The organism is Monashia sp. HAY1-2A (assembly GCF_056755315.1).
In genome coordinates, this window is record NZ_JBNDHY010000001.1 from 1 (window position 1) to 55,156 (window position 55,156).

Annotated in this window: 55 protein-coding genes and 1 pseudogene (1 of these 56 cut by a window edge); 21 read left to right on the plus strand and 35 right to left on the minus strand. The window is 73.2% G+C overall.

Going from position 1 to position 55,156, the window contains the following annotated elements:
- From narI to ACPYOM_RS00015, 3 genes are all read left to right on the plus strand, one after another.
- On the plus strand, nt 1-704 hold a 704-nt coding region (gene narI / locus ACPYOM_RS00005), incomplete at its 5' end, for a respiratory nitrate reductase subunit gamma (RefSeq protein WP_481344407.1).
- 103 nt (nt 705-807) lie between these two features.
- Nucleotides 808-2,031, plus strand: coding sequence for an MFS transporter (locus ACPYOM_RS00010; protein ID WP_481344408.1), 1,224 nt, complete (start codon nt 808-810; stop codon nt 2,029-2,031).
- 170 nt (nt 2,032-2,201) lie between these two features.
- Entirely contained in the window at nt 2,202-2,849 is a 648-nt protein-coding gene (locus ACPYOM_RS00015) for a DedA family protein (RefSeq protein WP_481344409.1), read from the plus strand.
- A gap of 214 nt (nt 2,850-3,063) precedes the next feature.
- Here the strand turns inward: ACPYOM_RS00015 and ACPYOM_RS00020 are convergent, their stop codons facing one another.
- From ACPYOM_RS00020 to ACPYOM_RS00035, 4 genes are all read right to left on the minus strand, one after another.
- Nucleotides 3,064-3,804, minus strand: a complete 741-nt coding sequence (locus tag ACPYOM_RS00020) for a class I SAM-dependent DNA methyltransferase (protein WP_481344410.1) — start codon at nt 3,802-3,804, stop codon at nt 3,064-3,066.
- 106 nt (nt 3,805-3,910) lie between these two features.
- A complete protein-coding gene (locus tag ACPYOM_RS00025; RefSeq protein ID WP_481341338.1) occupies nt 3,911-4,084 on the minus strand; it encodes a hypothetical protein in 174 nt (57 codons plus the stop codon).
- Nucleotides 4,085-4,254: 170 nt separating this feature from the next.
- Nucleotides 4,255-5,829 carry a DEAD/DEAH box helicase gene (locus ACPYOM_RS00030; RefSeq protein ID WP_481344411.1) on the minus strand — a complete coding sequence of 525 codons (1,575 nt, stop codon included), beginning with the start codon at nt 5,827-5,829 and terminating at the stop codon, nt 4,255-4,257.
- Nucleotides 5,830-5,984: 155 nt separating this feature from the next.
- Entirely contained in the window at nt 5,985-6,752 is a 768-nt protein-coding gene (locus ACPYOM_RS00035; RefSeq protein WP_481344412.1) for an ANTAR domain-containing protein, read from the minus strand.
- A gap of 193 nt (nt 6,753-6,945) precedes the next feature.
- On the opposite strand from ACPYOM_RS00035, the gene ACPYOM_RS00040 reads away from it, so the two are divergent.
- Complete coding sequence (locus ACPYOM_RS00040; RefSeq protein ID WP_481344413.1) at nt 6,946-8,586, plus strand: Rieske 2Fe-2S domain-containing protein; 1,641 nt, start codon at nt 6,946-6,948, stop codon at nt 8,584-8,586.
- Here the strand turns inward: ACPYOM_RS00040 and ACPYOM_RS00045 are convergent.
- The 15 genes from ACPYOM_RS00045 to ACPYOM_RS00115 all read right to left on the minus strand — a co-directional run bounded on the left by ACPYOM_RS00045 (nt 8,549) and on the right by ACPYOM_RS00115 (nt 25,038).
- A complete protein-coding gene (locus ACPYOM_RS00045; protein WP_481344414.1) occupies nt 8,549-9,343 on the minus strand; it encodes a sugar transferase in 795 nt (264 codons plus the stop codon). The two genes, ACPYOM_RS00040 and ACPYOM_RS00045, sit on opposite strands and share 38 nt — an antisense overlap.
- 3 nt (nt 9,344-9,346) lie before the next feature.
- On the minus strand, nt 9,347-10,381 hold the full coding sequence (locus ACPYOM_RS00050) for a hypothetical protein (RefSeq protein WP_481344415.1): 1,035 nt from the start codon (nt 10,379-10,381) through the stop codon (nt 9,347-9,349).
- Nucleotides 10,378-11,661 (minus strand): lipopolysaccharide biosynthesis protein, encoded by a 1,284-nt coding sequence (locus ACPYOM_RS00055; RefSeq protein ID WP_481344416.1) that lies wholly within the window; start codon nt 11,659-11,661, stop codon nt 10,378-10,380. The genes ACPYOM_RS00050 and ACPYOM_RS00055 overlap by 4 nt, the downstream gene beginning before the upstream one ends.
- Nucleotides 11,658-12,890, minus strand: a complete 1,233-nt coding sequence (locus tag ACPYOM_RS00060; RefSeq protein WP_481344417.1) for an O-antigen ligase family protein — start codon at nt 12,888-12,890, stop codon at nt 11,658-11,660. The genes ACPYOM_RS00055 and ACPYOM_RS00060 overlap by 4 nt, the downstream gene beginning before the upstream one ends.
- A 110-nt stretch (nt 12,891-13,000) precedes the next feature.
- A complete protein-coding gene (locus tag ACPYOM_RS00065) occupies nt 13,001-14,041 on the minus strand; it encodes a phosphotransferase family protein (protein WP_481341346.1) in 1,041 nt (346 codons plus the stop codon).
- Nucleotides 14,038-14,514, minus strand: coding sequence for a hypothetical protein (locus ACPYOM_RS00070; protein WP_481344418.1), 477 nt, complete (start codon nt 14,512-14,514; stop codon nt 14,038-14,040). The genes ACPYOM_RS00065 and ACPYOM_RS00070 overlap by 4 nt, the downstream gene beginning before the upstream one ends.
- Nucleotides 14,511-15,728: a glycosyltransferase gene (locus ACPYOM_RS00075; protein ID WP_481344419.1), complete on the minus strand. Its 1,218-nt coding sequence runs from the start codon at nt 15,726-15,728 to the stop codon at nt 14,511-14,513. The genes ACPYOM_RS00070 and ACPYOM_RS00075 overlap by 4 nt, the downstream gene beginning before the upstream one ends.
- Complete coding sequence (locus ACPYOM_RS00080) at nt 15,725-16,720, minus strand: hypothetical protein (protein ID WP_481344420.1); 996 nt, start codon at nt 16,718-16,720, stop codon at nt 15,725-15,727. The genes ACPYOM_RS00075 and ACPYOM_RS00080 overlap by 4 nt, the downstream gene beginning before the upstream one ends.
- The gene (locus tag ACPYOM_RS00085) at nt 16,717-18,195 is read right to left on the minus strand and encodes a YveK family protein (RefSeq protein ID WP_481344421.1); all 1,479 of its coding nucleotides are present in this window, start codon (nt 18,193-18,195) and stop codon (nt 16,717-16,719) included. The genes ACPYOM_RS00080 and ACPYOM_RS00085 overlap by 4 nt, the downstream gene beginning before the upstream one ends.
- A 373-nt stretch (nt 18,196-18,568) precedes the next feature.
- Complete coding sequence (locus ACPYOM_RS00090) at nt 18,569-20,062, minus strand: RtcB family protein (protein WP_481341231.1); 1,494 nt, start codon at nt 20,060-20,062, stop codon at nt 18,569-18,571.
- A gap of 135 nt (nt 20,063-20,197) precedes the next feature.
- Nucleotides 20,198-21,706 carry a polysaccharide biosynthesis protein gene (locus tag ACPYOM_RS00095; protein ID WP_481341230.1) on the minus strand — a complete coding sequence of 503 codons (1,509 nt, stop codon included), beginning with the start codon at nt 21,704-21,706 and terminating at the stop codon, nt 20,198-20,200.
- Nucleotides 21,703-22,992: a DegT/DnrJ/EryC1/StrS family aminotransferase gene (locus ACPYOM_RS00100; protein ID WP_481344422.1), complete on the minus strand. Its 1,290-nt coding sequence runs from the start codon at nt 22,990-22,992 to the stop codon at nt 21,703-21,705. The genes ACPYOM_RS00095 and ACPYOM_RS00100 overlap by 4 nt, the downstream gene beginning before the upstream one ends.
- A complete protein-coding gene (locus ACPYOM_RS00105) occupies nt 22,985-23,632 on the minus strand; it encodes a response regulator transcription factor (RefSeq protein ID WP_481341228.1) in 648 nt (215 codons plus the stop codon). Before ACPYOM_RS00105 ends, ACPYOM_RS00100 begins: the two co-directional genes overlap by 8 nt.
- A gap of 105 nt (nt 23,633-23,737) precedes the next feature.
- Complete coding sequence (locus ACPYOM_RS00110; protein WP_481341227.1) at nt 23,738-24,391, minus strand: response regulator; 654 nt, start codon at nt 24,389-24,391, stop codon at nt 23,738-23,740.
- 14 nt (nt 24,392-24,405) lie between these two features.
- Nucleotides 24,406-25,038: a sensor histidine kinase gene (locus tag ACPYOM_RS00115; protein ID WP_481341226.1), complete on the minus strand. Its 633-nt coding sequence runs from the start codon at nt 25,036-25,038 to the stop codon at nt 24,406-24,408.
- Nucleotides 25,039-25,374: 336 nt separating this feature from the next.
- On the opposite strand from ACPYOM_RS00115, the gene ACPYOM_RS00120 reads away from it, so the two are divergent.
- The gene (locus ACPYOM_RS00120; RefSeq protein WP_481341225.1) at nt 25,375-25,656 is read left to right on the plus strand and encodes a hypothetical protein; all 282 of its coding nucleotides are present in this window, start codon (nt 25,375-25,377) and stop codon (nt 25,654-25,656) included.
- Nucleotides 25,657-25,674: 18 nt separating this feature from the next.
- On the opposite strand, the gene ACPYOM_RS00125 is transcribed toward ACPYOM_RS00120, so the two are convergent.
- On the minus strand, nt 25,675-26,364 hold the full coding sequence (locus ACPYOM_RS00125) for a response regulator (protein WP_481341224.1): 690 nt from the start codon (nt 26,362-26,364) through the stop codon (nt 25,675-25,677).
- On the minus strand, nt 26,361-27,968 hold the full coding sequence (locus ACPYOM_RS00130) for an ATP-binding protein (RefSeq protein ID WP_481344423.1): 1,608 nt from the start codon (nt 27,966-27,968) through the stop codon (nt 26,361-26,363). Before ACPYOM_RS00130 ends, ACPYOM_RS00125 begins: the two co-directional genes overlap by 4 nt.
- 160 nt (nt 27,969-28,128) lie before the next feature.
- Between ACPYOM_RS00130 and ACPYOM_RS00135 the strand changes: the two genes are divergently transcribed.
- The 3 genes from ACPYOM_RS00135 (at nt 28,129) to ACPYOM_RS00145 (ending at nt 31,027) form a co-directional block, all read left to right on the plus strand.
- Nucleotides 28,129-28,938 (plus strand): ABC transporter ATP-binding protein, encoded by an 810-nt coding sequence (locus ACPYOM_RS00135; RefSeq protein ID WP_481341222.1) that lies wholly within the window; start codon nt 28,129-28,131, stop codon nt 28,936-28,938.
- Entirely contained in the window at nt 28,935-29,906 is a 972-nt protein-coding gene (locus tag ACPYOM_RS00140) for an ABC transporter permease (RefSeq protein ID WP_481344424.1), read from the plus strand. The genes ACPYOM_RS00135 and ACPYOM_RS00140 overlap by 4 nt, the downstream gene beginning before the upstream one ends.
- Nucleotides 29,907-29,968: 62 nt before the next feature.
- Nucleotides 29,969-31,027 (plus strand): ABC transporter substrate-binding protein, encoded by a 1,059-nt coding sequence (locus ACPYOM_RS00145; RefSeq protein WP_481344425.1) that lies wholly within the window; start codon nt 29,969-29,971, stop codon nt 31,025-31,027.
- 129 nt (nt 31,028-31,156) lie between these two features.
- Here the strand turns inward: ACPYOM_RS00145 and folE are convergent, their stop codons facing one another.
- On the minus strand, nt 31,157-31,612 hold the full coding sequence (folE, locus tag ACPYOM_RS00150) for a GTP cyclohydrolase I (RefSeq protein ID WP_481344426.1): 456 nt from the start codon (nt 31,610-31,612) through the stop codon (nt 31,157-31,159).
- Nucleotides 31,613-31,946: 334 nt separating this feature from the next.
- Here folE and ACPYOM_RS00155 point away from each other — a divergent pair, with 334 nt between their 5' ends.
- Nucleotides 31,947-32,651, plus strand: a complete 705-nt coding sequence (locus ACPYOM_RS00155) for a helix-turn-helix transcriptional regulator (RefSeq protein ID WP_481341218.1) — start codon at nt 31,947-31,949, stop codon at nt 32,649-32,651.
- Between the two features lie 74 nt (nt 32,652-32,725).
- Here the strand turns inward: ACPYOM_RS00155 and ACPYOM_RS00160 are convergent, their stop codons facing one another.
- The 12 genes from ACPYOM_RS00160 to ACPYOM_RS00215 form a co-directional block, all read right to left on the minus strand.
- A complete protein-coding gene (locus ACPYOM_RS00160; protein ID WP_481344427.1) occupies nt 32,726-33,622 on the minus strand; it encodes a sigma-70 family RNA polymerase sigma factor in 897 nt (298 codons plus the stop codon).
- Between the two features lie 338 nt (nt 33,623-33,960).
- Nucleotides 33,961-34,275, minus strand: coding sequence for a phosphatase RsbU N-terminal domain-containing protein (locus tag ACPYOM_RS00165; RefSeq protein WP_481344428.1), 315 nt, complete (start codon nt 34,273-34,275; stop codon nt 33,961-33,963).
- A complete protein-coding gene (locus ACPYOM_RS00170) occupies nt 34,272-34,652 on the minus strand; it encodes an STAS domain-containing protein (RefSeq protein ID WP_481341215.1) in 381 nt (126 codons plus the stop codon). The genes ACPYOM_RS00165 and ACPYOM_RS00170 overlap by 4 nt, the downstream gene beginning before the upstream one ends.
- A 26-nt stretch (nt 34,653-34,678) precedes the next feature.
- The gene (locus tag ACPYOM_RS00175) at nt 34,679-35,566 is read right to left on the minus strand and encodes an STAS domain-containing protein (RefSeq protein WP_481341214.1); all 888 of its coding nucleotides are present in this window, start codon (nt 35,564-35,566) and stop codon (nt 34,679-34,681) included.
- Nucleotides 35,559-36,644: a sigma-70 family RNA polymerase sigma factor gene (locus tag ACPYOM_RS00180; protein ID WP_481344429.1), complete on the minus strand. Its 1,086-nt coding sequence runs from the start codon at nt 36,642-36,644 to the stop codon at nt 35,559-35,561. The genes ACPYOM_RS00175 and ACPYOM_RS00180 overlap by 8 nt, the downstream gene beginning before the upstream one ends.
- 552 nt (nt 36,645-37,196) lie before the next feature.
- The gene (locus ACPYOM_RS00185; RefSeq protein ID WP_481344430.1) at nt 37,197-37,631 is read right to left on the minus strand and encodes an SRPBCC family protein; all 435 of its coding nucleotides are present in this window, start codon (nt 37,629-37,631) and stop codon (nt 37,197-37,199) included.
- Nucleotides 37,632-37,757: 126 nt separating this feature from the next.
- Entirely contained in the window at nt 37,758-38,312 is a 555-nt protein-coding gene (gene ssuE, locus ACPYOM_RS00190) for an NADPH-dependent FMN reductase (protein WP_481344431.1), read from the minus strand.
- Nucleotides 38,313-38,385: 73 nt separating this feature from the next.
- A complete protein-coding gene (locus tag ACPYOM_RS00195; RefSeq protein WP_481341210.1) occupies nt 38,386-39,747 on the minus strand; it encodes an LLM class flavin-dependent oxidoreductase in 1,362 nt (453 codons plus the stop codon).
- Nucleotides 39,744-40,595, minus strand: coding sequence for an ABC transporter ATP-binding protein (locus tag ACPYOM_RS00200; RefSeq protein ID WP_481344432.1), 852 nt, complete (start codon nt 40,593-40,595; stop codon nt 39,744-39,746). Before ACPYOM_RS00200 ends, ACPYOM_RS00195 begins: the two co-directional genes overlap by 4 nt.
- Entirely contained in the window at nt 40,571-41,437 is an 867-nt protein-coding gene (locus ACPYOM_RS00205) for an ABC transporter permease (protein ID WP_481344433.1), read from the minus strand. Before ACPYOM_RS00205 ends, ACPYOM_RS00200 begins: the two co-directional genes overlap by 25 nt.
- Nucleotides 41,434-42,519 carry an ABC transporter substrate-binding protein gene (locus ACPYOM_RS00210; protein ID WP_481344434.1) on the minus strand — a complete coding sequence of 362 codons (1,086 nt, stop codon included), beginning with the start codon at nt 42,517-42,519 and terminating at the stop codon, nt 41,434-41,436. The genes ACPYOM_RS00205 and ACPYOM_RS00210 overlap by 4 nt, the downstream gene beginning before the upstream one ends.
- A 472-nt stretch (nt 42,520-42,991) precedes the next feature.
- Nucleotides 42,992-44,095: a LacI family DNA-binding transcriptional regulator gene (locus ACPYOM_RS00215; protein WP_481344435.1), complete on the minus strand. Its 1,104-nt coding sequence runs from the start codon at nt 44,093-44,095 to the stop codon at nt 42,992-42,994.
- A gap of 101 nt (nt 44,096-44,196) precedes the next feature.
- On the opposite strand from ACPYOM_RS00215, the gene ACPYOM_RS00220 reads away from it, so the two are divergent.
- The 4 genes from ACPYOM_RS00220 (at nt 44,197) to ACPYOM_RS00235 (ending at nt 47,676) form a co-directional block, all read left to right on the plus strand.
- Entirely contained in the window at nt 44,197-45,315 is a 1,119-nt protein-coding gene (locus tag ACPYOM_RS00220) for a substrate-binding domain-containing protein (protein WP_481344436.1), read from the plus strand.
- Nucleotides 45,316-45,320: 5 nt separating this feature from the next.
- Complete coding sequence (locus ACPYOM_RS00225; protein ID WP_481341204.1) at nt 45,321-46,343, plus strand: ABC transporter permease; 1,023 nt, start codon at nt 45,321-45,323, stop codon at nt 46,341-46,343.
- A complete protein-coding gene (locus ACPYOM_RS00230) occupies nt 46,340-47,146 on the plus strand; it encodes an ATP-binding cassette domain-containing protein (RefSeq protein ID WP_481341203.1) in 807 nt (268 codons plus the stop codon). The genes ACPYOM_RS00225 and ACPYOM_RS00230 overlap by 4 nt, the downstream gene beginning before the upstream one ends.
- Nucleotides 47,147-47,268: 122 nt before the next feature.
- Nucleotides 47,269-47,676 carry a universal stress protein gene (locus ACPYOM_RS00235; RefSeq protein ID WP_481341202.1) on the plus strand — a complete coding sequence of 136 codons (408 nt, stop codon included), beginning with the start codon at nt 47,269-47,271 and terminating at the stop codon, nt 47,674-47,676.
- 75 nt (nt 47,677-47,751) lie between these two features.
- On the opposite strand, the gene ACPYOM_RS00240 is transcribed toward ACPYOM_RS00235, so the two are convergent.
- Nucleotides 47,752-47,955, minus strand: a complete 204-nt coding sequence (locus ACPYOM_RS00240; RefSeq protein ID WP_481341201.1) for a cold-shock protein — start codon at nt 47,953-47,955, stop codon at nt 47,752-47,754.
- Nucleotides 47,956-48,166: 211 nt separating this feature from the next.
- Here ACPYOM_RS00240 and ACPYOM_RS00245 point away from each other — a divergent pair, with 211 nt between their 5' ends.
- The 8 genes and pseudogenes from ACPYOM_RS00245 to ACPYOM_RS00280 form a co-directional block, all read left to right on the plus strand.
- On the plus strand, nt 48,167-48,976 hold the full coding sequence (locus tag ACPYOM_RS00245) for an LLM class flavin-dependent oxidoreductase (protein ID WP_481344437.1): 810 nt from the start codon (nt 48,167-48,169) through the stop codon (nt 48,974-48,976).
- A 143-nt stretch (nt 48,977-49,119) separates the two neighbouring features.
- Nucleotides 49,120-49,470, plus strand: a pseudogene (locus ACPYOM_RS00250) (putative immunity protein); the annotation flags it as partial.
- 117 nt (nt 49,471-49,587) lie between these two features.
- Nucleotides 49,588-50,040 carry an NAD(+)--rifampin ADP-ribosyltransferase gene (gene arr / locus ACPYOM_RS00255; protein ID WP_481344454.1) on the plus strand — a complete coding sequence of 151 codons (453 nt, stop codon included), beginning with the start codon at nt 49,588-49,590 and terminating at the stop codon, nt 50,038-50,040.
- A gap of 147 nt (nt 50,041-50,187) precedes the next feature.
- On the plus strand, nt 50,188-50,631 hold the full coding sequence (locus ACPYOM_RS00260) for a ferritin-like domain-containing protein (protein ID WP_481344438.1): 444 nt from the start codon (nt 50,188-50,190) through the stop codon (nt 50,629-50,631).
- A gap of 160 nt (nt 50,632-50,791) precedes the next feature.
- Complete coding sequence (locus ACPYOM_RS00265; RefSeq protein ID WP_481341198.1) at nt 50,792-51,253, plus strand: Fur family transcriptional regulator; 462 nt, start codon at nt 50,792-50,794, stop codon at nt 51,251-51,253.
- Complete coding sequence (gene katG, locus ACPYOM_RS00270) at nt 51,250-53,532, plus strand: catalase/peroxidase HPI (RefSeq protein WP_481344439.1); 2,283 nt, start codon at nt 51,250-51,252, stop codon at nt 53,530-53,532. The genes ACPYOM_RS00265 and katG overlap by 4 nt, the downstream gene beginning before the upstream one ends.
- Before the next feature lie 181 nt (nt 53,533-53,713).
- On the plus strand, nt 53,714-54,736 hold the full coding sequence (locus ACPYOM_RS00275) for a molybdopterin-dependent oxidoreductase (RefSeq protein WP_481344440.1): 1,023 nt from the start codon (nt 53,714-53,716) through the stop codon (nt 54,734-54,736).
- Between the two features lie 216 nt (nt 54,737-54,952).
- A protein-coding gene (locus ACPYOM_RS00280; protein WP_481344441.1) for a patatin-like phospholipase family protein crosses the window boundary here: on the plus strand, nt 54,953-55,156 show its start. It continues 675 nt past the right edge of the window; 204 of the gene's 879 nt are visible here — the first part of the coding sequence; it begins with the start codon at nt 54,953-54,955; its stop codon lies off the right edge, out of view.

Here is a 55,156-nt window from a genome sequence, read left to right on the forward strand (position 1 = left end):
GCCTCGTCGGCGGCACGGTCTGGCGCTACCGCTACGACAAGTTCGGCTGGACGACCCGTTCGTCCCAGCTCTACGAGTCGCGGCTGCTGCGGATCGGGTCTCCGCTGTTCCACTTCGGCATCCTGCTCGTCTTCATCGGCCACGTCGGCGGGCTCGTCGTGCCACAGGCGTGGACCGAGGCGCTCGGCGTGAGCGAGGGCCTGTACCACTTCAACGCCCTGCTCTTCGGCGGCCTCGCGGGCGTCTGCACCCTCGTCGGCATCCTCATCCTCGTGTACCGGCGGCGGCGCACCGGGCCGGTCTTCATGGCGACGACGAAGAACGACAAGCTCATGTACGTCCTGCTCGTCGCGGCGATCGTCCTCGGTCTCTGGACGACGCTCGTCAGCGTGGGCGCGGGCAGCGAGGCGCACAACTACCGGGAGTCGGTGTCGCCGTGGTTCCGGTCCGTGTTCCTCCTGCGTCCTGACGTCGCAGCGATGGAGGAGGCGCCGATCCAGTTCCACGTCCACACGATCGTCGGGATGCTCCTGTTCGCCCTGTGGCCCTTCACCCGGCTCGTGCACGCGTTCACCGCGCCGCTGCACTACCTCTTCCGTCCCTACATCGTGTACCGGTCCCGGGACCGGGCGGCGACGGGCGCGCGCTCGGCCCGCCCCGGCTGGAGCAGCGTCGGCACGACCGATCGCGACCGCCGGCCGTGACCGGCACCTCGCCGTCCTCTGACCGGCACCTGACCGGCACCCGACCGGCCCCGGCCGGCCCCTTGAACCCCTGCTGGAACCCCTCACCGCACAAGGAGTCCCGATGAGCCGCACGGCTACCGAGACCACGGCAACCACCGGGCCGGACCTCTCCGGCCGCAACCGCAACCTGGGCCTGGCCCTGCTCGCCTTCACCGTGACGTTCTGGGCCTGGAACATCATCGGTCCGCTCGGCGTGCGCTACACGGGACAGCTCGGTCTGTCCGGCAGCCAGAAGGCACTGCTCGTCGCGACGCCCGTGCTTGTCGGGTCGGTCGGCCGCATCCCCGTCGGTGCGCTCACCGACCGGTTCGGCGGCCGCCTCATGTTCCCCCTCCTCACCCTGGCCGGCGTGCCGTTCGTCCTGCTCGTCGCCGCCGCCGGCAACGCCCGGTCGTTCGGGATGCTCCTGCTCGTCGGGTTCTTCCTCGGCATCGCCGGCACGACCTTCGCCGTGGGCATCCCGTTCGTCAACGCCTGGTTCGCGGCCGACCGCCGCGGCTTCGCCACCGGCATCTTCGGGGCCGGCATGGGCGGCACGGCGCTCTCGGCGTTCTTCACGCCGCGCTTCGTCACGTGGTTCGGCTACACCCCGACCCACGTCATCCTCGCCGCCGCGCTCGTCGTCACCGCCGCCATCTGCTGGTTCGGCATGCGCAACTCGCCCGCCTGGACGCCGAACACGGACCCCGTCGTGCCCAAGCTCACCGCGGCCCTGCGGCTGCCGATCACGTGGCAGATGTCGTTCCTCTACGCCGTCGCCTTCGGCGGCTTCGTCGCCTTCTCGACGTACCTGCCCACCTACCTCAAGGACGTCTACGCCTTCGACCTCACCGCCGCCGGCACGCGGACCGCCGGGTTCGCCGTCGCCGCGGTCCTCGCCCGTCCGCTCGGCGGGATCCTCAGCGACCGCATCGGTCCGCGGGCGGTGCTCGGGGTCTCCCTGGCCGGCACCGCGGTCCTCGCCGTCGTGCTCGCGTTCCGGCCCCCGCTCGAGCTGCCGGCCGGGATCGCGTTCGTCGCGATGGCGTTCTTCCTCGGGCTCGGCACCGGTGGCGTCTTCGCCTGGGTCGCCAAGGCCGCGCCGCCGGCGCGCGTCGGCAGCGTCACCGGCCTCGTCGGTGCGGCCGGTGGGCTCGGTGGCTACTTCCCGCCGCTCGTCCTGGGCGCGACGTACGAGAAGGTGCTGCCGGCCTACGGTGTCGGGCTCGTCCTGCTGACGATCGTGGCCGTGGGTGCCCTTGCCTTCTCCCAGCTCGGGATCCGCGAACGCACCCGCCAGGACTGAAGACCGCGTCCCGAACGGCTGCGCGGCTCCCAGCGGGCGTGCAGACTCGTTGTCGAGACTCGGGACACGCCACGACGGTCCCCGCGGAGTCCCCGCAGGGCCGGTCCCGGCCCGCGCAGACCCGGGCCACCGGTTCGCCGGCGGACCATGAGCGCACGAGGAGCCGAACCGTGACCCACCTGCTCGACAGCGCCATGCAGCAGCTCCTGGCCGCTCCGACGTGGCTCGTGCTCGTCGTCGTGGCGCTCGTCGTCTTCGCCGAGGACGCGATCTTCGTCGGCTTCGTCGTTCCCGGCGAGACGGTCGCGGTCCTCGGTGGCGTCGCGGCCTCCGTCGGCCACGTGCCCTACGTCGCCGTGCTCGTCGTGGTCGTCCTCGCCGCCATCGCCGGCGACAGCGTCGGCTTCGAGGTCGGCCGCCACCTCGGGGTGCGGGTGCTGAGGCTGCGCGCCTTCGACCGGCACCGCTCGCGGATCGCGGGCGCCCAGGAGCTGCTCGGCCGCAGGGGCGGCATCGCCGTCTTCCTCGGCCGGTGGACGGCCTTCCTGCGCGCCGTCATGCCGGCCCTGGCCGGGATGTCGAAGATGCATTACCCCACGTTCCTGACGTGGAACGCCGCGGGCGGCATCGCCTGGGGCGCGACGGTCGTGACGATCGGGTTCGTCGCCGGTCACTCCTACGCCAGGGTCGAGTCGTACTTCGGTCGTGGCGCGGCGGTCGTCGTGGCGGTGCTCGTCGTCGTCGGCGTCGTCGTGTGGCAGGTGCGCCGGCGCCGCGCCGAGCGTCGCGAGGAGGTCGGCGACGCCGAACGCGGATGACGTTGATTCGTCGCACCCGGGCGCGAGCAGATACCTCGAACCGAACCCCCACCCTCTGAGTGGAGGTGATTCGTCGCACCCGGGCGCGAGCAGATACCTCGAATCGATGGCCCACCCTCTGAGTGGAGGTGATTCGTCGCACCCAGGCGCGAGCAGATACCTCGAACCGCAGGGAGGGGCCGGGAGGGGGAGGGCAGGCCGCAGGAGGAGACCGCTAGGGCTTGCGCCACACCGACACGTGCGCCTCGCTCGTGGCCGTGAACGGCGTGCCCGCCCAGTCGGCCCACCGGGACTCGAGCCGGAGCCCCGCGAGCTGGGCCATGAGGTCGCACTCCGCCGGCCAGATGTAGCGGAAGTGCCCGACGTCGTGGTGCACGGTGCCGTCGGGGAGGGTGCGGTAGTGGTGCGAGGAGCACTCCTGGCTGACGACGTCGTAGGTGTCGAAGACGAGATGGTCCTCGCCGATGCTCACCGGCACGGCCTCCTGTCCGGGTGTCAGCCGCTGCAGTGCCGGTACCCACAGGTCGATGACGAACCGTCCACCGGGGCGCAGGTGCCGCGCCGCGTTGCGGAAGCACTGAACCTGCTCGGCCTGGGTGCGCAGGTTGGAGATGCTGTTCCAGACGAGGTACACGAGCCTGTAGGCGCCCGCACCCGGGGCGACGCTGGTGGCCATGTCCCCGACCACCACCGGGACGCGTCCGTCGGGATCCTTGGCGCGCAGCCGCGCGGCCATCGGCTCGGACAGCTCGATGCCGTTGAGCGGCAGGCCGCGGTCGGCGAGCGCGAGCGCGACGCGCCCGGTACCGACGGCGAGCTCGAGCACGGGCCCCTCGCCGGCGAGCCGCGCGAGGAGGTCGACCGTCGGGCCCAGGACCTCCGGGCTGAAGTGGTCGGCGGCGTCCGCGTCATAGGTCGCCGCGGTCTCCTCGGTCCACACGTCGCTGCTCGTCACGCGGGCCAGTCTCGTCGCCGCGCCGCATCCGGGCCACGGGTTTTGTGTCGGCGGCGCGGCGGCCGGCTCCGGACCCGGCATACGAGCGCGAGCCGGGCGTCGGCCCTCAGGCGCGGTTGAACAGCCGCGACAGGAAGCCGCCGGCCCGGGCCGGCCGTTCCGGCTCGTGACCGCCGCAGCGCTCGCCGACGGGAACGGTGCGCATGACCTCGTCGACGTGCTGGCCGCAGCCGGCCCACGTCGTCTTGCCGCACGTGCGGCAGGCGGTCGGACGGCACATGGTGGTCCTCCTCCGTTCACATACCCACAGGGGTATTGCCTCGACACGATGGACGATAGCGACAACCGGCGCAGCGCGCCAGTGCTCACGCCCGCTCCACGAGGGCGAGCCGCGAGACGCCCGTTCGACCGCCGGTCACCGCCGGTCGGACGGGCAGCCCTCGCGCGACCTCAGCGGGAGCGGCGGCTGCCGGCCCGCGTGCCGGCCGAGAAGGCGGCGGCGCTGCCGCCGCTGCTCGTCGAGTAGACGGTCGTCGAACCGCCTCGTCGGCCCGGCCCACCGGACCGGCCCGATCCGCCCGAACGACCGGACCCGGTCGAGGCCGCCTGACCGCGCTGGCCCGGCTGGCCGCCCGAGCGACGTCCGCCCGACCGGGAGTCCAGATGACCGGCGTCGGCGCGGCCCCGGCCTCCGGGGCGACCACTCCCCTGGCTCGAGCCACCCGGCGCGCCGGAGCCCTGCGCCGCGCGACTCCGACCCCGGCCACGACCACGGGCAGGGGTGTCGGCGGACACCTGGCGGGCGGGGCGCCCGGTGGACGGACGCGTCTCCTCCCGGACGAGGGCTCCGGCGAAGGACCGCGCACCCGGCGCGAGCTGCTCGAGCAGCGGGTGGCCCGGCGCGACACGCGTCGTCGTCGGTCTGATCCCGGCCTTGCGGGTCAGGTCGCGGACGTCGCGCACCTGCTCGTCGAGCATCATCGTCACGACCGTGCCGGCGTTGCCCGCACGCGCGGTGCGACCCGAACGGTGCAGGTAGGCCTTGTGCTCGACCGGCGGGTCGGCGTGGATGACGAGCGCGACGTCGTCGACGTGGATGCCGCGGGCCGCGATGTCCGTCGCGACCAGCGTCTGGGCGCGGCCCGAGTGGAAGTCGTCCATGTTGCGCGTGCGGGCACCCTGGCTGAGGTTGCCGTGCAGCTCGACGGCCGGAACTCCCGACGCGTTGAGCTGCTTGGCGAGCTTCTTGGCCCGGTGCTTGGTGCGCGTGAACACCACCTTGCGGCCGGGCGCCGCAGCGAGGTCGAGGATGACCGGCAGGTGCGCGCCGTCGTCGACGTGGAGCACGTGGTGGCTCATCGTCGAGACGGGCGACTGCGCCGAGTCCGCCTCGTGCGTCACGGGATTCGTGAGGAACCGCTTGACGAGCACGTTGATCGCGCCGTCGAGCGTCGCGGAGAACAGCAGGCGCTGCCCGTCGCGGGCGGTCTTGTCCATGATGCGACGCACGCCGGGGAGGAACCCGAGGTCGGCCATGTGGTCCGCCTCGTCGAGGACGGTGATCTCGACGGCGTCGAGGAAGACGTGGCCCTGCTGCATGAGGTCCTCGAGGCGGCCCGGGCAGGCGACGACGACGTCGACGCCCCGGCGCAGTCCCTGGACCTGCGGGTTCTGGCCCACACCGCCGAAGACGGTCTGGGAGGTGAGGCCCAGGGCCGCCGCGAGCGGGGTCATGGCGGCCTCGATCTGGGTCGCGAGCTCACGCGTCGGCGCCAGGACCAGGGCCCGGGGACGACGGGACTGGGGCCGGCGGCCGGACTGCGCGAGGCGCGTCAGCACCGGCAGCAGGAACGCGTACGTCTTGCCGGAGCCGGTGCGACCGCGCCCGAGCACGTCGCGTCCGGCGACCGAGTCGGGCAGCGTCGCCGCCTGGATCGGGGTCGGAATGGTGATGCCGAGGTCGTCGAGGACCGCGACGAGGGAGGTGGGCACGCCGAGGGCGGCGAAGGTCGTGTCAGTGGACACCGGTGGGACTCCAAAGGTCAAAGGGTCGTTCTGCCCGGCGCGAGGGCCTCGGTCGTTGAGGGTCGCGGCGCAAGAGCGAATCGACGGGCCGGCGCAGGGCACCAGGCCGAGAAGAGGCGACCCGAGGCAGAACTGGGCGGGTCGCTCCGACCAGTCTACCCGCCGCGCGCCGGTGTCCCGACCACGCCTCCAGCGTGCGGCTCGTCCTCGCCGGCCGGCAGGTCCCCGAGGGCCACGACGTCGTCGGCGACGTCCCGGACCTGTCGCCGCAGCCGCCCGCTGGTCCCACGCAACACCGCGAACGCCTCGTCGACGGCCACGGCGTACCGCGCCGTGAGGATGCCGACCGCGGTCCCGATCCGCCGGCTCGCGTCCAGGGCGTCGATCGGGCCGAGGGCGTCCCCGTCGCGCTGGCTCGGTCCGAGGGCCAGGGCGAGGAACGGGGCGAGCATCGCCGCCGTGCCGAGGTCGCCGTCGTCGAAGGCCTGCGGGGCCGAGGCGTAGAGGCTCAGGGCGACGCGGTGCCCGTCGGGGACGGCCAGCCGGACGCTGAGCATGCTGCGGATGCCGAGCACGTCGGCACACGGCCCCGAGAACCCGGGCCACCGCCGCTCGACGCACAGGTCGCCGCTCGACACGGCGGGCGCGGCCCCGACGGGCTCGAGCGAGGGTCCCTGGCCGGTGCGGGACTGCAGGGCGTCGACGGCGGTCGCCACCGGGCCGGTGGCTGCGGTCGTCCGCACCGGGGAACCCGGGCCGACGACCGTGACCGCGGCGTGCTCGGCGTGCGGCACGAGCCGGGCGGTGAGGTCGACCAGCCGGCGCGCCACCGCCACGGAGCCTTCGTGCTGCAGGAGCCCGTCGACCTCGCCGACGTCCGCGTCGAGAACCTGCGCGTACTCCCGTGGTGGTTGCCGTGTCATCGTCCACCCCCTGCCCCGCAGGCGAGCAGCTGCTCGCTCCCCGACCACACTGGCACGTCGCCCCGCCGCCGTACACGGTCAGCCGGTGTGCACAGGGGGGCCCATGGGAGCGGTCGGCGTACAGCAGGTGATGTAGGCGCGGCTCGGGCGGCCGGCGGTGCACCCGGCGCTCGCGCCGCCGGACCATAACGGTATGAACGCGCCGGTTCTGACTTCGCTGGGACACGCGGGACTGCGCATCGACGCGCCGCACCTGACCATGCTCTGCGACCCGTGGATGTCGCCGCAGGGCGCCTTCCTGGGTTCGTGGTTCCCGTTCCCGGACAACTCGCACCTCCTGCGGCCCGAGGTGCTCGACGCCGACTGGGTCGCGATCTCGCACGAGCACCTCGACCACCTCGACCTCGACCTGCTCCGGATCCTGCCCGAGAACGTGCGCATCGTCATCCCGCGCTACCCGGCGCCGGAGATGCTCTCGCGCATCCGCGCCGCCGGGATCCGCAACGTCGTCATCGAGCTGGACCGCTGGGAGCGGCTCGCGCTCAACCACCACGGCGACTGGATGACCGTCATCCAGGAGCAGTCGCCGATGTGCCACGACTCGGCGATCCTCGTCCACGCCTCCGGGCACGCGATCCTGCACACCAACGACGCCCGCCTCACCGTGGCCCAGCTGCGGCGCGTGGTGGAGGAGGCCGGCCGGCCGCTCGACCTCATGGGCGTGCAGATGTCCGGTGCGTCGTGGCACCCGATCTGCTACGAGTACCCGCCGGAGGTCGTCGCCTCGATGAGCGCCGACAAGCGCCTCGGCAAGTTCAAGTCGGTGAGCCGCCTGCTGCGCGCGGCCCCGCCGAGGATCGTCATGCCCTACGCGGGGCCGCCCTGTTTCCTCGACCCGGCGCTCGCACAGCACAACGACCGGATCGCGCCGCCCGGCATCTTCCCGGACACCGCGCAGGCCGCCGCGTTCCTGCGGTCCCGGCTGCGCGACCAGCGAGTCGTGCGGCTGCTGCCCGGGGACCGCATCGACGTGGGGACGGGGCAGGTGCGGCCCGACCCGCACTGGGCGGGCTTCAGCCTCCTCGGCGACCGAGACGAGATCGCCGCGGACGGCCGGCTGCCCGACGACCTGCACGCGTACCTCGACGACTACGCCCGGCATCGGGCCGGTGACATCGAGGCCGTCTACGCCGCCTTCCCCGACCCGCCCTGCGGCAGTGGCCTCGCCCAACGGTTCGTCTCCCACTTCGAGCAGCTCGGGACCCTTTCCGACTACTTCCTCAACCGCATCGCCATGACCGTCCGGTTCGTCGTGAACGGCGCGGACGGCGGCACCTGGGACGTCGACCTCGGGCCGTCGAGGTGCCGCGTCGACCTGACCGCGAGCAGCTCGCACCCGGGGTACCGCATCACGGTGGAGGCGCGCTGGCTCGACGCCGTCCTCACCGGCCGGGTCCGCTGGGAGGACCTGTTCCTGTCCCTGCGCATCTCGGCCTGGCGCGACCCCGACCGGTACAACGACTACCTCGTCGGCCTGCTCAAGCATGCCGACGCCGCCGCGCTCGACGAGGTCGAGCGCTACGAGACCGAGCGGGACCCCGAGGACACCGTCACGCTGGCCGAGCGGTCCGGGGACGGCGCGCGCGACTGGGAGGTCAGCCGCTACTGCCCGCACGCCGGCGAGGACCTGGCACACGGGGCCGTCCTCCGCGACGGCGTCCTGCGGTGCCTGGCCCACAACTTCGAGTTCGACCTCGACACCGGTGAGTGCCTCAACGCCCGGTGCGACCCTCTCGTCACGCGGCGGGTCGGATCTCGGGTCGCCGCCCGGTGACGATGTAGCGGGCGGTCAGGGCGATGATGCGCAGCGTCGCCCGGAGGGTCGGGCGGCGCAGGAAGGTCAGGTCCGTGGCCACGCGCCGCGGCACCAGCTGCTCGAGGTACCAGCGTTCCACCGCGCCGGGGTCGGACGGGTCGAAGCCGTCCTGGGACGGGGGGACGCTGACGTCGTCGCGCAGGGTGATCTGGGTGGGTCCTGTCAGCCCCGGCGTCTCGTCGAGCACCCAGGCCACCTCCGCCGGGTAGCGCGCCGCGAGCGCCGGGGTCTCCGGACGGGGCCCCACGAGAGTCATCTGTCCGCAGAGGATGTTGACCAGCTGCGGGAGCTCGTCGAGGCTCGTGCTCCGAAGCAGCCGTCCCGGGCGGGTGACGCGCGGGTCGGCGCGCCGGGTGACCTCGGGCCCGGCGGTGTCGACGCGCATCGTGCGGAACTTGTACAGGGTGAACGGCTGCCGGCCTCGGGTCAGCCGGACCTGCCGGAAGATGACCGGGCCGGGGCTCGACAGGCGCACGGCGACCGCCAGCACGAGGAGCACCGGCGAGAGCACGAGCAGGCCCGTGACGGCCACGGCGAGGTCGAGCGTCCGCCGCTGCCACGAGATCGCGCCGACGCGCGGACGCCGCTGCGCTGCGGCCGAGCCCGTGCCGCCGGCCCGCCGGGCAGCCGACGTGGGTGGCGTGGGTGGCGCAGGCGGTCGCCGGCCCACCACGGCGGAGGTGGACCGCTCCGGGACGGCGTCGTGGATCGTCATGGTTCACCCCGTTCCCGACGCGACCAGCACGCCGCTGAAGATGGACACTGCCGCTGCGACGTCCGTGTCGAGCCCGACCTGCAGGTGCGAGGGCGTCATGTGGGTCCACAGCTCGGCCCCGCGACGCCGGCGCTCGAGGAGGGCGCGCGTGAGGTCGTTCGGCGCGAGCTGGGGGTCGGTGAGCGTGTAGATGCCGTCCTTGTACGGCTGGGCCCACGTCCAGATGTCGACGGCGTGGGCGCCGTGCGCCAGCGGGATGTCGACGTAGGTGCGGGCGTCGGCCTCCGCCGACTCCCGGGTGCCCTCGTAGCGACCGGGGTGGGCCAGGGCCTTGCGCGCCTGCAGCCGCACCGTGCCGCCCCAGCGCCGGGACGCCTCGTCCCACGCCGCGGCCATGGCGGCGTCGCGGGTCGTGCCCCACGACGCGTACTCGGCATCGCTGCGCAGGCCGACGCTGAGGTCGACGACGTCGAGGCCGCCCTTGGCGATGTAGCGGTCGATGTCCGCGAGCGCGACCGCCGGGTTGCGGAGCACCTCCCCCTGGGCGCACTTGCGACGGGCGTCGGCCGAGTCGGCGCCGACGACCGACGTCGACACCCCGGCCCAGCCGAGGCAGCCGAGCTCGGGGACGATGAGGTCGACAACGATCTTCCGGCCCGGGAGGCGGCTGTGCAGGGCTTGCGTCGTCGACGTGAGGAACGGCAGGACGGTCGTCTCGTCCGTGTCGTCCTCGTAGCCGAGCTCGTCGGCGATCTTGACCCCGGCCACCCCGGGGCGGTCGGCGAGCAGCACGACGGTGTCGAGGACCGAGGCGTAGCGCTCCGGTCCCGCCAGCCAGGCCTTGACGAGGTCGGCCTCGACCCACGCCTTGGCACCGTGCGACGCGACGGCCTCGGCGAGCGCGACGTACTGCGGCCGCAGCGTCGTCGTGGCCGAGCGCGGCGGTGTCCGGCCCGAGTCGCCCGAGCACGCGGAACCGCCGGCGAGCAGGACCAGGGCGAGGCAGGCGGCGGTCAGGGTTGGGCGGCGTCGTCTCATGCCACCCTCCCGGCGACCCGTCGCCACGCCTGCACGAGCAGCACGTCGGTGACGAGGTAGGCGGCGGCGCTGGCCCACGCGGCCCCGAGCGAGCCGTACCGCGGGATGAGGAGCACGTCGAGCACGAGCGTCACGAGGAAGCCGCCGCCGAGGATGAGCGAGTTGAGCCCGGGCCGGCCGCACCCGAGCAGGTAGCCCGACGCGACCCCGGCGGCAGGCTCGACGACGAGGCCGAGCGAGATCCACACTGCCGGCCAGACGGCATCACGGAACGCCTCCCCGTAGACGAGGGGCAGCACCACCGTGGCGCTGGCGGCGACGACGACGGCCGCGGCCGCCCCCAGCGCGAGGAGCCGGCCCACCCGCAGCCACTCCGGGTGGCGGGCCGAGCCCTCCCGCCCGGCGAACTTCGGGTAGGTCACCCACGTCAGTGCGAGCCCCGGGAGGCGGAGCAGCTCGGCGTACTTCGAGGCGACGACGTAGACGCCGACCTGCGCCGGACCCGTCAGCGCGCCGAGGACGACGACGTCGAGGCGCAGGTTGAGCAGGTTGAGGATGCCCCCGACCTGGCTGCGCCCACCGAAGGCCGCCATCCGGCGGGCCAGGGCGAGGTCGGGCCGTCCCGCCAGCCGTCCGCCACGCTCGTGGACCCGTTTGGCGATCCGCACCCACGCGTGCACCGCGACGAGGACGTCGGCGAGCAGGAGCGCCGCCACGAGCAGCCACCCGCCGCGCAGGCCGAGCGCCCAGAGCAGCACGAACGCCGGGACGAAGACGGCCTCCTCGGCGGCCGTGACGATGTTGGACCCCCGGGCGTCGCCGAGGGCCTGCAGGCACGACTTGCCGACGGCGACGGGAAGCTGCGTCGCCACGGTGAGCCCGGTGGCGACGACGACGGACGTCGTCGTCGTCGTCATGAGCCGGTCGTGCACCACCGGCGTGAGGACGAGCCACGCCGCGGTGCCGAGGAGCCCGCCGGCCGCCATCGTGACGAGCACCGTCGGCCACAGGCCGGCGTGCCGCGCGTCGGGACCGGCGACGAAGTACCCCATGGCTCCGGGCAGCCCGCAGGCGGCCACGACCCCGACGAGGCCGGGCAGGACGCGCATCAGCGCGAGGACGCCGACGTCGTCGGCCCCGCCGGTGCGGGCGACGAGGACGGTGACGAGCGCGATGGACACGAGCGCGACGAGCCGGGCGCCGACGTTGCCGACGACCGACCGCGCCGTCGCGCCGCGCAGCCGCGGACGGGACCGCTCGAGCACTCGTGCCCACGTCATGAGGAGCTCCCCACCGGCGTCCGGGCGAAGGGGCGGGCACCCGGCCTGCCCGGGTCGATCCCGGCCACGAGCCCGAGGAAGGCCCACACGTGCCGGAAGTGCAGCACCTCGTAGAAGAGGCCGGCGACGACCAGGGCGCACCCGAGCCCGAGCAGCACCTCGGGACGCGGCACGAGCCGGCGCACCTCCTCGTCCTGGGGCCACAGGGCCACCCGCCCGAGCCGGAAGGCGACGACGACGAGCAGTACGACGAGACCGAGCCCGCCGATCGCGCCGCGCTCCACGAGCGTCGCGAGGTAGTCGTTGTGCGCCTCCTTGACGTACGGCGCGGCCTGACCGCTCAACGTCGCCTTGGTGCGTCCCGGTCCGACGCCGAGCAGGTCGCCCTCGAGGTAGAGGCCGAACGTCTCGGTGGCCAGCACGGTGCGTGACCCGCTCGACTCGTCGGTGCGCCCGAGCGAGTCGCGCAGCAGCTGGACGCTGTCGCTGGCCTTCTGGCCGATGGCGTTGAGGTCGACGTGCGGTGCGCCGACCGCGAGGGTGCCGGCACCGAGGCAGGCCACCGCGACCGCGACGATGACCCCGCGTCGCTTGACGAGCCCGACGAGCAGCGTCACCACGACCATGGCGCCGAGCCCGACGGCAGCGCCGTTGGAGCCGGTGAAGACGATGGCGAGCAGGATCGTGGCCGTCGCGAGGACGCGCGACAGTCGCCGGCGCACCACGGACGTCGCGAGCGTGAGCGCGAGGCAGATGAGGAAGTAGTTCGCGCATAGGTTCGGGTCGGCGAAGGTCAGCGAGGCCCGTCCACCGTCCCTGGCGCTGAGGCCCGCCATCCAGCTGATGCCGGCGATCCGCCCGACGCAGAGCACGACGGCCCAGGCGATGCCCGACCACACCCAGGCGCGCAGGACGACGCCGAGCAGCCAGCGGTACTGCCGGACCGCGTTGGCGATGGCGGCGCTCCAGACGAGCAGGAAGCCGTCCTGGACCACCGGGAGCAGCGCGCTCTCGGCCTCGACGTGGTAGGCCGCGACCGAGCCGCCCAGCATGAGGATGGCGACCGGCAGGAGGTACGGGACCCGGACGGGGACGAGCTTGGTGCGCAGCCACGCCGCGACCGTGATGACGACGGCGAGGATGCCGACGTCGGCCAGACCCGTGTTGCCCGGCCCGCTCGGGATGAGCAGCGGCATGACGCAGACGGAGAACGCGAGGGCGACCGCCACCCGGCGGGGACCGCGTCCCTCCTGCCGTCCCGAGCCTGTCGCGCCCGTGTTCGCGGCAGTGTTCGCGGCAGTGTTCGCGGACGGGGCGAGGGCACCCGGTCCCCCGGGCGTCAGCATCGGAACAGCTCCGCTGCGAGAAGGAGGTGCTGCCGGGCGAAGGTGGCCTCGTCCGCCAGCGCCGCGACCTCCGCGGTGCCGACGGCGAGGACGTCGCGCCAGCGGTCCGGGTCGCGTCCGGTGCGCTCGAGGTGCTCGGCGAGGACCTCGCGGACCAGCTCGGGCAGCCAGCCGGAGCCGGCGGCCAGGTAGCGCAGCGGCTCGCCCCACGCCCCGGCGACGAGGCCGGGGTGGCCCCGGACGGCGCGGCCGCTGCGCGTGTGCCGGTCGAGGTACAGCACGTACGACAGGACGAAGCGGGTCAGGTCACGCAGCGGGTCCCCGCCGACCACGGCGTGCTCCCAGTCGACGACGCCAGTCACGCGCCGGTCGGTGCGCAGCACGTTGCCGGCCCAGAAGTCGCCGTGGACGACCGACCACGGCCCGGTGGCGGGCAGCCGCAGGCCGGGCAGCGTCGTGGCGACGCCGTCGGCGACGGCGCGTGCCACCCCGTCGGCCGGCCACCGCGCCCGCAGGCGCTTGGCGATCCCGGGCCAGCCGCCCGGTGACGCGGCGACCTCCTGGGGGCCGACGGCGTCCGACAGGTCGCGCAGCCAGGCCGCGGCGCCGGCGAGGTCGGCCCGGACGACGTCCGGACGTGTCGTGCCGCGCCACCGGTGGTAGTCGACCGACATGGGCGTGCCCGGCACCGCCTCGGTGACGAGCACGGCCCCACCGCGGTCGCGCCGGATGTCGACGAGCCGCGGCACCGTCCCGCCGACGAGGCGCGGGTCGAGGTCGCCGACGGCTCGCAGCGCGGCGGCCTCGGCGACGACGGACCCCGCGGCGACCGCGGTGAGGGCGACCTTGGCGACGAGCCGGGGTCGCGGCTGCCCGCGGTCGAAGACGAGGATCGTCGCCTTCGGGTTCTCGTCCTTGGACAGGCCGACGACGACGAGGCGCGGCGTGCCCGCCCCCGCGTGCTCGCGCAGTGCGGCGCGCAGCAGGTCACCGGCCTCGGCCGGGACGGTGTCCGGGGCCAGCATGTCGGTCATCGGCGCACCCCGACGACAAGACGCCCGGGCACGAGCGCGCCGAGGACCAGCCGGACCAACGCGGCGCCGGCCCTCGTCCGTGTCGTCGCGTCGACGAGGCGGCGCACCACCTCGAGGACGAGACGGCCCCGGACGACGCGGGGCGGCGTCGTGAGGAAGGTCGCGAGCAGCCACGTGACCGCGTCGGGGTCGTCGGCGGCCACGAACGTCGCCGATCCCCACGACGGCAGCACGACGTACTCAGCCTGCACCTCGATGCCGAGCCGACCTGCGGCCCGCCGGAGGCGCCCTCGGCCGCCGGCGCGCCGGTCGGCCAGGGCCACCGGTGAACCGGCCGGCAGGACCCGTGCCCGTTCGGCGTCGGCCCGGACCGAGGGCCACACCACCGGCGCCCCCGAGGGCACGAGCACGGCCGCGGGCGCCGGGACGGACGGCGTTACCGAGGCCACGACGGGGGAAGGAGCGACCGTCATGACGTCCTCCACGCACCCAGCGCCGCACCCAGCGACGACCCGAGCGTCACCCCGGGCCCGGCGCCGACCAGCTGGCGTCGCGGCTGCGTCGGTCCCTGCGAGTAGATCCGGTCGAGGACCTCACCGGCGGTCGTCTGGTCGTACCGGTCCCCGAGGTGCTCGCGCGCCCGGACCGCCCACAGGTGGGCCTCGTCCGGGTGGGCGAAGGCGTGGTCGACGGCTGCGGCGAGCAGGTCGGCGCGCCCCGGCGGCACGAGGAGGCCGGTCTCGCCGGGGATGACGACGTCGGGCACGGCGTTGACCGCCGTCGCGACGACGGGGATGCCGCACTGCTGGGCCTCGACGACGACGCACGGCAGGCCCTCGTAGCGGCTGGCCATGGCGAACACGTCGAAGGCCGGCAGCAGGGCCGCGACGTCGGAGCGGTTGCCGAGCAGCCGGACCCGGCCGTCGAGCCCGAGCCGGTGCACGTCGCGCCGCGTCCGCTCGGCCAGCTCGCCGTCACCGGCCCAGACCAGCACCGCGGGCGTCCGCATCCGGCGCAGCGCCTGGAGCATGATCTCCGGTGCCTTCTGGAAGTCGAGGCGGCCGACGGTGCCGAGGACCGGGACGTCGTCCGGCAGCCCGAGCAGGGCGCGCGCCCGGGCGCGGGTCGCCGGGTCGAGGCGGACGCTGGGCTCGTCGACCGCGGGGCCGACGGTGTGCAGCTGGTCGGGCCGGGCGAGGCCGCGCCGGAGCGCCTCCACGGCGACGCCGGTGCCGACGGCGAGGTAGGCGTCGGTGACCCGCGAGAGGCGCCGCTCGATGCCGATGTACGCCGTGCGCACCGCCGGGTTCTGGAACTCGTGGAAGGGGAAGCCGTGCATCGTGTGGACGATGAGCGGGACCCCGTTGCGGTAGGCCGCCATCCGGCCGAGGGCACCGGCCTTGGCGCTGTGCGTGTGCACGACGTCGGGCCGACGGGCGTGGACGAGGTCGAGCAGCCGGGCCCAGGCCGCGGCGTCCTCCCGCGGCCGGATCGGCGAGACGAGCTCGGGCACGACGACCACCTCGACGCCGCCCGCGCGGGCCCGGTCGAGCAGCGCGCCCTCGCGGGTGCCGGTGACGAGCACGCTGTCGTAGCGGGTCGGGTCGAGCGCCGTGGCACCGCGCACGGCGACGCCGCCTGCGCCCGCGACGCAACGGGTCACGATGTGCATGACGCGGGTCGTCATGACCGACCCACCTCCTCCGGACGGGCCAGTGCCCGGGCCCGCCCGACGAGGTCGCGCAGGGTCGTGCCGGGCGAGCGGGGCAGGTGCACGTCGAGGACGGGGACGCTCGTGGCCAGCGCGTCGGCGACGTCGGCCACCGGCGGGTGGGCCGGACCGCGCCCGGTCCCGAGGGCGAGCGTGGCCGCGTACGCCCAGTAGCGGCGCAGCTCACCCGCGGCGTACGTGCCGCCCGTCAGCTCGCGGGCCGCCGCGTCGGGGTCGGTGCGCGTGAGCGTCACCTCGTCGCGCTCCCCCCGGCTCAGGACGAGCACGGCGTCGGGCCGGACCGACTCGACGCGGCGCGCCCAGCCGGACTCGCGGCGCCCGTGAGGCATCCGCCGGCCCGTCCCGCCCTCGGCGCGGGTGGGCTCGAGAAGACCGTGCACGACGCGGCCGTCGCTGACGCACAGGTTGTCGCTCACCGGCGCCTCGGTGGGTCCGTCGAGCGTCGCGACGAGCGTCGACTTGCCGACGCCGCCCGGCCCCGCGAGGACGACGGCGTACCCGTCGACGGAGGCGGCCGACACGTGCATCGGCACGTGGCCCCTCGTACCGGCCCACCACAGGGCCGGGTACTGCACGAGGACGGCTCGCTGCAGGAGGACCTGGCGGTCGGGCGCCGCCATCCCGAGGGCGCGGTGCCGCCAGCCACGGTGCGGCCGGACGAGCACCTCGAGCCGTACGGCGGACGGGCGGACGGCCACGTCGAGGCCGCTCGAGCACGCGTCGGCGAGGACGACCTCGCGCCCGTCGCTCCACGCGCCGCGGGTCACGAGCCGGTGGCCGCTGCCCGGCCCGACGTCGGCGTCACGGGTCACCATGACGTGGACGTCCGGGGTCACCGGCGGCTCTTCCAGCTCCTGTCCCGCGCACGACTCGCGCACGAGCTCGGTCCACGGCTCGTCGCCGTCGACCTGCACGGCGAGCCCCGCCGTGCGCAGCCAGACGCTCATCCGTGCAGCACCTCCTGCGACGCGCGGTCGCCGGTGCCGTTCGAGGTCGCGGGCCCGGCCGTCGTGTCACCGCGCGATGCCGGCCTGGTCACGCCCCGTGAGTCGTCGCCCCGGTCCGCCGCGGCCGTCGGCTCCCGGTCCCACGGGGACTCCCAGACGGACGTCGGCTCGTCCACGTCGCCCTCCCCGGGGGAGGACGCCGGGTCGAGGGACGCCGTCGGCCTGGTCGCGGCCGTCGGCGACTCGGCCTGGACGACCTCGTGGGCGCCGCCGGTGGGGCGCGGGAGCCAGTGGTGCCGGTGGCCGTGCGGATAGCTGACCAGGCCGACGACGGGCCACCCGAGCGCCTCGACCATGGCCCGTGTCCGGTCCAGCGCCCCGGAGGACACCTGGTCGGGCGAGAGCACGACGAGGACCGGACGCTCGCCCGGGTCGGTCCACTCGCGGCCGAGGACCGACACCGGGAGCCGGTGGTCCGTGCGGCCGTCGGTCGGGCCGAGGAGCGGCGCGAGGGACCGCGCCCACGCCTCCTCCCGGGCGTCGACGAGGACGAGGAGCAGCTGGGTCGCGTCGTAGCGCCGGGCCAGCAGCGCGAGCCGGTCGGCGACCGGGCCGGCCGCCCCGAGCGTGCCGGGCGACAGGTCGCGGTGCGGCAGGTACCCGATGTGCGGGACGCCGAGCGTGCGTGCCACGGCGCGCGGGGTGGGCAGCCGCGGCCGGAACGCCTCGAGCACCGCGGCGAGTCCGACGCCGAAGAGCGCACCGAGCAGGGCGATGAGGATGGCCCGCTGGTAGATGTGCGCGGGCAGCGGGATCGTCGGCTCCCGGACCGGGTCGAGCAGCACGGCCCGGGATGTCGACACCGTCGCGAGGTCGAGGTCGGACAGCTGCCGCTCGAGCTCGGCCTGGCTCGTCGTCAGGGCGCTCAGCTGCGCCTGGATCGCGAGGACGTCGCCCGGCGCGGCCCTGGCGAGGCGCTTGACGAGCTGGTCGCGCTGGCGGCCGAGGACGTCGAGCTGGTGCTGCACCTCGCTGCGTCGCTTGACGATGGCCGGCTGGTCGCCGACGTTCGTGAACTCGATGACGTCCTGGGTCAGCGACGTCGCGATGACGGCCGCGCGGTGCGGCGAGGTGTCGGTGACCGCGATCTCCATGACCGGCGACACGCCGACGCGCCGGACGTCGATGTTGTTGGCGGCGAACGCCGCGATGTCGGTCTGCAGGCCTCCCTTGTCGAGCGCCACGCGCACGACGCCCGGGCTCGTCGCGATGCCGAGGACGCGCTGGCTCGTGGCGTCGGCCTGCACGTTCGACGCGGCGAGGTCGCTGCCCATCTGGATCCGGGCCACGGCCTCGTACTCGTTGGGCTGGCTGCGGCCGATGTACCAGGCCGCCCCGAACGGAACGAGCACGCACAACAGGATGACCAGCCAGTGGCCGCGGATGACCCGGCCGAATGCCTCGTCGATCGTCATGATCCCCCCCGGATCCGGTGGTTTGCCGGGCAGTGCTGCTGCGCGGCTCCGTTCGACCGTAGGACGGCCCGCGAGCCCCCACATCGCTCCCGCAGCGGACCCCCGGCTACGTCAAACGGCCGACCCCCGGGGTCTCGGACGGCCGGCGGCCGGCGCCGAGCAGCAGACCGGCGCGGCCCGAGCGGGGGGGTGCTCGGGCCGCGCCGTGGGCGGCCGGGACGACGTCTCCCCGGGGGGAGTGTTGGAGGGTGGACGGCGTCCCGGTCGCGGCCTCTGGGGCCGGGGTGCGCCGCAGGGCGTCCCGGCACCGGAGTCAGGTCGTCTTCTCGGTGGTCTTCGCGGTGGTCTTCTCGGTGGTCATCTCGCTGGTCGGTCAGTGCAGGACGGCGAAGGGGCGCATCCGCGCCACCGGCCGCACGATGCGGTGGCGGGTCAGGACCGACATGGCGGCGTTGACGCCGTGGTCGTCGAGGTGCGGTGCCGATGTCGGTGCCTCGTCGCTGTACCGGTAGCGGCGGGTCGAGCGGCCCCCGGGGTCGAGCGTCGAGCGTCCGTCCTTCTCGAACTGCTCGATGACGGTCCCCGCACCGTGGCACGCGGAGTGGAGGCTGTCACTGCTGCGCTCACCGGCGACGGCGAGGTAGGAGGAGGTGCGGTGCGTGCCGGGCAGCAGGACCGCCTGGCCCGTCGTCGCGAAGACCGACCCCTCGGGCATCCGGTCGGCCGGGAAGGCGCGGCACGAGTTGTGCCGGTGCACGACGGCGCGCTGCCCCCCGACGGACTCCTCGTAGATCGAGTTGTGCGGCGAGTCGACGACGAGGCGTCCCGGCTCGCCGCCGAAGGTGTCGAGGGCGATGCGGCGCAGCGCCGCGTAGGTCGCCACCCGGAACGCGTAGCCGTAGTTCATCGCCGACGCGTTGGCGAGCATGAGCCGCTGGCCCTCGTCGCTGTCGAGGTCGACCGGCGCACAGCCCTTCGCGAAGTAGAGCCGCATCCGCTCGCGCAGCTGGGCGGCCGAACGCGCCGTCGCCAGGTGGTAGAGCGGCTTCTGCACCGCCATGACGGCCTTCATGGCGCGTGCCGTGTCCTTGCGCCGCTGGAACAGGTGCCCGATCTCACCGGTGAGGACGCCGCCGCCGGCGTGGTACTGGAGCGTCACCTGTCCCTGCCGGATCCCGAGCAGCTCGGCCGCCTCCGGGTCGAGGATCTCCTCGACCTGCTGGAGCTCGACGAAGTGGTTCGTCGGGCCCACCGTGCCGAACCGCAGCCGCGCCAGCTGCCACGTCAGGGCCGGGATCTCCTTGCGCAGCCGCGCGGCGCCGCCCCACGGCTCGAGGTCGACCCGCCCGCACTCCTCGATCCGCTCGAGCTCCTCGGCCTCGACGCCCCACCGCTCGGCCGCGAACTGCGCTCCCTCGGTGGCTGCGGCCACGACCTCGCCGGCCGTCAGCTCGCGCGCCCCGCGGGTCGGGTAGGGGTACTTCTCCCGGACGGCCCGGTAGAACGCGTCGACCGCGTGGTCGGCCGGCTTGTCGGTGCCGAGCGCGATGAGTGCCATGCCGCAGTTGACCGACGAGCTGGTGAACGTCGGGCGGATCGTGCCGCGCGTCGCGACGGCGATGCTCGAGGGCATCTCCATCTTCCGCTTGTGGTGGAAGTCCGGCAGCACGACGGGCGGCGCCGCGAGGTCGAGGCCGGCCGCCCCCATCTCGAAGGAGCGCAGTACCGCCTCGTCGGCGCGCAGGCCCGGTCCCTCGATGACGGTGGCGGTCCGTCCCGGCCCGGGGGCCGGTCCGGAGGTCGTCGGGCTGGTCGCGCCCGGTGCCGGGCGCTCGGCTCCGGTCCCGGCGATGACGGTGAGGTCCACGAGTGTCCCCTTGTCCTGGTCGTGTGGTCGGTCGGTGGGTGCGTCGGTGAGGTGGGCGGGGTGACGTGGGCCGGTGAGGTGGGCCGGTGAGGTGGCCGGTGGGTGGCCGGTGAGGTGGCCGGTGGGTGGGTCGGTTCAGTAGTCGTCGGGGTACGGGACCGCAGCGACCAGACGCCGGTCGTCGCGCGACGGGACGTAGTTGCGCAGGAGCAGCTCGAGGATCGTCTTGACCTCGTCGACGGCGTTGCGCGCCGCCGCGTCGAAGAGGGCCTCGAGGTGGTCGTCGAAGTCCGGGTCGAGGGCGTCGGGCGACGTGCTGAAGATCCGCGGGTGCGCCGTCTGGGTCCGTTCCTCCTCCTCGGAGAAGAGCGCCTCGTGCAGCTTCTCCCCCGGCCGCAGCCCGGTGTAGCGGATGTCGGGCTCGGGCAGCCCCAGCTGACGCGAGTAGCTCTGGACCAGGTCGACGATGCGCACCGGCTGGCCCATGTCGAGGACGAACGTCTCGCCGCCGCGGGCCAGGTGCGCCGCCTCGAGGACGAGGCCCACGGCCTCCTCGATCGTCATGAAGAACCGGGTGACGTCCGGGTCGGTGACCGTGAACGGCTCGTCGTTGCGGAGCTGCTCGGCGAGCACGTGCAGCAGGGATCCCCGACTGCCGAGGACGTTGCCGAACCGCACCGCCGACACGATCGTCCCGCGCGAGTTTCGCGACGCGTGCCGCGTGACCCGCTCGGCGAGCTGCTTCGTCGCGCCGAGCACCGAGGTCGGGTCCGCGGCCTTGTCGGTCGAGATGAGGATGAACCGGCCGACGCCGTGCTCGACGGCGGCCCGCACGACGTTGAGGGTTCCGGCCACGTTGGACTTGACGCCCTCGCAGGGGTGCCGCTCGAGCATCGGCAGGTGCTTGAGGGCCGCCGCGTGGAAGACGACGTCCGGCCGGACGTCGGCGATGATCTGGCGCATCCGGCGGGCGTCGCGGATGTCGGCGACGACGACGTCGTCGGTGTCGAGCAGCCCCTCCCCGGTCAGCTCGAGCTGCAGGCGGTGCAGGTTCGACTCGTCGTGGTCGAGCATGACGAGGCGTTCGGGTCCGAACCCGTTGACCTGGCGGCACAGCTCGCTGCCGATCGAGCCGCCGGCGCCGGTGACGAGCACGGTCGCGCCGCTGATCGTGGCCCGCACCTCGGGCGAGACGACGTGCATCTCCGGGCGCCCGATGAGGGCGCCGACCTCGAGCGAGCGCAGGTCCGTGCCCACGACGTCGCGCTGGAGCATCGAGACGAACGAGGGCAGGTGACGCACGCTGGCGCCGACGCGTGCCGCGGTCGTCGCGAGCATGCGCACCTGGTCGGCCGGCAGCCCGGGGATCGCGAGGAGCACGACGTCGACCCGCTGCACCGTCACGACCGACAGCAGGTCGGACAGCGTGCCGAGGACCGGCAGCCGCCGCACGACGCGCTTGCTCGTGTCGTCGTCGAGGAAGCCGATCGGCGCGAGGCCGAAGTCGCGCACCCTCTCGAGGTCGCGGGCCAGGGCCCGGCCGGCCTCGCCGGCGCCGACGATCAGCGTCCGCAGCCCCTTCTGCAGCGTCGGCACGAAGCCGATGTCCGAGGGATTCCATCCGTAGCTCAGTGTCGTGCTCACCCTGTCGCTCCCCTTCGTGCAGTCTCAGCAAGCGCCGCGCAGACCTGGTCGATCTCCGCGTCGGTGATGACCGCGTCCATCGGTAGCGAGAGGATGCGGTCGAAGACCCGGTCGGCACCGGGCAGTCCCTCGGCGGGGACGATGCAGTGGTCCCGGTACCACGTCAGCCGGTGCAGCGGGATGAAGTGCACCGACGTGCAGACGCCCTGCGCGCGCAGCGCGTCGACGAGCGCGTCGCGGCTCATCCCGTAGGCCGGCTCCACGCGCACCGGGTAGAGGTGCCAGGCGTGGCGGCCCTCGAGGGGGCGCGGCGGGCGTCGCAGGCCGGGGATGCCGGCCAGCCCCTCGTCGTAACGCGCGGCGACCTCGGCGCGGCGGGCCTGGTCGCGGTCGAACCGGCGCAGCTGGGCCCGGCCGATCGCGGCCTGGACGTCGGTCATGTTCGCCTTGAGGCCGTCGAGGGCGACGTCGTAGCGCCAGCCGCCGCCGGGCAGGTAGCGGCGCCATGCGTCGGCCGACATGCCGTGCAGCCGGGTCCGCCGGATGCGGTCGGCGAGCTCGGGGTCGTCGGTCGTGACCATGCCGCCCTCGCCGATGGCCAGGTTCTTCGTCGCGTAGAAGCTGAAGCACGTCGCCCGCGAGATCGTCCCGACGGGCTCGTCGCCGACGACGGTGCCGAGGGCGTGCGCGGCGTCCTCGACGACGCGGTCGAGGTCGACGCCGGCCGCGGCGGCGAGCGCGCGGACGTCGGTCGGCAGCCCGGCGAGGTGGACGACGACGAGCGCGTCGACGCCGCCGGCGCCGTGCGCGGCGGCCGCCGCGGTCTCGGGCGAGGGCATCGCCGTGACGGGGTCGACGTCGGCGAGGACCGGGACGTGTCCCGCGTGCCGGATGGCGGCCGCAGCGCCGCAGAACGTCACCGTCGACATGAGGACCTTCGAGCCGGGCGGCAGCTCCAGCGCCCGCAGGGCCAGCTCGATGGCCGCGGTGCACGAGCTGACGGCGATGCCGTGCTCGGCGCCGACGTAGGCCGCGAGCTCCGCCTCGAACTCGACGACCTGCTGCCCCGAGGTGACCCATCCCGACTCGAGCACCTCCGCGACGGCCTGGCGCGCCTCCGGGCAGATCCGCGTGCGGGTGAACGGCACGACGTGCGGCTCGGTGGCGGTGGGCGCCACGGGCGCGGCCGCGGTGAGCGCCGGCGTCGGCGCGGGGGCGACGGCGCCCGGCGCGTTCCGGGTGCCGGGGCGCGTCAGTGCCCGGGGACGGCGGGCGATCTCAACCATGGACCTGCACCTCGCTCCGGGTCAGCGCCACCGCGGCGGAGGCGGAGTGGACGTGCAGCTTGCGCAGGATGCGCCGCACGTAGGTCCGGACCGTGTTGTCGGACAGGTCGAGCGCGATGCCGATGTCGTGCCGGGTCATGCCGGCGGCCAGGCAGTCGAGGACTGCCGACTCGCGCTCGGTCAGCGGACGGGAGTCCGGCAGCACGGCGTCGGGTCGCTCGCGCAGTGCGGCGGCGAACATCGCGTGCAGCGGTTCGGCCGGCAGGTGCGCCTCGCCCGCAGCCACGTCGATGAGCGCGTCGAGGAGCTCGTTGACGCCGTCCTGGCGCGAGACCCAGCCCCGGACGCCCCACGCCAGCGCGTCGGGCAGATGCACCTCGCCGCCGGCCGGGGACAGGACCACGACGCCGAGCGAGGGGCACTCGATGCAGAGCCGCTGGAGGTTGCACACGTCGGCCAGGTCGTCGATGGCGACGGCGACGACGTCGCAGCGGGCGGCGAGGTCGTGCGCGAGCGCCTCCGGGATGGTCCGGGCACTGCCGACGAGACGGAGCGTGCGGTGCTCGGCCAGCACCAGGGCGACGGCGTCGAGGAAGCCCTGACGCACGTCCACCATGACCACTCGGACGTCCTGTTCCATGTCCACGAGGGTCCCTCCCTGCGCATCGATGCGGACCCGACGCGGGCACGACTGCGCACTACGTCAAACGGATGACCCCGGGGGCTCGGGCGTCGGCGACGCGCGTCAGGCGGGGCGCACGTGCGCCGGCCACTCGATCTCGTCCGCGTGGGCGGCGACGAGGGCAACGGCCTGCAGGCGTGAGTGGACGCCGATCTTCGTCAGCACGTTCTGCACGTGGGTGCGCGCCGTGCTCCGGCGCACGTCGAGCGCGGAGGCGATCTCGTCGGTCCCGAGCCCGTCGGTGATGCACCGCAGCACCTGCCACTCCCGTTCGGTGAGGAACGACAGCACCCACGTCGGGCTCTCCTGGGGGTCCCCGGAACGCATGGCGCTCTGCAGGATCCGCGGCTCGACCGCCAGGTGGCCGCTGACGGCCAGGCCGATGGCCTCGACGAGCTGTGGCAGCCCGCGGTCCTTGCGCACGAAACCGGAGGCGCCCATGGCGATGGCTCGCCGCACCGAGACGTCCGAGGCGTCGGCCGAGAACATGACGACCTTGGTGCCCGGCGACTCCGCCCGGATCTTCGCGATGGCGTCCAGACCCGACCCGTCGGGGAAGTTGACGTCGAGGAGGCAGACCTCGGGCTGGACCTCGGCGACCGCCTGGAGCGCCTCGGCGGGACCGTGGGCCGTCGTGACGTCGTAGCCGAGGTCGGACAGGGCCGCGCCGAGGGTGTCGAGGATGAGCCGGTGATCGTCGCAGACGACCAGCTTCATGACCGGCGCCGCCCTCAGGAGGCCAGCGCGTGGCTGCCGCGGCGCAGCGCGATGTCGGCCGACGCACCGCCGTCCGGCCGCGCCGCGAGGCGGAAGGTCCCCTGGCACGCGGCGACCATGGCCCGCGTCGTCGCCAGGCCGATCGACGTGCGATTCACGACGCGGCCCAGCCCTGGGCCGTCGTCGAGCACGCGGACGTGCATGCCGTCGTCCCCCTCGCCGACCTCGACGCGCACGTGGCCCGACGGTCCCGCCGCGCGCACCGCGTTGTCGACGACGCACCCGAGCGCTCGGGCGAGCGCGACCGGGCGGGCGAGCACGAGGCCCTCGCCGACGACCTCGACGTCGATCGTCGCCGTCGTCGTCATGCGGGCCCGGTCGGCCACCTCGTGGGCGATCGAGCCGGCGTCGACGACCTGGGGGTCGTCACCGGCCGCGCCGTCCAGGCTCGACGCGACGAGCTCGGACAGCCAGGCGGCCTGTTCGTAGATGTGGCCGAGGCGTTCCTGCACGTCCCCGCGGCCCGAGGTCGACAGCAGCAGGATCGCTGCCAGCGGCTCGCGCAGGTCGTGCAGCAGGCCCCGGACCGGGTCGGTGTCCGGCCCGGCCCACCCTCGTCCGATCTGTGTCGGAGTGCTGTACTCCATGTCCGAATCGCCCCCCTCTAGGCTGTGCTGACTCGCGCCCCCCGGTGCGCCCCTGACGTCCAGCGTCTGTTGGCTGGTCGGCCACCCGATGCCCCCGGGCCGTTCATCCGGCTGGTCCAGCGAGACTCAGGTTACGACCGCAGCTCCGAGCGCTTGGGCTTTCACGAAATTCCCAAGCTGAATTCCGAGAATTGACAGGAGGATTCGCGCGTAACGTGCCGCAGCCGACAAAGCGTGCATACGCCGCGTGTATGGAGAGAACGACCCGATCCGACCGTGCGGACGGTCGGGGAGCCCGGCTCGGCACACGGCGGCGGTGCCGTGCATCATGGCCCCATGGCGCGCAAACGCGGACTCCGCTTCCTCGCTCGCGACGGACGAGAGCTGACCGTCCGCGACGAGGAGGGCGAGGAGCATCGCGCCACCCTCCGGAAGGTCGAGGCCTTCGGTGCGCACGAGGACGGCGCCTTCGCGTTCGGCTACTGCAAGAGCTGCGACTGGACGGGCCCGGCCCGGCGCGCGCGGGACAAGGCCCGCAAGGACGCCCTCGTCCACCAGGACGACTGCACCGGCAAGGGCCGGATCCGCATCGGTGTCAGCGAGGACGACACGCCCTGACGCCGGGCGGAGCCCGGGTCAGCGGCGCCGGGGCAGGTAGCGGTGCTCGGGCCGCCCGGTCGCGCCGTAGGACAGGTCGAGGTCGAGGAGCTGCTTCTTGACGAGCGTGGCCAGGTAGCGCTGCGCGGTGGGGCGGCTCGCACCGAGGATCTGCGCCACTTCGGCGGCCCCCACCGGCGCCGGTGCGGCGGTGACGATCTCGAGCACACGTGCCATCGTCGGCTGCAGCCCGCGCACCGTCGCGGCCTTGCGGGGCGGGGTGCCCCGCAGGCCGTAGAGCGCGTCGACGACGTCCTGGTCGACGCCGCCCTCGCCCGCGGGGGCTCGCTCGAGCCGCTCGGCCCACGCGCGGTAGGCCTCGAGCTGCTCGCGCAGGGCCGCGAACGTGAAGGGCTTGACGAGGTAGTAGAACGCGCCGAGCTGCATCGCCGTGCGCACGGACTCCAGGTCGCGGGCCGCCGTGACGAGGAGGAAGTCGGGCACCGGGCGCCCGGCGGCCGCGAGCCGCCGGACGAGCTCCAGGCCCGTGAAGTCGGGCAGGTACATGTCGAGGAGGACGAGGTCCGGCTCGGTCTCGCCGACGAGCCGCTCGGCCTCGGTCCCGGTGTGGGCCTCACCGACGACGCGGAAGCCCTCGACCCGTCCGATGGCGAGCGCGTGGGCATGGGCGACGTGGTAGTCGTCGTCGACGACGAGGACGCTGATCACGCGGCCCCCTCCCGCACCCGGACGGGCAGGGTGACCTCGAACCGGGCTCCGCCCGGCGAGGACGCGGTGATCGTGCCACCCGCGCGCGTGACGAGGCGGTGCACGAGCGCCAGCCCGACGCCGCGACGCATCCCGCCCCGGGGGTCCTTCGTCGAGTACCCGTCGACGAAGACGTCGGCGAGGCGGTCCGCAGGGATCCCCGGGCCCGTGTCGAGGACCGACAGGTGCAGGTGTCCGTCCCGGCGCAGGAGGCGCACCGTCACGTCACCGCGCGGGTGCCGCCCGCTCGTGCGCGGGTCGTCGGCGACGGCGTCCACCGCGTTGTCGACGAGGTTGCCGAGCACCGTCGCGACCGGCAGGCCGTCGACGTCGTGGGCCTCGAGGCGGCTGGTCGGGTCCAGGTGCACGAGCACGTCGCGTTCGGCGGCCACCGTCGTCTTGGCGAGCAGGAGGGCGGCGACGACCGGTGCCGCCACCTGCGACCGGATCTCCTCGCTGGCGAGCGAGGTCTCCTGCCAGAGCTGCTGGCTGTACCGGGTGGCCTCCTCGACCTCGCCCATCTCGAGGAGCACGGCGAGCACGTGCAGCCGGTTGGAGAACTCATGCTCCTGCGCACGCAGGGCGGTCGTCAGGCTCTCGACCGAGTCCAGCTGGCGCAGAAGGGCTTCCAGCTCGGTGCGGTCGCGGATCGTCACGACCCAGCCGGCGTTGCGACCGCCGACGATGACCGGCATCCGGTTGAGGACGAGCAGGTTCTGGTCGGTGACGGCGACGAGGTCGCTGCCCTCGACCTCCCCCGTGACGATCCGGCGCAGGTGGCCCGCCGGCAGCACCTCCTCGACCGGCTGGCCGAGCCGGGCGGTGTCGATGCCGAGCAGCCGGCGCGCCTCGTCGTTGAGGACGTTGATCGCCCCGTCGGCGTCGACCCCGAGGACCCCCTCGCGGATGCCGTGCAGCATCGCCTCGCGCTCCTGGACGAGCGCGACGATCTCGGCGGGCTCGACCCCGAAGGTCACCCGCTTGATGGCCCTCGCCAGCAGGACCGAGGCCAGGACGCCGAGACCGAGCGCGACCAGGCTGTAGAGCGCGATGTCGGCCACCTCGGCCGAGACCCTGACGCCGACCTCGGACTCGAGGATCCCGACCGACACCTCGCCGACGGGGCGGCCCGACGCGTCGATGACGGGGGCCCGCGAGTTGGCCGAACGGCCGAGGCTGCCCTCGTCGATCCCGGTGTGCACGTGGCCGTCGAGGGCGACGACAGGCTCCTCGATGCGCCGGCCGACGAGCGCCGGGTTGGGGTGGGAGTAGCGCACGCCGCGGCGGTCGATGATGACGACGTACGACGCCCCCGACGCGGCACGGATGCGTTCGGCGAGCCGCGGCAGCACGTGTTCCGGGTCGCCCGACGCGACCGCGGCGGCCACCTCGGGCACCCGGCCGACGGTGACGGCGATGCTCGTGGCCTGGTCGGTCGCGTGCGCGTCGGCCGCCCGGCCGGTCAGCCGCGTGTAGAAGCCGAACCCCACGGCCATGGTCGCGACGACGATGCCGAGCACGGCCACGAGGATCCGGGACGCCAGCGTCCGGCCAAACCTCGGCATACCTCACCTCACACCACGGGGACTCGCTCCAGCATGACTGAGCAGAACGCACAAAACCACGGCTAACGCGGCTATCACGACCAAGGCGCACAAGGCTTCAGCACCGGACCGACCCGCCCCTACGGTGACGCAACTCAACGAGGAGAAAGGGTTTCGGCCCATGGCCGCCATCGAGCTACGAAACGTCACCAAGACCTTCCCCACGAGTGGGGGCGGCACGTACACCGCGATCGAGGACCTCAGCCTGACCGTCGAGGACGGTCAGTTCTGCGCCGTCGTCGGCCCGACCGGCTGCGGCAAGTCCACCACCTTGACCCTGGTCTCCGGGCTGGAGCGTCCCACCCGAGGTGAGGCCGTCGTCCACGGCGAGCCGGTCCGGGGCATCGACACCGGCACCGGTTTCGTCTTCCAGCAGGACGCCGTCTTCCCGTGGCGCACGGTCCTCGACAACGTCGCGGCCGGACCCCTCTACCGCGGAGCGCCCCGCGCCGAGGCCACCGGGCTCGCCCGCGACTGGCTGCGCCGCGTCGGGCTCTCCGGCTTCGAGGACCGCTACCCGCACCAGCTCTCGGGCGGCATGCGCAAGCGCGTCGCGCTGGCCCAGACGCTCGTCAACCAGCCGCGCATCCTGCTCATGGACGAGCCGTTCAGCGCGCTCGACGTGCAGACCAGGGCGATCATGTCGACCGAGCTGCTGCACCTCTGGGACCAGACGCGTCCGGCCGTCGTGTTCGTCACGCACGACCTGGAGGAGGCGATCGCGCTCGCCGACAAGGTGGTCGTCATCACCGCGGGCCCCGGCACGGTCAAGGCCGAGTTCGAGATCGACCTGCCGCGCCCGCGCGTCGTCCAGGAGATCCGCCTCGACCCGCGCTTCACCCGCCTCTACGGGCAGATCTGGGAGGCGCTGCGCGCCGAGGTCGAGGAGGCCTACGCCCGCACGACGCGTCTGACGGAGGTGGCCTCGTGATCGACACGACCGCAGGACGCCCGTCCCCCACGCCCGCCGCCACGGCATCCTCGCAGGTGCCGCCTGCCGGCCTCGACAGCATCGGCACGCGCGACGCGACCGGTGCAACCGGTGCGCCCGATGCGCCCGATGACAGGCCCGCGACGCGGACCGACCCCCGCGCCGTCCTGCGCCGCCGCCGGCCGCGGCTGGCTGCCGTCCGGCTCGGCATCGTCGTGGTCCTCGTCGGCGCCTGGCAGCTGTGCGTCCACACCAAGCTCGTCGACCCCTTCTTCTGGGGCGAGCCGACCGGCGTCTGGGACACCCTCGTGGCCTGGGTGACGGTCGGCACGCCACAGGGCTCGCTGGGAACCCAGATCCTCGTGACGCTCGAGGAGGCCGTGCTCGGGTTCGCCATCGGCGCCGTGCTCGGTGTCGTGCTCGGCATCGCCCTCGGCCGGATCCAGGTCCTGTCGGAGATCTTCGCGCCGTTCCTCAAGGCGGCCAACTCGATCCCCCGCATCATCCTCGGCTCGATCTTCACCGTTGCGTTCGGGTTCGGGATCCAGTCCAAGGTCATCCTGGCCGTCGTCCTCGTCTTCTTCGGGGTCTTCTTCAACGCCTTCCAGGGCAGCCGCGAGGTCGACCGCAACCTCGTCGCGAACGCCCGGCTGCTCGGGGCCTCGAGGTGGCGGGTCACCCGTGACGTCGTGCTGCCGTCGGCGTTCACGTGGATCCTCGCGAGCCTGCACATCAGCTTCGGCTTCGCCCTCATCGGTGCCCTCGTCGGGGAGATCCTCGGCGCCAACGAGGGCCTCGGCCTGCTCATCCGCTCGTCGCAGAACAACTTCGACATGAACGGGGTCCTCGCCGGCATGGTCCTCGTCGCCGCCATCGCCCTGACCGCCGAGGGCCTCATCACCCTCCTCGAGCGCCGCCTGCTGCGCTGGCGCCCCCCGCAGACCCATGGCGGAGGCGCGCACGAGTAGCACCGCACACCACACACCAGCACCCGAGGACCAGTTCCACACAGACTCAAAGGAGAGTTCCCTTGAACAGCAAGCGAATCGGTGCCATCGGCGCCGCCCTGCTGGCCGCGTCGACGATGGCCGCCTGCGCCAACAACGCGTCCGGCGCCAACGTGTCGGCGGGCTCGGCCGACCCGAACGCCCCCACCGTGACGATCATGGTCGGCGGCATGAGCAAGCAGATCTACCTGCCGTTCATGCTCGCCAAGCAGCTCGGCTACTACGCGAAGGCCGGCGTCAACGTCAACCTCGTCGACGAGCCGGCCGGAGGCGACGCGACGCAGAACATGCTCGCCGGACAGGTCCAGGGCGTCGGCGGCTTCTACGACCACAACATCGCGCTGCAGGCGCAGGGCAAGTCCTCCGAGGCGGTCGTCTCGATGCTCCAGATCCCCGGCGAGGTCGAGCTGTGCCGCAGCGACCTCAAGGGCACGATCAAGAGCCCGGCCGACTTCAAGGGCCAGTCGCTCGGCATCACCGACACCGGCTCCTCGACCGACTTCCTCACCCAGTACCTCAGCAAGAAGAACGGCGTCGACCCGACCCAGGAGACCCGCCGCGGCGTCGGCGCCGGCCAGACGTTCATCGCGGCGATGAAGCAGAAGACGATCGCCTGCGGCATGACGACCGAGCCCACGGTGAGCAAGGCGCTGTCGGACGGTACGGCCTTCATCCTGCTCGACATGCGCACCGCCGCGGGGTCGAAGGCGGCGCTCGGCGGCACGTACCCGGCGACCTCGCTCTACATGCCGACCGAGTGGGTCAACGGCAACAAGGGCACCGTGCAGAAGCTCGTCAACGCCTACGTCGCGACCCTGAAGTGGATCCAGTCGCACAGCGGCGCGGACATGGCCGACAAGATGCCGGCCGACTACTACAAGGGTGTCGGCAAGGACGCCTACGTCGCCGCCCTCGACAGCGAGAAGGGCATCTTCAACCCGACGGGCCTCATGCCGCCGGACGGGCCGCAGACGTGCCTGTCCGTCCTCGGGGAGTTCAACCCGAAGGTCAAGGGCAAGTCGATCGACCTGTCGAAGACCTACACCGACGAGTTCGTCAAGGCCGCGACGCCGCTCGCCTGACACCCCGTCCACCCGCACCACCGGCGGTGTGCCGTCCGGCCCGACCCCTCCGCGGCCGGACGGCACCCGTCGTCGTCGCTTGTCGCCGGCACAACTCGGCACGACGGCGTGACGACGCCGGCCGGACGCTCAGGGCTGGACGCCGACGAGGGCGAAGAACTCCTGGCGGGATCGGGCGTCCTCGCGCAGCGACCCGCCGAGGGAGGACGTCAGCGTCGTGACGCCCGGCGCCTGGACGCCGCGCAGCGACATGCACAGGTGCTCGGCCTCGAGCACGACGCCGACGCCCTTGGGAGCCAGGTGGTTGACCAGCCAGTCGGACACCTGCTTGGTCAGCCGCTCCTGCACCTGGGGCCGGCAGGAGAAGTGTTCGACGATCCGGGCCAGCTTCGACAGCCCGAGGATGCGGTCGCCGGGCAGGTAGCCGACGTGGGCGACTCCCATGAACGGCAGCAGGTGGTGCTCGCACACCGAGCGGAACGGGATGCCGCGGGCCAGGACCAGCTCGTCGTAGCCCTCGTCGTTGGGGAAGGTCGTCAGCTCGAACGGCCGGGGCGTGAACAGCTCGGCATAGGCGCGGGCCATCCGGCCGGGGGTGTTGCGCAGGCCTCTCGTCGTCGAGTCGGACCCCCAGGGCCTCGAGGAACAGGGCCGCCGCTCGCTCGGCGGCTGCCAGGTCCCTCTCGGGCGCGTCGTGCACGACCCTGAGGACCCGGTCGCGCCCGGAGCCGCTGTCACCTCGACGGCCCACCCGGTCCTCGTCGGGGTCCTGCGCCTGAGCCTTCACGAGATCCATCGCCACTCCTGGGCCGAAACATTAAGACCAATAAACTTTGGCGTTATCAGGCGCTCCTCGTCAAGTGCGGCACTCGGTGCAGAGCTCGCCATGACCAACGGCCGTGGTCGTTAGACTGGGCAGGTGCTGTCGGAACGCGAGATCCGAGCGGTCGCCTCGCTCGAGGACGACCTGCGTCGTGGCATGTACGCGTTCATCCGGGCCGAGGGCCGGCCCGTCACGCGCGACGAGGCCGCCGCCGCCGTCGGGATCTCCCGCAAGCTCGCGGCGTTCCACCTCGACAAGCTCGTCGACAGCGGCCTGCTCCGCTCCCACTTCGGCCTCGGTCGGCGGCCCCGCTCCGTCGGGCGCGCCCCGAGGCTGTACGAGGCCACCGACGACACGGTGAGCATCACCATCCCGGACCGCCGGCCCGACCTGCTCGCCGAGCTGCTCCTCGACGCCGTGGTCGCGACCGGGACGGGCAGCGCCGTCGAGACCGCGGCCACCGAGGCGGCCACCGACCGGGGCCGCCGGGCCGGCACCTCGAAGCGCGCCGTGACGCGACCGGGACGGCTGGGCCCTGAACGGGCGCTCACCCTCGCCGAGTCGCTCCTCGCCGAGCACGGCTTCGAGCCGACTCGCGAGACACCGACGTGCGTGCGCCTGCGCAACTGCCCCTTCCACCCGCTGGCGGCGCGGGCTCCCGCGCTCGTCTGCGGCCTGAACCACGCCTTCGTCGAGGGCATGCTCGAGGGGCTCGGGGCGAGTCGCCTCAAGGCGTCGCTGTCCCCCGCGGCGGGGCACTGCTGCGTCCGTCTCGACGTCGCGGACGACGCCGGACGGTGACGGGCCGTGACGGACGACGCCGGGCGGTGACGGGCGGTGACGGGCGTGACGGTCGGCGACGGGTCTCCGGGCGCTCAGGCCGTCCGGCGCAGGTGAGCGGGGGCGAGGTCGGCCAGCCGCTCGCCGAGCGCCTCGAGCGTCCGGCGTTGCAACCGGCTCACGGCCATCGGTGACAGGCCGAGCTGCGCCGCGACCTCCCGCTGGCTCAGTCCCTCGGTGAACCGCAGGTGGACCAGGCGCTGCGCCTCGAGCGGCAGCGACCGCACCGCGTCGCGCACCACGACCCGGGTCTCGACGTCATCGGACGTCCGGTCCTCCAGGCTCCGTGCGTCCGGGCGAGCGGGGTCGGGACAACCGGCGTCCGCGTCGGGTGCCGGCGCGTCGAGCGAGGTCGGGCGCAGGTTCTGCTCGGCGATCTCGAGCTGGCCCAGGGTCTCGAGGTCGAGGCCCATGGCCGAGGCGAGCTCGGCCGAGGTCGGGGGACGCCCGAGGTCGCGCGTCAGCTCCTCGCGCGCACGGGTCATCTCCTGACGCTGCTCCTGGATCCGGCGTGGCGGCCGGACGAGCCAGCCGTGGTCGCGGAAGTGGCGCCGCAGCTCACCGGTGATCGTCGGCGTGGCATAGGCGCCGAACGGCGTCTCGGCCGTGACGTCGTACCGGGTGACCGCCTTGACGAGCGCGAGCGCCGCCACCTGCTCGAGGTCCTCGGCCTCGACCCCCTTCTGGAGGTAGCGCCGGGCCAGTGACCTCGCCAGCGGCAGGTGGGCCACGACCGCCGCCTCCATCGCGGCACACCGTTCGGACTCCGTCGCGGCGCTGTGCACCGCGTCGATGAGCCGGCGCGCGGCCTGCTCGCCCGGAGACATGTGGGCGGGAGGCTGCGCGAGGAGACGGCGCCGCGGGGAGGGTGGCGGCGCCGTCTCGCGTCCCCACGTCGCTGTGGAGACGTGCGAGGCGATGCCTCGCGTCATGGGCCGAGCAGACGGTCCGGACGGGCGGGGACGGCCGACGCCGGCGAGCGCCCCATCGCGGCCGTCGCCACGGCATCTCTCGGGCTCGGTTTCGGGCGGGCTTCCATCGGCGTGGCTCCTCGGTCGTCTGGGGTCGGTCCGCCATGGGCGGCCCGTGGCCCGGGTCACCACCGAAGACCCCCACGGGCCGGGTGCATGACGCGACGGGGGCGCGCCGGCGCGGGACCGGTGATCGGTCGGGTAGCCCGTGGTCCACGCGCGGGCCATCGGCCGGTGGGCCCGACCGGCTGTCGTGCGCACGTCATGCACCGGCGCCGAAGGCGTCCGGGCGGGCCCCGTCAGCGACCCACGGCGCCCCGGTGCGTCATCTCGTACGCGGCCAGCACCTCGAGGAGGAGCTCGCTGGCCGCGTCGTGGATCCGCAGGACGTCCTCGGCCGGTGCCTCCCGCAGGACCTCGGCGGTGACCTGCAGGTGGATGCGGCACATGTCGAGCAGCGGCACGCCGCCGGCGAACGCCGACCGACCCAGCTCGTAGGCCGCGGCGCGGACCTCCTCGGCCCGGTGCGGCAGGAACCGCAGCAGGATGGGTCGGTAGTCCTGGGTCACACGGCCGAGGTCGGCGCCCTCGGAACGGGACGCGCCAGCCGTCACGAGCGCCCCTGGAGGCGGCCCTCGTCCGCCCACGTCGTCGACCCGCCGCCCCGGGCCAGCACGGCCAGACCCTCCTCGAGGTTCAGCGCCGTGGGCACGTCCGAGGGGCCGACCCCGAGGCGGACCATCGTGAAGGCGACCTCGGGCTGGATGCCGACGATCACCGTCAGGGCGCCACGCAGGCGTGCCATCTCCACCACCCGACGCAGCGTCAGGGCCGCGAAGGAGTCGATGACGTCGAGGGCGGCCACGTCGATGACGACGCCCCTCGACCGGTGCTCCCCGATCTGGTCGACGAGGTCACGCTCGAAGCGCACGAGCTGCGAGTCGTCGAGCGCGGTGTGGATCGATGCGATCAGGTTGGGGCCCTGTCGCATGATCGACACGAGAGCTGGGCTGCCGTTCACGAGCTGGCGCTGGCCTCCCTTCGGGTGACGCTGTATCCGAGCAGACGCTCGGCCTCCTCGAGGCCGCCTTGCAGGTCACCGATGGTGTACATCTTGCTGAGGTCCACACCGATGGTCACGAGCGTCTGGGCGATCTTCGGTGACAGTCCCGTGATGATGACGCTCGCACCCATGAGGCGTGACGCGTCCACCGTCTGGACGAGGTGGTTGGCGACAGCTTGGTCGACGTCCGGGGACCCGGTGATGTCGATGACGACGACCTTGGCCCGGTGCGTGCGGATCCCCGCGAGCAGCTGCTCGGTGAGCTGGCGGGCGCGCTCGCTGTCGAGGACGCCGATGATCGGCAGGATGAGCAGCCGCTCACGCACGGGCAGCACCGGCGTCGACAGCTCCCGGATGGAGTCCTGCTGCTGCCGGATGACGCGCTCGCGCTCCTCGACGAAGCTCACCGCGACGGTGTTCGCGATCCGGTTCGCGGCGGGCTCGTAGGCGTCGAGCACCTCGTTGAGCAGCGCGAAGTCGCGCTGGTACTTCTCGAAGAGGGACCGCGCGAGCACGTCACGCAGGAGCAGCACGATGCCGACGACCTCGTGCGTCTCGACGCCGCGCGGGATGATGCGTTCGGACAGGTCCCGGGCGTAGTGCTGGAGGGCCTCCACGCTGCCGGTCTCGAGGACCTCGACGTAGTTGTCGTAGACCGACGTCGTCTCGGCGGCCATCTCCTGCTGGGTCATGGCGGTCAGCAGGTGCGCCTGCTGGATGCGTTCGGCCCACTCCTCGCGCAGCCTGGTCCGGTGCTCCCGCAGGTGGGCGACGAGCTGGGACAGCAGGTGCTCGCCCTCGGCGATGCCGCCGCGTCCGCGGCCGGTGTCGTGGTCAGTCATCGTTGCGCGTCCTCTCCCACTTGGTCATGGTCACCGTCGTTCCGTGCTCGGGGTCGCTGGCCAGGACGAAGTCGTCCATGAGGCGGCGCACGCCGGGCAGCCCGAGGCCGAGGCCGCCGTAGGTGCTGTAGCCGTCGGTCATGGCCCGGTCGACGTCGGCGATGCCGGGTCCGGCGTCGCGCGCCGTCACGCGGATGCCCCGGGCCGGGACCTCGACGAGCTCGATGGTGACCTCTCCCCTGCCGGCGAAGCGCACGATGTTGCGGCAGACCTCGGAGACGGCCGTGGCGACCAGGGTCAGGTCGGTGGGGCCGAAGTCGAAGGTCGAGGCCATCTCTCGTGCGGCACCGCGCGCGCGGACGATGTCGGCGTCGCGCTCGATGGGGATGTGCACGGCGTCGTCGCGTCCCTGCCCGCGCTCCAGCAGCGGCCCGCTCAGTCGGGCGCACAGCTCGCACTCGAGCAGGTGCTGGGCGGCCTGCACCTCGCGTTGGCGGCGCTGGTCGCCGCTGCTCAGGGCGAGCAGCACCGGCCGGCAGCGGTCGGTCAGGCTCGGGGCGTCCTCCAGCTCGAGGAGGTACTCGACGCGGAGCCGGGCGCGGGTCCGGTTCAGGTGGGCCGCGACCGCCCCCGGGGTGCTGCCGGCCCGGGCCGCCAGCGACCGCGTGTCGGTGCCGGCCACCTCGTGCTCGAGGAGCAGCCGGCGGTCGCGGTCGTCCAGATGCGCCAGGGCCCGCGCCATGGCCTCCTGGTCCTCGCCGAACAGCACCTGGGCCTCAGGTGTCTCGGGTGCGCTGACGTCCACCACGCGGTGCTGGTTGCGGCGCCTGCGGTCCTCCTGGCGCCACATCGTCGCCACGACGTTGCGGGCGGTGGCGATGGCGTACGGCTCGAGCATCCCGGGCTCGATGCTGTCGAAGGCGGCGAGGACGCGCGCCAGCGTCTCCTGCACCAGGTCCTCGGCGGCCGGGTGCGCCCCGACGCGAGCACCCACGATGCGCCGGACCATGGGGATGAGGTCCGCGACGTCGTGCGCCGCCTGACCCCGTTCCTCCCCGTCGCGCTGTGGTGCGCTCACCTCCCGAGGATACCGAGCGGGGAGGGTGGGACCGCGTCATACGCCGGGCCGACCCGCGTCGTCGCTGACAGGGGGAGCTCGATCGGGGGACCGCACGCGGAAAGGACCCGACATGACACTCCTCGGCCTCACGACTCCGGTGATCGGGTTGGCCCTCATGCTCGTCATGGCACGCGTGGAGAGGTGGGTCTCCACGTCGTCGCCCCCGAGAGTCCCCGTCGACGACGTGGCAGGAGCCGGAGCGGCCCGAGCCGTCCCCCGCGTCCCCCGGGCCGGGGCCGTCGCCGGCGCCGGCCGGGTACCCGGCGACCACCCGCCGTACCCGGGGCGGCCACGCCGGGCGAGGTGAGTCCCCGCCACCTTGCCCGTGCGGCGGGGACTCCTCGGCTCGTCCGGGACCGGCAACCCAATCCGGGCCGGTCACCCCGGGCCTCTCGGCCCCCTGCCCCCACAGCGGTGGGCCTCCCCACCACGGTGGCACGGGTTCTCGACGCCGTCCGCGGAATCGCGGAACTTCTCGCCGCCCTCACCGGCCCGCGGGCCCATCTGGCGCTACTCGGACTCCAGCAGGGCCTTGGCGGTGTCCAGCGCCGCCATCTCGCCGTCCATGGACTTCTGCACCGGACCGGACATGAAGAGCTTCTTCACCCCGGAGAGGTCGGCCGTCAGGGAGAAGGTCACCGTGGTGGCCCCGCCGTCGGTGCTCTCGAAGGCGTACTCACCCCGCGGGCGCGCCGGTCCGGCGACGACCTCGAACGCGTACCGGGTCGGCGCCGAGTAGTCGGTCACCTCGATGTCGGCATCGATCCCACGGCCGCCGGGCCCGGCGACGACCTGGTGGATGCGCGACCCGGCCTGAAGCTGGGCAGGCCCGTCGATCTCCTTGACGTGCGGTCGCCACCGTGGGTCGTTCGACGGCGTCGTGAAGAACGCGAACACCGTCTCGACGGGCCGCTGGATGAGGATGGTTCGCTGGGCCGCGGGCATGACGTTCCTTCCGGCGATCGTCGCTGCGTCGCGATTGTCGCGCGCGCTCGCTGCACGCCACAAGGGCTGCCAGACGCTCCTCACCCGTCCGACCGACCGCACCCCTCCCGCGGCCGCGGCCGACGGTCACGCGCTGAGGCGCGCGGGGGCTCCCGACGCCAGGGCGTCGAGGAACCCGTCGACGACCGCGGTCAGGCCCGGCTGCACGTCCGTGCCGAACGTGACCGCGCCCGAGGCCGACGTCTCGATGAGCTGGTCGACGACGAGGAAGCCCTGAACGACGTGCCGGGCTCCCATCGAGGACAGGACGGGCCGGAGGCCGTAGTCGAGCGCCAGGGCGTGCGCGAGGCTGCCGCCCGTCGCGAGCGGCAGCACCGTCTTTCCGGCGAGGGCCAGCTGCGGCAGCAGGTCGAGCCACGACTTGAGCAGGCCGCTGTAGGCGGCCTTGTAGACGGGGGTGGCGACGACCAACGCGTCGCTGTCCTCGAGCAGCCGGGCGGCCCCGACGACGGCGGGGTCGTCGAACCGGGCGTGGAGCAGCGCCTGGGCCGGCAGGTCGCGCAGGTCCAGGTGCACGACCTCGTGGCCGTGCCGCACGACGGTGCGGGAGACGTGGTCGAGCAACACAGCCGAACGCGAGGTCGCGCTGGGGGATCCGGAGACGGTGAGGATGCGGGACATGGCGGGTCCTTTCACGAGGCGGGTCGGTGGGTCGTGGGGGTGACGCGGGACGCGTCCCCCGGGGGTCGGTCGCTCATGCCGTCGCGGCCTCGGCGCGCGTCGGCGTGCCCGAGTAGCGGTTGACGGGGCGGGGCAGCCCGTAGTGCTCGCGGAGGGTCGACCCCGTGTACTCGGCGCGGAAACGGCCGCGCCGCACGAGGATCGGCACGACGTGGTCGACGAACGCCTCCAGGCCCGACGGGAGGGCGGCCGGCATGATGTTGAACCCGTCGGCGGCACCGCCGGTGAACCACTCCTCGAGGGCGTCCGCGACCTGCTCGGGCGTGCCCGCGAAGGTCCGGTGCCCGCGCCCACCGCCGAGGCGGCCGATGAGCTGCCGGACCGTGAGGTGCTCACGGCGCGCGAGCTCCACGATGAGGGTGTAGCGGCTCTTGGCCCCCTCGATCTCGTCCTCGGAGGGCAGGTCTGCCGGCAGCGGGCGGTCGAGCGGCAGGTCGTCCGGGGTGAGCCGCAGCGTCCGGGCGAGCTGGGCCACGGCGTACTCCGGGCGGATCAGCTCGTCGAGCTCGGCCTCGAGCGCTCGCGCCTCGGCCTCGGTCGAGCCGATGACCGGGACGATGCCCGGCAGGACCTTGATGCCCTCGGGGTCGCGGCCGACGGCCGCGGTGCGGGCCTTGAGGTCGGCGTGGAACGCCCTGGCGTCCTCGAGGGTCTGGTGGGCGGTGAAGACCGCCTCGGCGTACCGGGACGCGAACGCCTTGCCGTCCTCGGACGAGCCGGCCTGGACGATGAGCGGGTGCCCCTGCGGCGAGCGTGGCAGGTTCAGCGGACCGCGCACCCGGAAGTGGGTCCCGACGTGCTCGATGGCCCGGACCTTGTCGTTGTCGCCCCACCGGCCGGAGGCCTTGTCGCCGGTCGGCGCGTCGTCGTCCCAGCTGTCCCACAGCTTCTGGGCGACGTCGAGGAACTCGGCGGCCCGCTCGTAGCGCGTGTGGTGCGCGGGCTGGTCGTCGAGGCCGAAGTTGCGGGCGGCGTCGGGTCCGGCCGTCGTGACGACGTTCCACCCGGCACGGCCGCCGCTGACGTGGTCGACGGACGCGAACCGGCGCGCGAGGTTGTAGGGGTCGTTGTACGTCGTCGACGCCGTGGCGATGAGGCCGATGCGGCTCGTGACCGCCGCGATGGCCGTCAGCAGGACCGTGGGCTCGAGCGCCCCCGACGGGCGTCGCCCGATGTCGTTCCAGAGGACCGGGCTGTCGGCGAAGAAGATCGAGTCGAGGTGGCCCCGCTCGGCGATCTGCGCCAGGCGCTGGTAGTGCGTGACGTCGGTGCCTGCGAAGGGGTCGCTCTCCGGCAGGCGCCAGGACGCCTCGTGGTGCCCGGTGCTCATGAGGAAGGCGTTGAGGTGCATGGCGCGGCGGCTGGTGGTTGTCATGACGTGGTCCTTTCGGCGTCGGGGTCGGTGTCGGGGTCGGTGTCGGTGGGTTCGGTGGCCGTGCGGGATCCGGCGGGGGTGACGCCGAGGGCGGCGAGGAGCTCGCTCCGGACGGCGGCGTAGGCGGCGTCGGACGGGTTCCGATCGCCTCCGTGCGCCTGCCCGTCCCCATGGCGGGGGGTGAGGTCGATGCGTCGCTCCAGGGCGATGCGCCCACGGTCCAGGACGATGACCCGGTCGGCGAGGGTGACCGCCTCGTCGACGTCGTGGGTCACGAGCAGCACCGCAGGATGGTGCCGGTCGTAGAGCTCGCGCAGCAGGTCGTGCATGCGGAGGCGGGTCAGGGCGTCGAGGGCGCCGAAGGGCTCGTCGGCCAGCAGCAGCTCGGGGTCCCGGACGAGGGACCGGGCCAGGGCCACGCGCTGCTGCTCACCGCCCGAGAGCTCGGCCGGCCAGGCGTGCTCGCGGCCGGCGAGCCCCACCTCGTCCAGCGCGGCCACCCCCTTGTCGCGCGCTGCTCGGCCGGAGAGGCCGAGGACGACGTTGTCGAGGACGCTGGCCCACGGCAGCAGTCGCGAGTCCTGGAAGACGACCGAGACGCGGTCGGGGACGACGACGCGTCCCGAGCCGCTGACCTCCCCGTCGAGCCCCGCCAGCGCGCGCAGCAGCGTGCTCTTGCCGCAGCCGCTGCGGCCCAGCAGGACGACGAACTCCCCTGGTGCGATGTCGAGGGAGACCCCGTCGAGGACGCCCTTGGGTCCGTAGCCGCGCACGAGGTCCTCGACGACGACGGCGGTGCGGTCGGCGCCGACGCGGTCGGGGCTCAGGAGCCCAGGGTGCGCTGCCATGCCAGTGCCCTCCTCTGCAGGAGTCGGACGGCACCGTCGGACAGCAGACCGAGCAGCCCGTAGAGGACGAGCCCGACGACGATGATGTCGGTCTGTCCGTACGTGCGCGCGAGCTCCATCATGTAGCCGATGCCGGACGTCGAGTTGACCTGCTCGACGACGACGAGGGACAACCAGGCGGCGGTGACGGCGAACCGGAGGCCGAGGAGGAAGCCCGGCAGGGCACCGGGAAGGATCACCTTGCGTACGAATGCTGTTCGGCTCAACCCGACGGTCTGCGCCAGCTCGACGTACCTGCTGTCGATGCCCCGTAGCCCGGCGTGGGTCTGGACGTAGACGGGCACGAGCACGCCGAGCGTGATGGTGACGACCTTCATCGGCTCGCCGATGCCGAACCAGAGGATGAGCAGCGGCAGGAGGGCGAGTGAGGGGATGGCGCGCTTGACCTGCACCGGCCCGTCGACGAGCGCCTCACCGAACCGGCTCAGGCCCGAGAGCAGCGCCAGGGCGGAACCGAGGAGGATCCCGAGGAGCAGACCGAGGCCGGCACGCTGGGCAGACACGGCGAGGTTGGTCTGCAGCCGGCCGTCGGCGAGCAGGTCGCCCGTGGTCGTGACGACGGTCCAGGGGGCCGACAGGATGCGGGGGTCGAGCAGCCCGGAGGCCGAACCCGTCACCCAGACGGCGAGCAGGGCCACGGACCCGAGCGCTGCGTCGAAGCGGCGTCGGCGGCCCGGTCCGAGCCTCGTGGCCCGTGGGCGCTCGTCGACCAGCCGGACGACGGGCACCGTTGCGGCGGTGCGGTTGTCGCGCCGCGTGGAGATGTCGACCAGCGTCGTCATGAGGCGCGTCCGGTCGCGTAGGCGGTGCCGCCGACCTTCTCGAACCGGCGGTCCCAGAGGGTGGCGACGTCGAGGTGCGGGCGGTGCTGGTCGGCCGACAGGAGGTCGGCGGTCTCCTGGTGGCGGCGGATCGCGGCCGTCCAGTCGGTGGGGACGTCGCGGGCGCCGGCGGACCTGACGAGGTACTGGCCCTCGGCGTCGGTCAGTCCCTGGTTGCGGACGTAGTAGCCCGCGACCCACTCCTTCGGGTGCTCGTCGACCCACTTCAACGCGGCGCCCCAGTGCGCGACGTACTCGCGGATCGCGGCGGCCTTGCCGGCGTCGCGCAGGGAGCTCTCGGGGGCGTAGAGGTGACCGGGGTCGTCGCGCAGCCCGTGCGGGACGACGGTGGCGCCGTCCCTGCCGTACTGGGCGAGGTAGCGCTCGAGGGCAACTCCCCCGATGGGCGCGACGTCGATCTGCTTGGAGGCCAAGGCGGTCGGGTAGACGTCGCCGGTGCTCGGCAGCTCGACGAGCTGGACGTCCTGCTGGGTCAGCCGGGCCCTGTGCAGCACGCGCAGGACGAGGGCGCCCTGCGCCTGGCCGGGGCTGTAGGCGATCTTCTTGCCGCGCAGGTCGGCCAGTGAGGTGACCCGCACGCCCGGTGCGATGCCGAGCTGGTAGATCGGGTGCGTCTCGGGCTGCCTGCGGAACTGCGCGGCGACGATGCGCGTGTCGACCCCGGTCCACGCGGCCTGCAGGGGCGGGATGTCGGCCACCGCACCGAGGTCCAGGGCCTTGGCCCGGAAGGCCTCCAGCGTCTGCGGGCCACCGCTGATGTTGGCGAAGGTGACCGGGAAGGTGAACTTCTCCAGCTCGCCGGAGAGCCTGAGGGCCTGCTCGACCTGCGGGTCGCCGACGACGAGCGTCGTGCCCTTCGGGACCGTGGTCGGCAGCGCCGCGGTGGGAGCCAGCGGCGGGCCACCGTCGGCAGCGCTGGAGGTCCCACCGCAGGCAGCGAGCGTCGCGAGCAGCGGCGTGGCGGCGAGGGCGAACAGGACGGAACGTCGGTCCGGCGCGTGGGCGGACGGGGTGGTGGGCATGGCGAAGGGACCTTTCGGAAGGCGTGCGTGAAGGAGCCCGCGGCACGGCCGGCCGTCCGGGAACGGTCGGCACCATCGGGCGGGGGGAGGGAGCAGCTCCCGGCGACGCCGCGACTGGCCGCGACGGGCCGCGACGGGCCTGAGACGGGCCGCGACGCCCCGAGGGCCTCAGGCCGGGACGTGCTCGCGGCCGGGCCGGGAGCGGCGCGACGCCCTTCAGGGCCGCGCGGAGGGCGGCCGGGGCGTGCGGGGCGCGCTCAGCGACAGATGGCGCTGGCGACACCCATGTGGTCGACCGCGCGACGCATGGTCAGCATCTGGTGGCGCATGCCCTGATCTCATACTGCCTGGCTAGGATTTGCAACGGCCGTCCGCGTGGTGGACACGCCGGTCGCGGACCGACGCAGGCGACGGGCCGGCCTGGCGGCCAGGCGGGCCCCCCGGGTACGGGCGCAGGGCCCCCGGGGCAGCGTCAGTGGGGGCCGATCTCGCCCGAGCCCCGCACGACGAGAGACGGCTCGATGACGACCCGCTGGGGCGGCGTGCTGTCGCCGTCGATGCGGGAGAAGAGCAGCCTGCCGACCTCCGCGCCGATGCGCTCGACGTTCTGCCGGACCACGGTCAGGGGCGGGTCGATGAGGTCGGCCATCGGGAAGTCGTCGAACCCGACGACCGCCACGCGGTGGGTGAGCCCGAGCGCGCGCAGGGCCCGGAACGCCCCGACGGCGAGGTCGTTGCGCCCGGCGAACAGGGCCGTCGGCGCCGGGCCCGGCCCGTCGAACAGGCCGAGAACCGCGTGCTCGGCGGCTTCGGTCGTGTGCAGGTCGACCACCTCGACGAGATCCGTCTCGGCGGCTCCGGCCGCCCGCATGACCTCGCGGTAGCCACGCAGCCGATCCTGCGCGGTCTGGATCTTCGCGAGGTCGCACAGGGCCGCGACGCGTCGGTGTCCGTGCGCCACGAGGTGCTCGACCGCCCGACGAGCGCCGAGGACGTTGTCGACGGTGACGCAGTCGGCGTCGACCCCGTGCGGGACACGGTCGACGAAGACCGTCGGCAGCCCGGCCCGCAGCTCCGGCGCGAGGTACTCCTGCCGGGCCGTCGCGGGCATGAGGACGAGGCCGTCGACGCGCCGCGCCACGAGCCCACGGACGAGCTCGACCTCGCGCTCCGCCTCCTCGTCGAGGCTGGCCGCCAGCACGACGGTGCCGTGGCTGCGGGCGATGTCCTCGAGGGATCGCAGCAGGCTGGCGGAGAAGCTGTTGCTGAGGTCCTGGAAGAGCCCGCCGACCGTCCCGGATCGGTTGTTCGCCCGCCGCAGGAGGCTCGCGTTGGCGTTGTGGACGTAGTCGAGCTGGGCGACCGCACGCTCGACGCGCTGGCGGACCGCGGTGGACACGTTGGCCTCGTGGTTGACGACGCGCGACACCGTCTTGAGGCTGACGCCCGAGAGCGTCGCGACGTCCTTCATGGTGGCCCGGGCGACGCGTCTGCCATCGAGGCCGGCGGCCACGGCCGGCGGCGTCGGGCGGGGGCCGGTGTCGGCACCGCCAGGTGACAACGTTGTCTCATCCATGTCTCAGTATGGTCATGAAACCTTGACTCATGGGGGAACGGCCCCCTATAAAGATTCTGACAACGTTGTCAGCCGACGACGTCGGACAGAGAGGTCACGTCATGCAGCGCACCACCATCGTTCCCACGCACCGGCCGGCAGCGCGCCGGGCGTTGGTCGCCGTGGCGGCCGGGAGCCTGGTCCTCGGGATCGCGGCTTGTGGCGGCGGCGGTTCCGCCACCGGCTCGGGGACGGGCGGAGGTGACGCCGGCGAGAAGGTCGGCGTCTCCCTCATCACCAAGGACTCCACCAACCCGTTCTTCGTCGCCATGCAGAAGGGCGCCCAGGCCGACGCGGCCAAGGACAACGTCGACCTGACCATCGCCTCGGGCGCCAAGGACGGCGACGAGCAGGGCCAGGTCCAGGCCATCGAGAACGCCATCGCCGCGGGCGACAAGGGCATCCTCATCACCCCCAACGGGCCGGGGGTCAACGCCGCGATCAAGAAGGCGCGCGACGCCGGGCTCTACGTCATCGCCCTCGACACGCCGCCCGACCCCGCAAACACCGTCGACATCACCTTCGCGACCGACAACTTCAAGGCCGGTGAGCTGATCGGCCAGTGGGCCAACAAGCAGCTCGGCGGCAAGAAGGCCACGATCGCCCTCCTCGACCTGTTCAACGACAAGGTCGTCTCGGTCGACTACAACCGTGACCAGGGCTTCCTGACCGGCATGGGGATCGACACCAAGGACAAGCAGAAGAACGGCGACGAGGACAAGACCGGCAGCTACGCCGGCGGCCAGTACGCCATCGCCTGCAACGAGCCGACCACCGGTTCCGAGGACGGCGGCCGCACCGCCATGGAGAACTGCCTGACCAACAGCCCCGACATCAACGTCGTCTACACGATCAACGAGCCCGCGGCCATCGGCGCGTACAACGCCCTCAAGGCGGCCGGCAAGGAGAAGGGCGTCATCATCGTCTCCGTCGACGGCGGCTGCGCCGGCGTCAAGTCGGTCAAGGACGGCGTCATCGGCGCGACGTCGCAGCAGTACCCGCTCAAGATGGCCACGCTCGGCATGGCGGCCATCGCCAAGATCGCGCGCGGCGGCGAGAAGCCCAAGACCTCGAACGGCCTGGACTTCTACAACACCGGTGTCGCCCTGGTCACCGACAAGAAGGCCGACGGGGTCGAGAGCATCACCTCGGACGCCGCATCGAAGATCTGCTGGGGCTGATCGACATGACCGCTGGCACCTCGGCCGCGGTGGCGGAGCTGACCCGTCGACGGCACAGCCCCCTCCAACGCGTGCAGCACCTGCTCCACGGACACCCGTGGATCAGCCCGCTCGTCATCCTCGTCCTGACGATGGTGGTCTTCACCGCCGTCAACCCGAGGTTCTCCAACCCGGCGGCGCTCTCCCTGCTCGTGCAGCAGACGGCGGTCGTCGCGTGCCTGGCCATCGGCCAGACGCTCATCATCCTCACCGCCGGCATCGACCTGTCCGTCGGCGCCATCGTCATCCTCGCGATGATGGTCATGGCCAAGCTCGCCGCCGACCACGGCTGGCCGGCACCGGTGGCCCTGCTGGTCGGTGTCGGGCTCGGCCTCGCCGCCGGCGCGCTGAACGGGCTGCTCGTCACCCGCGTCAACCTGCCGCCGTTCATCGTCACGCTCGGGACCCTGAGCATCTTCACCGCGGCGGCGCTGCTCTACTCGGGCAGCAAGAGCTTCCAGAACAACGAGCTGCCGGACCTGCTCAACTGGACCTCGACGAGCTTCCCGCTCGGCCCGTTCCGGCTGACGGTCGGCGTCGTCATCGTGCTCGTCCTCTACGCGGTGGTCGGGTTCGCCCTGAGCCAGACGGCCTGGGGCCAGCACGTCTACGCCGTCGGCGACGACGCGGAGGCCGCGCGCCTGTCGGGCATCGCGAGCAAGCGCGTGCTGCTCAGCGTGTACGTCGTCGCGGGCCTCATCTACGGCCTCGGCGCCTGGGTCCTCATCGGTCGTGCCGGTGCAGCGAGCCCCAACGCCATCACCGACGCCAACCTGCAGAGCATCACGGCGGTCGTCATCGGCGGCACGAGCCTCTTCGGCGGGCGCGGCCGGCTGGTGGGGACGCTCATCGGCGCCCTCATCGTCCAGGCCTTCTACGTCGGCCTCAGCCTGGCCCGCGTCGACCAGCAGTACCGACTGCTCGCCGTGGGCGTCCTCGTCATCGTGGCGGTGGCGATCGACCAGTGGATCAGGAAGGTGAAGTCATGACCGCAGTGGCATCGGACGCGACGGGCACCTCGAGCGGGACCCGGCAGCCGGTCCTCTCGGCCCGGGGGCTCGTGAAGACCTTCGGCCGCGTGGTCGGGCTCGACGGGGTCGACCTCGACCTCTACCCCGGTGAGGTCCTTGCCGTCATCGGCGACAACGGCGCCGGGAAGTCCACGCTCATCAAGTGCCTGACCGGTGCCCTGGTCCCCGACGCCGGCGTGCTCGAGCTCGACGGCAAGCGGGTGCACTTCACCCGCCCGCAGGACGCGCGTGACGCCGGCATCGAGACGGTGTACCAGCAGCTGGCGGTCATCCCGGCGCTGGACATCGCGAGCAACCTCTACCTCGCCCGCGAGGAGCGCCGCCCGGGCCCGCTCGGGTCCGTGCTGCGCATGCTCGACAAGAAGGGCATGCGGGAGCGGGCGGGTGCCGCCGTCCAGGAGCTCGGCATCCAGACGATCCAGAACATGGGCCAGGCGGTCGAGACGCTCTCCGGCGGACAGCGGCAGGCCGTCGCCGTCAGCCGGGCCGCGGCGTTCGGCGGCAAGGTCGTCGTCCTCGACGAGCCGACCGCAGCCCTCGGGGTCAAGGAGAGCAACCAGGTGCTCGCGATGGTGCGGCAGCTGCGGGAGAAGGGCCTCGGCGTCATCCTCATCTCGCACAACATGCCGCACGTGTGGGACGTGGCCGACCGCATCCACGTCCAACGGCTCGGCGGCTGTGCCGGCGTCATCACGCCGCAGTCGCACTCGATGACCGAGGGCGTCGGCATCATGACCGGCGCGCTGCGGCTCGAGGCGTAGCCCCCACGAACGGGCGGGGCCGCCGACCGAGGCGGCGGCCCCGCTCCCTCCCCACCGAACCCGCGCTCGACCGGGCGGAACCAGCCCCACCTCGGGCCCGTCGAGCGCAGGACAGGAGACGCATGTACGCCAGGATCGTCGTCGGGTACATCCCCACGCCGGAGGGGTCGGCGGCGCTCGATGCCGCCATCGACCTCGCCCGACGCACCGGGGCCCACCTCACGGTCGTCAACACCGGCCGTGACGGCAACTACGCCGACCCCTCGTTCGCGACCGCCCAGGACATGGACGCCATCGACCTGCAGCTGGCTAACCAGGACATCGGCCACGACGTCCGCCAACCCACGACCGGCAGCTCGGCGGCCGAGGCGATCCTCACCTGCGTCGAGGAGGTCGACGCGGACCTCGTCGTCATCGGCGTGCGTCGACGCTCCCCCGTGGGCAAGCTGCTCACCGGCAGCACGGCGCAGCAGGTCCTCCTCGACGCCCCGTGCCCGGTGCTCGCGGTGAAACCGGCCCCGGCGGCCTGACCCTCCCCACACGGACGATCCCCCGACCGACAGGTCGGGGGATCGTCCTTCGAGCACGAGGGCGGAGGTCCCGCGTCAGATGCCCCTGACCTTCTCCGCCTGAGGCCCCTTCGGGCCCTGGGTGACGTCGAACTCGACCTTCTGGCCCTCCTGCAGCTCGCGGTAGCCGCTGCTCTCGATGGCCGAGTAGTGAACGAAGACGTCGGCGCCGCCGCCGTCCTGCTCGATGAAGCCGAAGCCCTTTTCGCTGTTGAACCACTTCACGGTGCCTGTTGCCACTGGTTTGCCTCTTCTTGTCGTGCGAGGCCTCCGTGTGGAGGCCTCGGGCTGCCGACGGTCACGACGAGCGCGACCCGCGACCTTCGCCTGGACTCTGACGGCAACTGGCACCGACGGTAGCAGCCGCCGCTACCCTTGCTCCTCCGTGCTCCACGGTTCGTCGTCGGCCACGCCGACTGCCGGACGTGCCACCTGCGGACGGAGTCCAGACATGACCAGACCGCTTCGTTTCGGGGTCGTCACCCCGGTGCTGACCGACGTGCCCACGTGGCGGGACCGGGTGCGCCGCATCGCCGACAGCGGCTACTCGACGCTGCTGATGCCCGACGTGCCGCAGTGGCAGCCCGCGCCCGCCCCAGCACTCGCGATGGCAGCGGCGCAGACCGACCTGCGCGTCGGTACCTGGGTCTACGCCTCCCCGCTGCGACCGGCCTGGAGCACCGCCTGGGAGGCACACTCGCTGTCGATGCTCACCGAGGGGCGCTTCGAGATGGGCATCGGCACCGGACGGCCGGGGATCGAGGACGAGCTGCGCCAGCTCGGGATGCCCGTCCCGCCACCGCAGGGGCGGCTGGCCCAGGTGCGTGAGACCGTGGCCGTGCTGCGCGACCTGGACGGCCCGGACGTCCACACGCCGGTGGTCATGGCCGTCCGGGGGCCGAGAGCCCTGGCGCTGGCTGCCGAGGTCGCCGACACCGTCACGATCGCGACGCTGCCCCGTGACGCCCGTGCCGACGTCGCGCGTCGGGCGCGCGAGCTGCGTGCCGTGCGCGACGTCGAGCTCGCGCTCCACGTCCCCGTCGTCGGCGACGCCATCGCCCCGTTCATGACCTCGGTGCGCGACACCGACCCGCAGGCCCTCCGGGAGGCGGACTCGCTGGCCGTGCTCCCGGGCGACCCGGTGGCCGCCGCCGAGGAGATCGAGCGACGCCGCGAGGAGATCGGCTACACCTACTTCGTCGTCGGCGCGAACTCCGCCGACGTGCTGGCCCCGGTGGTGGCCGAGCTGGCCGGGCGATAGCCCGCGCAGCCCGGGCGACAGCCCGCGCGGGCGGGCGACAGCCCTCGCAGGCGGGCGAGCCGGCACCGTCCCGAGGGGCGCGGGCGGATGCCGTGTGGGAGGTTTGGGCGATGCAGACCGGCCCAGGAGACGTCGAGCTGACGATGGACGAGCTGCGGGCGGTCGCCGGGTATGCCGCGGCGTGCGCCGAACCGGCGCTCGTCCTCTTCCAGCGGGACCGTCCCGATGACCCGCGGCCGGCGGCGGCTGTCCACGCCGCGCGGGTCTTCGCCGAGGGCGCGCCGCGGTCGCGCCTCCAACGCAGCGCCGCGGCCGACGCCCACCGCGCCGCAAAAGGCGCGACGGCCGAACCCGCGCGGCACGCGGCGACCGCCGCGGGCGATGCCGCCGCAGCGGCCTACCTGCACCCCCTCGCCCGGGCGACGCAGGTGCGGCACATCCTCGGGTCGGCCGCCCACGCCGCCCGCGCAGCCGAGCTCGCCCGGGGCGACGACCCGGTCGTCGCGGAGTACGTCGTCACCGCAGCCGCCAAGCGGGCCACGCCCGTCGTCCTCGAGGTGCTGAGCCGCTACCCGCGGGCGCCCAAGGGGCGCAGCCGGGTCGCGGTCCTCATGCAACGGCTCGACAGCCTGCTGCGGGACCCACCTCCGACGCCGCGCGTCGTCGACGACCCCGGGCCGTTCTTCCACGGGACGAGAGCGGACCTGCACCCGGGTGACCTGCTCACGCCGGGGTGGAGCTCGAACTACGGATCGGGGCGCCGGGCCAAGCACATCTACCTGACCGCCACGCGCGACGGCGCACCACTGGCTGCCGAGCTCGCTCGCGGTGACGGTCCCGGCCGCGTCTACCGGGTCGAGCCGCTCGGCCGGATCGAGGACGACCCGAACGTCACCGACAAGCGCTTCCCGGGCAACCCGACGCGGTCCTACCGGACGACCGAGCCGCTGCGTGTCCTCGAGGAGATCACCGGCTGGACCCCTCCGGACCCCGAGATGATCAGCCACATGCGCGCGCGCATGGTCGAGCTGGCCGAGCTGGGGATCGAGGCGATGGACGACTGACGACCCTCGGGAGGTCGCCCGCCGCGGCCCCGAGCGGTGGCCCGGAGGGAGCGGGTGGCCGGCCGCGTCCGACAGCGGTTCCGGCGGTTGGTGGCCTCACCTTGCGGGTAGGAATCGAAGGTCCAGCTCATCGACGAAGGAGCACAGATGTCGGATGACGAGAAGGTCGCCAAGGACCTGGTGGAGACGCTGAAGGACGGCGAGCGAGGGTTCGCCTCGGCCGCCGAGAAGCTTCGTGACGGTGACCGTCCCGAGTGGGCCAGCACCCTGCAACGCCTGTCCGAGCAGCGCGCCGGCTTCCGGCGCGAGATCGTCGAGATGGGCCACGAGTACGGCGAGGACGTCGACGAGAGCGGGTCGGCCGCCGCCGCCCTGCACCGCGGCTGGATCGCGCTCAAGGACGCCCTGACCGGTGATGACGCCGGCAGCGTCCTGGGTGCCGCGGTGACCGGTGAGGACCACGCGGTGTCGGAATACGAGAAGGCCCTCGGGGCGGACCTCAGCGCGGGCTTCCGTGAGGTCGTGACCCGGCAGCACGCCGCGGTCCTCGCCGCTCGCGACGAGGTCAAGGCACTGCAGGTCACGGACTGACCCGACTGACGCGCCCGCCTCTCGGGAGGCACGCGTCGACGGGCCGAGCCGGTCAGCTCCCGCTGGAGCTGACCGGCTCGTCGCCGTGCTCGGGTGTGTTCGCGCGAGAGCCTTCGAGACACATCTTGACTCATTCAAGATTAGACGCCATGGTGTGCGCATGACGACGACGGACTACGAGGCCGTGTTGCGGGGGGCGTCGCTGCGGGTCACCCGGCCGCGGCTGGCAGTCCTCTCGGTGGTCCACAACCACCCGCACGCCGACACCGACACGGTGATCGACCGGGTCCGCGCAGACCTCGGCGCGGTCTCGCACCAGGCGGTGTACGACGTCCTGCGTGCGCTCACCACCGCGGGCCTGCTGCGACGCATCCAGCCCGCTGGGGCGACCGCACGCTACGAGGCCCGGGTCAGCGACAACCACCACCACGTGGTCTGCCGCTCGTGCGGCGCGATCGCCGACGTCGACTGCGCCACCGGCCACACCCCCTGTCTCACCGCCTCCGACGACCACGGTTTCGTGATCGACGAGGCGGAGGTCGTCTACTGGGGCACCTGTCCCGCCTGCTCGACCGCCGAAACCCCTGAAGCGACAACGATGCCCGGAAGGAACCACTCATGACCGACATCCAGAACCACGTCACCCCCGAGAGCCCGCAGGGGGTGGACCGCACGAGCGGCGGCGGCTGCCCGGTCATGCACGACTCGGCGACCGCGCAGGGCAGCGAGAGCGAGAACCCGGCGATCGACTCGCCCACGCCGAAGACCGGCGGTCGCCCGCGCGGCATCAAGGACTGGTGGCCCGACTCGCTCGACCTGTCCGTGCTGCACGCCCACTCCCCCAAGGGCAACCCGCTGGGCCCGGACTTCGACTACAAGGCCGAGTTCGCCAAGCTCGACCTGGACGCCCTCAAGCAGGACATCGTCGACGTGCTGCACACCTCGCAGGACTGGTGGCCGGCCGACTTCGGCCACTACGGCGGCCTGTTCATCCGGATGAGCTGGCACGCGGCCGGCACGTACCGCATCTACGACGGTCGCGGTGGGGCCGGTGACGGCGGTCAGCGGTTCGCGCCGCTCAACAGCTGGCCCGACAACGCCAACCTCGACAAGGCCCGCCGCCTGCTCTGGCCGGTCAAGCAGAAGTACGGACAGAAGATCTCCTGGGCCGACCTGCTCGTGCTCGCCGGCAACGTGGCCCTCGAGGACATGGGCTTCCAGACCTTCGGGTTCGGCTTCGGCCGTGAGGACGTCTGGGAGCCGGAGGAGATCTTCTGGGGTCCCGAGGACACCTGGCTCGGCGACGAGCGCTACTCCGGCGACCGTCAGCTCGACGAGGTCTTCGGCGCGGTCCAGATGGGTCTGATCTACGTCAACCCCGAGGGCCCCAACGGCAACCCGGACCCCGTCGCCTCGGCACGCGACATCCGCGAGACCTTCGGTCGGATGGCCATGAACGACGAGGAGACCGTCGCGCTCATCGCCGGTGGCCACACCTTCGGCAAGACCCACGGCGCCGGCGACTCCAGCCTCGTCGGCCCGGAGCCCGAGGGTGCCCCGCTCGAGCAGCAGGGCCTCGGCTGGAAGAGCGAGTTCGGCAGCGGCAAGGGCGCCGACACGATCACGTCCGGTCTCGAGGTCACGTGGACCTCCAACCCGACGCGGTGGGACAACGAGTTCTTCCAGATCCTGTTCGGCTACGACTGGGAGCTGACGACGTCCCCGGCCGGCGCCCACCAGTGGCGGCCGAAGGACGGCGCGGGCGCCGGCCTGATCCCGGACGCCCACGACCCGTCGAAGCGTCACGAGCCGCGCATGCTGACCTCCGACCTGGCCCTGCGCTTCGACCCGGCCTACGAGAAGATCTCGCGTCGCTTCCTCGAGGACCCCGAGGAGTTCCGCCTGGCCTTCGCCAAGGCCTGGTACAAGCTGCTCCACCGCGACATGGGTCCGGTCTCGCGTTACCTCGGCCCGTGGGTCGGCGAGAAGCAGCTGTGGCAGGACCCCGTGCCCGCCGTCGAGGGTCCGCTGGTGGGCGACGACGACGTCGCCGCGCTCAAGGACAAGGTCCTCGGGTCCGGCCTGACGGTCTCCCAGCTCGTCTCGACCGCGTGGGCGTCGGCCGCGACCTTCCGCAGCACCGACAAGCGGGGCGGTGCCAACGGCGCTCGTATCCGCCTGGAGCCGCAGCGCAGCTGGGCCGTCAACCAGCCCGAGCAGCTCGGGGCGGTCCTCGACACCCTCGAGGGCATCCAGCGCGAGTTCAACGAGGCCGGGGGCGCGACGATCTCGCTGGCCGACCTCATCGTCCTCGCGGGCTCCGCCGCCGTGGAGAAGGCCGCGCAGGACGCGGGTGTCGCGGTGACCGTGCCGTTCCACCCCGGCCGCACCGACGCGACGCAGGAAGCGACGGACGTCGACTCCTTCGCGGTGCTCGAGCCGCGCGCAGACGGGTTCCGCAACTACCTGCGTCCGGGCGTCAAGCTCCAGCCGGAGGTCCTCCTCGTCGACCGCGCGTACATGCTGGACCTCACCGCTCCCGAGATGACGGTCCTCGTCGGCGGCCTGCGGGCCCTCGGCAACAACGTCGGTGGCGTCGCGCACGGCGTCCTGACCGACCGTCCGGGCGTCCTGACCAACGACTTCTTCGTCAACCTGCTCGCCCCCGGCACGCAGTGGAAGGCGTCGGAGTCCGAGGAGAACGTCTACGACATCCGTGACCTCGCCAGCGGCGACCTCAAGTGGACGGCCACCCCGGTCGACCTCATCTTCGGGTCGAACTCCCAGCTGCGCGCGCTCGCCGAGGTGTACGCCAGCGAGGACGCCCGGGAGAAGTTCGTCCACGACTTCGTCGCCGCGTGGACCAAGGTGATGGAGCTCGACCGGTTCGACCTGGTCTGACCCCGCCGCACGCGACGAGCCCGGCGCCCCTCCACGGGGTGCCGGGCTCGTCGCGTCTCGGCTCGCGCTGACCCCCTGGCGGGCGGGCGGGGAGCGCCGGCACGGCATCACCCCATCGGCCTCACGGCGCCGCCATCGACGATAGGGGTGGCGGTCCAACGGGCCGCGGCACACTGGTCTGATGGCGGTGTCGTCCCGGCCGAGCCGACGGACCAACCTCGGCCTCCTCGTGCTCCTGGCGGCGGCCTTCGCGACGGGCTGGCTGGCCTTCGGGGTCGAGGGCCCCGCGTCGAGGGCCGTCACCGTCGTCCACGGCGTCCTCGGGCTCGGCATCCTCGTCCTCAGCCCGTGGAAGGCGGTGATCGTGCGACGCGGCCTGCGTCGTCGACGCGGGCACGCCCTCGCGGTGGCGTTCGCCGTGGCCGTCGCCGTCTGCCTGCTCGCCGGCGTCGTGCACGCCACGCTCGGCCCGCTCGAGGTCGCGGGGGTCAGCGCCCTCACGGTGCACGTCGCCGCCGCCTTCGTGGCGGCACCGCTCGCACTGGTGCACGTGGTCCGTCGATGGCAGCGGCCTCGCGCGACCGACCTCTCCCGGCGAACGGCCTTGAGGGCGATCGCCGTCGGCGGGACCGCGGCCCTGGCGTACGGGGCGCTGGCGTCCGTCACGTCGGCGGCCCGTCTCCCGGGGGCTCGTCACCGCGGGACAGGGTCCTACGAGGTCGGCTCGGGCGCTCCTTCCGCGATGCCGGTCACCCAGTGGTTCACCGACGGTGTGCCCCGCATCGACCCGGACGCCTACGAGCTGCTTGTGACCCGGCCCGGCGAGCCGGTGCTGCGGCTCTCCCACGCCGACCTGCTCAGGCTGGGTGACGCGACGCAGTCGGCGATCCTCGACTGCACCGGCGGCTGGTGGGCCGAGCAGACGTGGCGCGGTGTCCGGCTGGACACCCTGCTCGGGACGCCCGACCACGGGTCGATCGCCGTGCGCTCGGTGACCGGCTACACCCGGCGCTTCCCGTCCGAGGACGCGTCGAGGTTGCTGCTCGCGACGCACGTCGGCGGGCTGCCCCTCTCGCCCGGGCACGGTGCCCCGGTCAGGCTGGTGGCGGCCGGACGGCGGGGGTTCTGGTGGGTCAAGTGGGTCGAGCAGGTGAGCGTCGAACCGCAGCCGTCGTGGTCCCAGCCGCCGTTCCCGCTGCAGTGAACCGGTCCGGCCGACCACCCCGATGCCCGAGGGAGCGCCCGCTGTGGACCCATGCCAGGTGCGCCCCCTCCCGGCTGCGGTTCGAGATGACGACCACGACCACGTCCGGGGCGGCGGTTGTGTGCGTGCCGTTTCGGCCGGCGAGTGGATGGTGGTCGTCATCCGGGACGCCACCTGCTGCCTGGTCCTTCCCGGCCTGCTAGCGTGCGAGCGATCGTGACTCGTGCCCTGGTCCTCGCCGGAGGCGGAGCGGCCGGCAATGCCTGGGAGCTCGGCCTCGTCGCCGGCCTGTCCGATGCCGGCGTCGACGTCACTGAGGCCGACCTCGTCGTCGGCACCTCCGCAGGGTCGACGGTCGCTGCCCAGATCACCAGCGGGATCCCGCCTGCCGAGCTGTACGCCGCCATCCTCGCGGAGACG

Coding starts and splice junctions, on each gene's coding strand:
- ACPYOM_RS00010 (WP_481344408.1), top strand. CDS start 808: ATGAGCCGCACGGCTACCGAGACCACGGCAACCACCGGGCCGGACCTC.
- ACPYOM_RS00025 (WP_481341338.1), bottom strand. CDS start 4,084: ATGTGCCGTCCGACCGCCTGCCGCACGTGCGGCAAGACGACGTGGGCC.
- ACPYOM_RS00035 (WP_481344412.1), bottom strand. CDS start 6,752: ATGACACGGCAACCACCACGGGAGTACGCGCAGGTTCTCGACGCGGAC.
- ACPYOM_RS00040 (WP_481344413.1), top strand. CDS start 6,946: ATGAACGCGCCGGTTCTGACTTCGCTGGGACACGCGGGACTGCGCATC.
- ACPYOM_RS00045 (WP_481344414.1), bottom strand. CDS start 9,343: ATGACGATCCACGACGCCGTCCCGGAGCGGTCCACCTCCGCCGTGGTG.
- ACPYOM_RS00050 (WP_481344415.1), bottom strand. CDS start 10,381: ATGAGACGACGCCGCCCAACCCTGACCGCCGCCTGCCTCGCCCTGGTC.
- ACPYOM_RS00055 (WP_481344416.1), bottom strand. CDS start 11,661: ATGACGTGGGCACGAGTGCTCGAGCGGTCCCGTCCGCGGCTGCGCGGC.
- ACPYOM_RS00065 (WP_481341346.1), bottom strand. CDS start 14,041: ATGACCGACATGCTGGCCCCGGACACCGTCCCGGCCGAGGCCGGTGAC.
- ACPYOM_RS00070 (WP_481344418.1), bottom strand. CDS start 14,514: ATGACGGTCGCTCCTTCCCCCGTCGTGGCCTCGGTAACGCCGTCCGTC.
- ACPYOM_RS00075 (WP_481344419.1), bottom strand. CDS start 15,728: ATGACGACCCGCGTCATGCACATCGTGACCCGTTGCGTCGCGGGCGCA.
- ACPYOM_RS00080 (WP_481344420.1), bottom strand. CDS start 16,720: ATGAGCGTCTGGCTGCGCACGGCGGGGCTCGCCGTGCAGGTCGACGGC.
- ACPYOM_RS00085 (WP_481344421.1), bottom strand. CDS start 18,195: ATGACGATCGACGAGGCATTCGGCCGGGTCATCCGCGGCCACTGGCTG.
- ACPYOM_RS00100 (WP_481344422.1), bottom strand. CDS start 22,992: ATGGTTGAGATCGCCCGCCGTCCCCGGGCACTGACGCGCCCCGGCACC.
- ACPYOM_RS00105 (WP_481341228.1), bottom strand. CDS start 23,632: ATGGAACAGGACGTCCGAGTGGTCATGGTGGACGTGCGTCAGGGCTTC.
- ACPYOM_RS00110 (WP_481341227.1), bottom strand. CDS start 24,391: ATGAAGCTGGTCGTCTGCGACGATCACCGGCTCATCCTCGACACCCTC.
- ACPYOM_RS00115 (WP_481341226.1), bottom strand. CDS start 25,038: ATGGAGTACAGCACTCCGACACAGATCGGACGAGGGTGGGCCGGGCCG.
- ACPYOM_RS00120 (WP_481341225.1), top strand. CDS start 25,375: ATGGCGCGCAAACGCGGACTCCGCTTCCTCGCTCGCGACGGACGAGAG.
- ACPYOM_RS00130 (WP_481344423.1), bottom strand. CDS start 27,968: ATGCCGAGGTTTGGCCGGACGCTGGCGTCCCGGATCCTCGTGGCCGTG.
- ACPYOM_RS00135 (WP_481341222.1), top strand. CDS start 28,129: ATGGCCGCCATCGAGCTACGAAACGTCACCAAGACCTTCCCCACGAGT.
- folE (WP_481344426.1), bottom strand. CDS start 31,612: ATGGCCCGCGCCTATGCCGAGCTGTTCACGCCCCGGCCGTTCGAGCTG.
- ACPYOM_RS00160 (WP_481344427.1), bottom strand. CDS start 33,622: ATGACGCGAGGCATCGCCTCGCACGTCTCCACAGCGACGTGGGGACGC.
- ACPYOM_RS00170 (WP_481341215.1), bottom strand. CDS start 34,652: ATGCGACAGGGCCCCAACCTGATCGCATCGATCCACACCGCGCTCGAC.
- ACPYOM_RS00175 (WP_481341214.1), bottom strand. CDS start 35,566: ATGACTGACCACGACACCGGCCGCGGACGCGGCGGCATCGCCGAGGGC.
- ACPYOM_RS00185 (WP_481344430.1), bottom strand. CDS start 37,631: ATGCCCGCGGCCCAGCGAACCATCCTCATCCAGCGGCCCGTCGAGACG.
- ssuE (WP_481344431.1), bottom strand. CDS start 38,312: ATGTCCCGCATCCTCACCGTCTCCGGATCCCCCAGCGCGACCTCGCGT.
- ACPYOM_RS00195 (WP_481341210.1), bottom strand. CDS start 39,747: ATGACAACCACCAGCCGCCGCGCCATGCACCTCAACGCCTTCCTCATG.
- ACPYOM_RS00200 (WP_481344432.1), bottom strand. CDS start 40,595: ATGGCAGCGCACCCTGGGCTCCTGAGCCCCGACCGCGTCGGCGCCGAC.
- ACPYOM_RS00205 (WP_481344433.1), bottom strand. CDS start 41,437: ATGACGACGCTGGTCGACATCTCCACGCGGCGCGACAACCGCACCGCC.
- ACPYOM_RS00210 (WP_481344434.1), bottom strand. CDS start 42,519: ATGCCCACCACCCCGTCCGCCCACGCGCCGGACCGACGTTCCGTCCTG.
- ACPYOM_RS00215 (WP_481344435.1), bottom strand. CDS start 44,095: ATGGATGAGACAACGTTGTCACCTGGCGGTGCCGACACCGGCCCCCGC.
- ACPYOM_RS00220 (WP_481344436.1), top strand. CDS start 44,197: ATGCAGCGCACCACCATCGTTCCCACGCACCGGCCGGCAGCGCGCCGG.
- ACPYOM_RS00225 (WP_481341204.1), top strand. CDS start 45,321: ATGACCGCTGGCACCTCGGCCGCGGTGGCGGAGCTGACCCGTCGACGG.
- ACPYOM_RS00230 (WP_481341203.1), top strand. CDS start 46,340: ATGACCGCAGTGGCATCGGACGCGACGGGCACCTCGAGCGGGACCCGG.
- ACPYOM_RS00235 (WP_481341202.1), top strand. CDS start 47,269: ATGTACGCCAGGATCGTCGTCGGGTACATCCCCACGCCGGAGGGGTCG.
- ACPYOM_RS00245 (WP_481344437.1), top strand. CDS start 48,167: ATGACCAGACCGCTTCGTTTCGGGGTCGTCACCCCGGTGCTGACCGAC.
- arr (WP_481344454.1), top strand. CDS start 49,588: ATGCAACGGCTCGACAGCCTGCTGCGGGACCCACCTCCGACGCCGCGC.
- ACPYOM_RS00260 (WP_481344438.1), top strand. CDS start 50,188: ATGTCGGATGACGAGAAGGTCGCCAAGGACCTGGTGGAGACGCTGAAG.
- ACPYOM_RS00265 (WP_481341198.1), top strand. CDS start 50,792: ATGACGACGACGGACTACGAGGCCGTGTTGCGGGGGGCGTCGCTGCGG.
- katG (WP_481344439.1), top strand. CDS start 51,250: ATGACCGACATCCAGAACCACGTCACCCCCGAGAGCCCGCAGGGGGTG.
- ACPYOM_RS00275 (WP_481344440.1), top strand. CDS start 53,714: ATGGCGGTGTCGTCCCGGCCGAGCCGACGGACCAACCTCGGCCTCCTC.